The organism is Brevibacterium siliguriense (assembly GCF_900105315.1).
In the GTDB taxonomy this organism is placed as follows: domain Bacteria; phylum Actinomycetota; class Actinomycetes; order Actinomycetales; family Brevibacteriaceae; genus Brevibacterium; species Brevibacterium siliguriense.
The window spans coordinates 1,149,320-1,206,990 of the sequence record NZ_LT629766.1 but is presented as its reverse complement, the minus strand read 5'-3'; the positions used below and the strand labels follow the sequence as shown (position 1 = coordinate 1,206,990).

Annotated in this window: 52 protein-coding genes (2 of these 52 running past the window's edge); 15 read left to right on the top strand and 37 right to left on the bottom strand. The window is 64.9% G+C overall.

What is annotated here, in order from left to right; genetic code table 11:
• Positions 1 to 101 carry the 3' portion of a bile acid:sodium symporter family protein gene (locus BLU88_RS05220; RefSeq protein WP_231939610.1) on the top strand. 943 nt of this gene lie to the left of the window's left edge, so only the last 101 of its 1,044 coding nucleotides appear in the window; its start codon lies beyond the left edge, outside the window; the stop codon is at positions 99 to 101.
• Positions 98 to 748 (top strand): GNAT family N-acetyltransferase, encoded by a 651-nt coding sequence (locus tag BLU88_RS18555; protein WP_231939609.1) that lies wholly within the window; start codon positions 98 to 100, stop codon positions 746 to 748. Before BLU88_RS05220 ends, BLU88_RS18555 begins: the two co-directional genes overlap by 4 nt.
• Positions 749 to 787: 39 nt before the next feature.
• Here the strand turns inward: BLU88_RS18555 and BLU88_RS05210 are convergent, their stop codons facing one another.
• The 6 genes from BLU88_RS05210 to BLU88_RS05185 all read right to left on the bottom strand — a co-directional run bounded on the left by BLU88_RS05210 (position 788) and on the right by BLU88_RS05185 (position 5,502).
• Positions 788 to 1,480, bottom strand: a complete 693-nt coding sequence (locus BLU88_RS05210; protein ID WP_092010793.1) for a YbjN domain-containing protein — start codon at positions 1,478 to 1,480, stop codon at positions 788 to 790.
• A 50-nt stretch (positions 1,481 to 1,530) separates the two neighbouring features.
• A complete protein-coding gene (locus BLU88_RS05205) occupies positions 1,531 to 2,895 on the bottom strand; it encodes a glycosyltransferase (protein WP_231939608.1) in 1,365 nt (454 codons plus the stop codon).
• A gap of 102 nt (positions 2,896 to 2,997) precedes the next feature.
• Positions 2,998 to 3,807, bottom strand: a complete 810-nt coding sequence (locus BLU88_RS05200) for an alpha/beta fold hydrolase (RefSeq protein WP_092010790.1) — start codon at positions 3,805 to 3,807, stop codon at positions 2,998 to 3,000.
• A 30-nt stretch (positions 3,808 to 3,837) separates the two neighbouring features.
• Positions 3,838 to 4,149 (bottom strand): DUF2516 family protein, encoded by a 312-nt coding sequence (locus tag BLU88_RS05195; protein ID WP_092010787.1) that lies wholly within the window; start codon positions 4,147 to 4,149, stop codon positions 3,838 to 3,840.
• Positions 4,150 to 4,259: 110 nt separating this feature from the next.
• Positions 4,260 to 4,676 carry an AzlD domain-containing protein gene (locus BLU88_RS18080; protein ID WP_231939607.1) on the bottom strand — a complete coding sequence of 139 codons (417 nt, stop codon included), beginning with the start codon at positions 4,674 to 4,676 and terminating at the stop codon, positions 4,260 to 4,262.
• Between the two features lie 73 nt (positions 4,677 to 4,749).
• The gene (locus tag BLU88_RS05185) at positions 4,750 to 5,502 is read right to left on the bottom strand and encodes an AzlC family ABC transporter permease (RefSeq protein WP_157688975.1); all 753 of its coding nucleotides are present in this window, start codon (positions 5,500 to 5,502) and stop codon (positions 4,750 to 4,752) included.
• A gap of 141 nt (positions 5,503 to 5,643) precedes the next feature.
• Here BLU88_RS05185 and BLU88_RS05180 point away from each other — a divergent pair, with 141 nt between their 5' ends.
• Entirely contained in the window at positions 5,644 to 6,261 is a 618-nt protein-coding gene (locus tag BLU88_RS05180; protein ID WP_092010781.1) for a helix-turn-helix domain-containing protein, read from the top strand.
• Positions 6,262 to 6,285: 24 nt separating this feature from the next.
• Here BLU88_RS05180 and BLU88_RS05175 read toward each other — a convergent pair whose 3' ends face one another.
• Complete coding sequence (locus tag BLU88_RS05175) at positions 6,286 to 7,434, bottom strand: FUSC family protein (RefSeq protein ID WP_092010778.1); 1,149 nt, start codon at positions 7,432 to 7,434, stop codon at positions 6,286 to 6,288.
• 85 nt (positions 7,435 to 7,519) lie between these two features.
• On the opposite strand from BLU88_RS05175, the gene pepN reads away from it, so the two are divergent.
• Positions 7,520 to 10,555: an aminopeptidase N gene (gene pepN, locus BLU88_RS05170; RefSeq protein ID WP_092010775.1), complete on the top strand. Its 3,036-nt coding sequence runs from the start codon at positions 7,520 to 7,522 to the stop codon at positions 10,553 to 10,555.
• 150 nt (positions 10,556 to 10,705) lie between these two features.
• Here the strand turns inward: pepN and BLU88_RS05165 are convergent, their stop codons facing one another.
• From BLU88_RS05165 to BLU88_RS05150, 4 genes are all read right to left on the bottom strand, one after another.
• Positions 10,706 to 11,794 (bottom strand): C40 family peptidase, encoded by a 1,089-nt coding sequence (locus BLU88_RS05165; RefSeq protein ID WP_092010772.1) that lies wholly within the window; start codon positions 11,792 to 11,794, stop codon positions 10,706 to 10,708.
• A gap of 270 nt (positions 11,795 to 12,064) precedes the next feature.
• Positions 12,065 to 13,150, bottom strand: a complete 1,086-nt coding sequence (locus tag BLU88_RS05160; RefSeq protein ID WP_092010769.1) for an LLM class flavin-dependent oxidoreductase — start codon at positions 13,148 to 13,150, stop codon at positions 12,065 to 12,067.
• A 128-nt stretch (positions 13,151 to 13,278) separates the two neighbouring features.
• Positions 13,279 to 15,549, bottom strand: coding sequence for an HNH endonuclease signature motif containing protein (locus BLU88_RS18550; protein ID WP_231939606.1), 2,271 nt, complete (start codon positions 15,547 to 15,549; stop codon positions 13,279 to 13,281).
• 527 nt (positions 15,550 to 16,076) lie between these two features.
• On the bottom strand, positions 16,077 to 16,685 hold the full coding sequence (locus tag BLU88_RS05150) for a helix-turn-helix domain-containing protein (protein ID WP_092010763.1): 609 nt from the start codon (positions 16,683 to 16,685) through the stop codon (positions 16,077 to 16,079).
• Between the two features lie 369 nt (positions 16,686 to 17,054).
• Between BLU88_RS05150 and BLU88_RS05145 the strand changes: the two genes are divergently transcribed.
• The gene (locus tag BLU88_RS05145; RefSeq protein ID WP_092010760.1) at positions 17,055 to 18,083 is read left to right on the top strand and encodes an NAD(P)/FAD-dependent oxidoreductase; all 1,029 of its coding nucleotides are present in this window, start codon (positions 17,055 to 17,057) and stop codon (positions 18,081 to 18,083) included.
• 205 nt (positions 18,084 to 18,288) lie between these two features.
• Here the strand turns inward: BLU88_RS05145 and BLU88_RS05140 are convergent, their stop codons facing one another.
• The 20 genes from BLU88_RS05140 to BLU88_RS05045 form a co-directional block, all read right to left on the bottom strand.
• Entirely contained in the window at positions 18,289 to 18,684 is a 396-nt protein-coding gene (locus BLU88_RS05140) for a universal stress protein (protein ID WP_092010757.1), read from the bottom strand.
• A 245-nt stretch (positions 18,685 to 18,929) separates the two neighbouring features.
• On the bottom strand, positions 18,930 to 20,363 hold the full coding sequence (locus tag BLU88_RS05135) for an APC family permease (RefSeq protein ID WP_231939605.1): 1,434 nt from the start codon (positions 20,361 to 20,363) through the stop codon (positions 18,930 to 18,932).
• A gap of 105 nt (positions 20,364 to 20,468) precedes the next feature.
• Positions 20,469 to 21,170, bottom strand: a complete 702-nt coding sequence (locus BLU88_RS05130) for a type 1 glutamine amidotransferase (protein ID WP_092010754.1) — start codon at positions 21,168 to 21,170, stop codon at positions 20,469 to 20,471.
• A complete protein-coding gene (locus BLU88_RS05125) occupies positions 21,167 to 22,369 on the bottom strand; it encodes a dipeptidase (protein WP_092010751.1) in 1,203 nt (400 codons plus the stop codon). The genes BLU88_RS05130 and BLU88_RS05125 overlap by 4 nt, the downstream gene beginning before the upstream one ends.
• An 85-nt stretch (positions 22,370 to 22,454) precedes the next feature.
• Complete coding sequence (locus BLU88_RS05120; RefSeq protein WP_092017183.1) at positions 22,455 to 23,612, bottom strand: DUF819 family protein; 1,158 nt, start codon at positions 23,610 to 23,612, stop codon at positions 22,455 to 22,457.
• A 141-nt stretch (positions 23,613 to 23,753) separates the two neighbouring features.
• Positions 23,754 to 24,068: a DUF3870 domain-containing protein gene (locus BLU88_RS05115; RefSeq protein ID WP_092010749.1), complete on the bottom strand. Its 315-nt coding sequence runs from the start codon at positions 24,066 to 24,068 to the stop codon at positions 23,754 to 23,756.
• Positions 24,069 to 24,174: 106 nt separating this feature from the next.
• Entirely contained in the window at positions 24,175 to 24,975 is an 801-nt protein-coding gene (locus tag BLU88_RS05110; RefSeq protein ID WP_231939604.1) for a serine hydrolase, read from the bottom strand.
• Between the two features lie 94 nt (positions 24,976 to 25,069).
• Positions 25,070 to 26,167: a S66 peptidase family protein gene (locus BLU88_RS05105; RefSeq protein ID WP_092010744.1), complete on the bottom strand. Its 1,098-nt coding sequence runs from the start codon at positions 26,165 to 26,167 to the stop codon at positions 25,070 to 25,072.
• Positions 26,160 to 27,815 carry an ATP-binding cassette domain-containing protein gene (locus BLU88_RS05100; protein ID WP_092010741.1) on the bottom strand — a complete coding sequence of 552 codons (1,656 nt, stop codon included), beginning with the start codon at positions 27,813 to 27,815 and terminating at the stop codon, positions 26,160 to 26,162. Before BLU88_RS05100 ends, BLU88_RS05105 begins: the two co-directional genes overlap by 8 nt.
• Complete coding sequence (locus tag BLU88_RS05095) at positions 27,815 to 28,798, bottom strand: ABC transporter permease (protein ID WP_092010738.1); 984 nt, start codon at positions 28,796 to 28,798, stop codon at positions 27,815 to 27,817. The genes BLU88_RS05100 and BLU88_RS05095 overlap by 1 nt, the downstream gene beginning before the upstream one ends.
• Positions 28,798 to 29,856 (bottom strand): ABC transporter permease, encoded by a 1,059-nt coding sequence (locus BLU88_RS05090; RefSeq protein WP_231939603.1) that lies wholly within the window; start codon positions 29,854 to 29,856, stop codon positions 28,798 to 28,800. Before BLU88_RS05090 ends, BLU88_RS05095 begins: the two co-directional genes overlap by 1 nt.
• 99 nt (positions 29,857 to 29,955) lie before the next feature.
• The gene (locus tag BLU88_RS05085) at positions 29,956 to 31,776 is read right to left on the bottom strand and encodes an ABC transporter substrate-binding protein (protein ID WP_092010732.1); all 1,821 of its coding nucleotides are present in this window, start codon (positions 31,774 to 31,776) and stop codon (positions 29,956 to 29,958) included.
• Positions 31,777 to 31,984: 208 nt separating this feature from the next.
• On the bottom strand, positions 31,985 to 33,400 hold the full coding sequence (locus tag BLU88_RS05080; protein WP_092010729.1) for a type III PLP-dependent enzyme domain-containing protein: 1,416 nt from the start codon (positions 33,398 to 33,400) through the stop codon (positions 31,985 to 31,987).
• 98 nt (positions 33,401 to 33,498) lie between these two features.
• On the bottom strand, positions 33,499 to 35,328 hold the full coding sequence (locus tag BLU88_RS05075) for a PucR family transcriptional regulator (RefSeq protein ID WP_092010727.1): 1,830 nt from the start codon (positions 35,326 to 35,328) through the stop codon (positions 33,499 to 33,501).
• Between the two features lie 166 nt (positions 35,329 to 35,494).
• The gene (locus BLU88_RS05070) at positions 35,495 to 36,163 is read right to left on the bottom strand and encodes a response regulator transcription factor (protein ID WP_092010724.1); all 669 of its coding nucleotides are present in this window, start codon (positions 36,161 to 36,163) and stop codon (positions 35,495 to 35,497) included.
• Complete coding sequence (locus tag BLU88_RS05065) at positions 36,163 to 37,587, bottom strand: sensor histidine kinase (RefSeq protein WP_092010721.1); 1,425 nt, start codon at positions 37,585 to 37,587, stop codon at positions 36,163 to 36,165. The genes BLU88_RS05070 and BLU88_RS05065 overlap by 1 nt, the downstream gene beginning before the upstream one ends.
• Positions 37,588 to 37,707: 120 nt before the next feature.
• A complete protein-coding gene (gabT, locus tag BLU88_RS05060; RefSeq protein ID WP_167356867.1) occupies positions 37,708 to 39,072 on the bottom strand; it encodes a 4-aminobutyrate--2-oxoglutarate transaminase in 1,365 nt (454 codons plus the stop codon).
• 175 nt (positions 39,073 to 39,247) lie between these two features.
• Positions 39,248 to 40,459: a CAF17-like 4Fe-4S cluster assembly/insertion protein YgfZ gene (gene ygfZ / locus BLU88_RS05055; protein ID WP_092010715.1), complete on the bottom strand. Its 1,212-nt coding sequence runs from the start codon at positions 40,457 to 40,459 to the stop codon at positions 39,248 to 39,250.
• A gap of 1 nt (position 40,460) precedes the next feature.
• Entirely contained in the window at positions 40,461 to 41,060 is a 600-nt protein-coding gene (locus BLU88_RS05050; protein WP_092017181.1) for an FABP family protein, read from the bottom strand.
• Positions 41,061 to 41,233: 173 nt separating this feature from the next.
• Positions 41,234 to 42,037: an ammonia permease gene (locus BLU88_RS05045; RefSeq protein WP_231939602.1), complete on the bottom strand. Its 804-nt coding sequence runs from the start codon at positions 42,035 to 42,037 to the stop codon at positions 41,234 to 41,236.
• Between the two features lie 151 nt (positions 42,038 to 42,188).
• On the opposite strand from BLU88_RS05045, the gene BLU88_RS18905 reads away from it, so the two are divergent.
• The 4 genes from BLU88_RS18905 to BLU88_RS05025 are packed head-to-tail and all read left to right on the top strand — an operon-like array spanning position 42,189 to position 47,188.
• Entirely contained in the window at positions 42,189 to 43,100 is a 912-nt protein-coding gene (locus BLU88_RS18905) for a winged helix-turn-helix domain-containing protein (RefSeq protein WP_269457669.1), read from the top strand.
• Positions 43,097 to 44,068 carry a mycothiol synthase gene (gene mshD, locus BLU88_RS05035; protein ID WP_092010712.1) on the top strand — a complete coding sequence of 324 codons (972 nt, stop codon included), beginning with the start codon at positions 43,097 to 43,099 and terminating at the stop codon, positions 44,066 to 44,068. The genes BLU88_RS18905 and mshD overlap by 4 nt, the downstream gene beginning before the upstream one ends.
• A gap of 4 nt (positions 44,069 to 44,072) precedes the next feature.
• Positions 44,073 to 46,217, top strand: a complete 2,145-nt coding sequence (locus BLU88_RS05030) for an RNA degradosome polyphosphate kinase (protein WP_231939601.1) — start codon at positions 44,073 to 44,075, stop codon at positions 46,215 to 46,217.
• Positions 46,214 to 47,188 (top strand): NUDIX hydrolase, encoded by a 975-nt coding sequence (locus tag BLU88_RS05025; RefSeq protein ID WP_092010706.1) that lies wholly within the window; start codon positions 46,214 to 46,216, stop codon positions 47,186 to 47,188. Before BLU88_RS05030 ends, BLU88_RS05025 begins: the two co-directional genes overlap by 4 nt.
• Before the next feature lie 76 nt (positions 47,189 to 47,264).
• Here the strand turns inward: BLU88_RS05025 and BLU88_RS05020 are convergent, their stop codons facing one another.
• Positions 47,265 to 48,074 (bottom strand): methyltransferase domain-containing protein, encoded by an 810-nt coding sequence (locus BLU88_RS05020; protein ID WP_157688973.1) that lies wholly within the window; start codon positions 48,072 to 48,074, stop codon positions 47,265 to 47,267.
• A 276-nt stretch (positions 48,075 to 48,350) separates the two neighbouring features.
• On the opposite strand from BLU88_RS05020, the gene pstS reads away from it, so the two are divergent.
• The 4 genes from pstS (at position 48,351) to pstB (ending at position 52,593) form a co-directional block, all read left to right on the top strand.
• Positions 48,351 to 49,466 (top strand): phosphate ABC transporter substrate-binding protein PstS, encoded by a 1,116-nt coding sequence (gene pstS, locus BLU88_RS05015; protein WP_197678228.1) that lies wholly within the window; start codon positions 48,351 to 48,353, stop codon positions 49,464 to 49,466.
• A 247-nt stretch (positions 49,467 to 49,713) separates the two neighbouring features.
• Positions 49,714 to 50,604, top strand: a complete 891-nt coding sequence (gene pstC, locus BLU88_RS05010) for a phosphate ABC transporter permease subunit PstC (RefSeq protein WP_269457685.1) — start codon at positions 49,714 to 49,716, stop codon at positions 50,602 to 50,604.
• A 14-nt stretch (positions 50,605 to 50,618) separates the two neighbouring features.
• On the top strand, positions 50,619 to 51,758 hold the full coding sequence (gene pstA, locus BLU88_RS05005) for a phosphate ABC transporter permease PstA (protein WP_092010699.1): 1,140 nt from the start codon (positions 50,619 to 50,621) through the stop codon (positions 51,756 to 51,758).
• 55 nt (positions 51,759 to 51,813) lie between these two features.
• Positions 51,814 to 52,593 (top strand): phosphate ABC transporter ATP-binding protein PstB, encoded by a 780-nt coding sequence (pstB, locus tag BLU88_RS05000; protein WP_092010698.1) that lies wholly within the window; start codon positions 51,814 to 51,816, stop codon positions 52,591 to 52,593.
• Between the two features lie 150 nt (positions 52,594 to 52,743).
• On the opposite strand, the gene BLU88_RS04995 is transcribed toward pstB, so the two are convergent.
• Positions 52,744 to 53,397 carry a winged helix-turn-helix transcriptional regulator gene (locus BLU88_RS04995; protein WP_092017175.1) on the bottom strand — a complete coding sequence of 218 codons (654 nt, stop codon included), beginning with the start codon at positions 53,395 to 53,397 and terminating at the stop codon, positions 52,744 to 52,746.
• A gap of 123 nt (positions 53,398 to 53,520) precedes the next feature.
• On the opposite strand from BLU88_RS04995, the gene BLU88_RS04990 reads away from it, so the two are divergent.
• Positions 53,521 to 54,081 (top strand): dihydrofolate reductase family protein, encoded by a 561-nt coding sequence (locus tag BLU88_RS04990; protein WP_092010696.1) that lies wholly within the window; start codon positions 53,521 to 53,523, stop codon positions 54,079 to 54,081.
• Positions 54,082 to 54,211: 130 nt separating this feature from the next.
• Here the strand turns inward: BLU88_RS04990 and BLU88_RS04985 are convergent, their stop codons facing one another.
• Positions 54,212 to 54,556 carry a hypothetical protein gene (locus tag BLU88_RS04985; protein ID WP_092010694.1) on the bottom strand — a complete coding sequence of 115 codons (345 nt, stop codon included), beginning with the start codon at positions 54,554 to 54,556 and terminating at the stop codon, positions 54,212 to 54,214.
• 188 nt (positions 54,557 to 54,744) lie between these two features.
• Here BLU88_RS04985 and BLU88_RS04980 point away from each other — a divergent pair, with 188 nt between their 5' ends.
• Entirely contained in the window at positions 54,745 to 55,203 is a 459-nt protein-coding gene (locus BLU88_RS04980; protein ID WP_092010692.1) for a DUF4383 domain-containing protein, read from the top strand.
• 99 nt (positions 55,204 to 55,302) lie between these two features.
• Here the strand turns inward: BLU88_RS04980 and BLU88_RS04975 are convergent, their stop codons facing one another.
• From BLU88_RS04975 to BLU88_RS04965, 3 genes are all read right to left on the bottom strand, one after another.
• Positions 55,303 to 56,316: an inorganic phosphate transporter gene (locus BLU88_RS04975; protein WP_092010689.1), complete on the bottom strand. Its 1,014-nt coding sequence runs from the start codon at positions 56,314 to 56,316 to the stop codon at positions 55,303 to 55,305.
• Between the two features lie 3 nt (positions 56,317 to 56,319).
• Complete coding sequence (locus tag BLU88_RS04970; protein ID WP_092010686.1) at positions 56,320 to 56,940, bottom strand: DUF47 domain-containing protein; 621 nt, start codon at positions 56,938 to 56,940, stop codon at positions 56,320 to 56,322.
• Positions 56,941 to 57,280: 340 nt separating this feature from the next.
• On the bottom strand, positions 57,281 to 57,671 hold the 3' portion of the coding sequence (locus tag BLU88_RS04965; protein ID WP_231939598.1) for a hypothetical protein. It continues 197 nt past the right edge of the window; the window shows 391 of its 588 coding nt (coding positions 198–588); its start codon lies beyond the right edge, outside the window; its stop codon occupies positions 57,281 to 57,283.

Genomic DNA, 57,671 nt, shown 5'->3' with positions numbered 1-57,671 from the left:
CCCTCTTCGCACGCCGCCCCTACGGCAAGCCGCCGATCGAAGACTCCGGTCTTGAATCCGCAGCCGCCGGTGCGGCATCTGCTGTGACCGCGAACCGGTGACCACCGAGGCGGCCCCGGGCGCGGGGCACTCGGGCAGAGGCTTCGACGGCTTCTCACCTGAGTCCCTGGACCTGGCATGTCGGAAGTTCGTCATCCGTCGAGCCACCGAGGCCGATGTGCCGGCCCTCGTTGCGTTGTTGGGCGATGATGTGCTCGGGGCCACTCGTGAGTCCGGCACCGAGGAGGCAGATGTCTATGCGCGTGCCTTCTCACTCATCGACGCCGATCCGAATCAGCTCCTCGTCGCCGTCACCGAAATCGCGGACCAAGCTGAGTTCGCCGAGCGGACCGAACCTATGGGCCAGGCAGAACCTCCGGGCCAGACCGAACCTGCCGTTGAGACCGAGACTGCGGATCAGAACCACGACGGTTCGACCGTCGTCGGGACCCTCCAGCTGAGTCTGCTGCCCAGCTTGTCTCGCCGCGGCGCTCTCCGTCTGCAGATCGAAGCGGTGCGAATCGGTGCTTCGGCTCAGGGCATCGGGCTCGGCACAGCGGTCTTCGAATGGGCGCACGAGTGCGGACGCCGCTTCGGAGCCCGACTCGCGCAGCTCACAACAGATAAGTCGCGCACCGATGCACAGCGCTTCTATGACCGGCTCGGTTATGTCGCCAGCCATGAGGGAATGAAGCTGCCGCTCGATTGAGCCCGTCTCGCGCTCACTTATACCGAGCAGTCGCCGCACTCATAAGCGCAGGCACTGGCCCTGATCGTCCGTGGAGTCCTTCGACGCGCTCTGCCCGGCCGATTCGCCCGTCGGCCCTGGCGCGGCGCCCGTCTCCCCGGCGGGCTCCTCCGCCTGAGCAGCACCTTCGCTCTCCCGATCGGCCGTGACCGCGGGAGATTCGGAATCGGCGTCGCCGAAGGTGCCGAGGTATTCGTTGTCGTCTCCGCTGAGCACCTTCTCGAAGGCGGCGAGATTACGCGTCGACTCACCCCGGCCGACCCTCCATGCCCACTCCTTCTTCATCCCGGTGAGGAATCCGATGAGAAGGAGTTCGTTGAACGAGGAATCCGCCGTGGCGAGCATCGCCCCGAGCAGTCCGTCGAGTTCATCGAGCAGGTGTTCACGGGGCACGCTCGCCCGCAGATACACATCGCCGAGGCTGTCGATCGCAAACGCCACCGGCCCCGGTTTGAGGTTCTTCTGCAGCAGCCACCGATTGAACTCGGCCGAGTTCTCGTCAGGGTGGCGGATGACGAAAGCCTGCAGGTGAGCGGTGCGAGCGAAGACGCTGATCGCCACGTTCGTCTTGAGCTTCTTCTCCCCCGGCAGGGTGACGACGATCTCCTCGTCCTCGATCGAATCCACGGGAACGTCGTTGACTTCGGCCCAGGTGCGCACTCCGGCCAGGATCGCCTCGGTGTCGGTGCTCATGGTCTCACGCCTTTCGCTCGGCTCTCGTGCTCACCGCCGACTCTAGTCGTTCAGCATGCTCCGAGCGGCTCCGTCGGCCGTGACTCAGCGTCGGAGGTCGCGGGCAGAGCGTCGAGGACGGCCGCGACGGTCTTACCCCAGTCGAAGCGCTCGGCACGGTCGACGGCATGGCCGGCGAGTTCAGCCCGCAGCTCCGTGTCGATGAGCAGGGTTTCGATAGCCGTCGCCCAGTGGTGCGGGTTGTGATCGGCGATGAGCAGCCCCGAATGTCCGTGTTCGACGATCTCCGGGAGTCCTCCCACCGCCGAGGCGATCACCGGCAGGCCTGATGCGGCCGCTTCGGCAGCCACGAGCCCGAAGGATTCGCTGCGGGAGGGAACGATGAGCACATCCGCGGCCCGGTAGAAGTCGACGAGGATGTGGGAGGGCACGGGCGGGCGGATCTCCACGCTGGGTTCGTTCACAATCGCCGCGGTCAGCTCCTGCAGGAAGGCCGAGGACGGTCGAACCGCTCCCCCTCCTGGTTCGACGCCTGTCCCCGAGGCGGCGCCGAGGAGGATTCCGCGAGTCCGGGATGCCAGGTGCGGGTTGCGTTCTCGCAGTTCGGCCAGGGCATCGACAGCGACATCCGTTCCTTTGATGAACTGCATGCGCCCGACGTAGAGGACGATCGCCTCGTTCGCGGCGAATCCCAGACGGTCTCGCGCCTCCGACTGTGAGTCCGGTGCGTAGAGCGCATGGTCGACACCCGGCCGGGCGACGACGACCGAGTCGGGATCGGCGTGGAGCTCGGTCACGAGATCGCGGCGTTCGGCAGGGGTGGCGGCGACGAGCAGGTCGGCCTGCGCGGCGATGCGCTCCTCGGCTTCGAGCCGCTGGGGACGTTCGTGGCTGGTGTCCGAATCACGGTTCTTCACGGCCCCGATCGTGTGCATGCTCACCGCGGTCGGCGTCCGCGGTGGTCGGTCTTCGCCGACCGCGGAAGCGGACTCGGTGCAGATGCCGACGGCGATGTCACGAGCACGGAGGGCCACCTCGGCGGATATCCAATAGTGGGTCCAGATGAGATCGGCTGCGCGGAAGTCGGGTTGGGCAGTGAGCAGCTCGGCGAGTTCGTCGATCGCGTCGGCGAGTTCATCCTTCGTCGTGGCACCGACCGGCAGGTGGTGGAGGGTGATGCATTCGGTGATCTCGAGCCTCGAGCCCGAGTCGCCGGTGTCCTCAACTCCGCCTGCACCGTCGAGGCCTCCCGCCCCGTCGAGCCCGCCGGGATCGGCGGTGAACACGTCGACGCGGTGCCCAGCCGCGGCAAGTGCGCGCACGGATTGGTCGACGTAGACGTTCATTCCTCCGGCGTCGCCCTGGCCGGGTTGGGCGACGGGCGAGGTGTGGAGGGAGAGGACAGAGATGCGCACGGAGACAGTCTAGCCAACGACCTCTGCCGGGTGACCAGCCGAAGCCAGGGCCTGATCGAAGCCAGTGCCTGATCGAAGCCGGTGCCCCGCCGAAGCCAGCACCTAATCGAAAAACTCGCCGAGGATGCGCCGCACTTCGTGTCGTCCGCGCCACAGAATCGATCCGGCGGGCAGCACCTCGAGGCGGGAGGTCGGAATCGCTTGGTGGATATCCTCGGCGATGGTGACCGGGTGCGCCGGGTCATCTTCGTGAGTGAGGACGAGAACCTCACCCGCGAAGGAGCGCAGGTTCTCGGCGGCTGCGTCGCTGTCCGCGACGGCGATTTCGAGGGCGAGCCCGAGCCCGTCGGACATGTCCGTGCGGACGAGGTTCTCGGCCTTCGCCTTCGTCCAGGCTCGCGCGGGAAGCATCTGGGCCACCTCCGCCGGTTCGCGCGAGAGCATGAGTTCGACGATGCCGTCGATGTCCTCATCGGCGACGAGGCGGCGCAGTCGCTCCAGGTAGGAGCGGTTGGCGGCGGCCACCTCGGCGGGGAATCCGGTGAAGGAGGCGGGGAGGACGAGGGCGACCTTGTCGAGACCGCGGGTCACGGGGTGGGCGATGCTCAGCAGGTGGAGGAGTCCTCCGGCGGACATCGAGACGCCCAGCGCTCGGCTCGCCGAGGTGGTGCTCACGGCATCGGCGAGCACCTCGGCGATCTGCGGGTAGGTCCATCCAGGGCCTGGTGAGGGTCGACCGCCGTGGCCAGGCAGGTGGAGGAAGTGGCGGGTTCCGGTGATGCCGGTGCCGAAGGGGCGCGTGTCACGGATCGCGCCGGCGAAACCGTGGCCGAAGAGAGTGTGCGGGTCGCCGGTTCCGAACGTGGCGATGAAGCCGGATTCGGGGCCCGGCAGGTTGAGGTCTGTGCTCATTCGGTGAGTGTGATCAGCCTGTGCGCGGCGTCAGCGGTTGCGGTAGCGCGGGTCGACGGCACGGACCTTCGGGCGCACATCGGTGAGGTAGACGATGCCGGCGACGAGGGCGATGATGTTGAGGAAGATCATGCTCATGCCCATAGGCGGCAGCGCGATGAGGGCGAGCGCAAGTCCGACGCCGAGGAGGATGACCCAGAACTTCTTGCTCTGCTTGTCAACGGCGCGGTAGTTCTCGTCCTTGAAGCGGAGGCAGTCGATGAACGCCCAGAGCTGGACGACGAATGCGGCCACCGTCAGAGCAAGAAAGACGAGACGCTGAAAACCCGCGATGTATTCCATGGTTCCAGCCTAGCAATCTCGGGCTTTCGGGGCAGTTCCGGCCCGGAGATCCACGGCAATTGCCCACCCGCATCCCACGGCTTTCACAGTGGGTTCAGGCAGCCGCGAGTTCAGAGGATTCCGGTCGTGCGGATGAGTGCGCACACGGCCATGCCGATGACCACGGCCAGCAGCATCGGCACGCGCAGAATCGCGGCGAGAACTCCGGCGCCGACGCCGATGAGGCGGGCCGGATCGGCGATGTCCTTTCCGTCGAAGACCGCGGTCGTCGCGAAGACTGCACCGATGAGCACGACCGTGGCTCGGTCCATCCACATCGTCACGCGTTCGGTCGAGTCGGCCGATTCGGATGTTTCGACGGATTCGGATGACTTGCTTGGCTCGGAAGAGTCGACGGGCCCGGATGATCCACCGGTTCCGGAGGCGTCCCTGGGCTCGGATGATTCCCCGGCCGCGGAAGGATCGGCCCCCACCGAGGCGGTCGCCGGGGTGCGTCGACGTCCCTTCGTGGCGATGGCCGCCCCCACTTTCACCCCGCGAAGCGCATGAGATAGGTGCCGATACTCAGCCCGGCCAGAGCGATGAGGAAGCTGACGGCGCTCATCGGTGCCCCTCCCCTCGAGTTGTGTAGTGCGAATGATCTGTGGCGACAGAGTTGTCAGTGCGTGGCGGGTCGTCACCGAACTGATCGACACCTCCGCTTCCGGCGCTGCGACGACGAATGAATGAGCGCACTGCCCAACCTGCGGCGACGAAGACGAACACGGACAGCGAGGTCACTGCTCCCAGCCCGAGCGGCAGCAGCGGGGTCAGCCCCACGGCGATGAGGATGCCGATGACGGTCAGCGAGAGTGTGACTCGGTTCTTCAGATCCCCGCGGATGAGGCAGAAGAGGATGATCGGGAAGGCAGCATCGAGCCCGAGAAGGTCCGCGTTGATGACATTGCCCAGCCACTGTCCGACCATTGCACCGCCGGGCCACATGATGGCGATCGCGGCTCCCATGAGCAGGAACGCATGCCACTTCGCGCGGGGGTTGTGCCCGGTGCGCGAGATCGCGGTGGATTCGTCGTTGATCCAGTGGGAGGCGATGAGGGCTCGCCAGTCCTGCGGGAAGAAGGGGCCGACTGCAACGCCGAAGGCGAAGTTGCGGGAGTTCACGAGGAGGCCCGCGAGCACCGCGAGGATCGGGGCTCCGCCGGCGGCGATGACGCCGACGAAGGTGAATTCTGCGGCGCCGCCCAGGGCGAACATCGCCAGCAGCAGAGTCTGCCACCAGGCGAAGCCGGAGACTGCGGAGATCGCCCCGTACGACAGTGCGACGGCGATGATCGTGATGGTGACGATGGCCACCGCGCGATAGGTCGAGCCGGGGAGAACCCGTTCGACTCGAGGCTTTCGCTCAGCCGTGCGAAATAATGAACCCATGTTCCATACAGTGCACTCTCGACGATCGTTCGTCAACCCGAACGGTCTTGTCGCTATAGTGAACTCATGACTTCTCGAAGCAACGATGATTCGCTGAACGACTCGAAAGGCGATTCCGACCCTGCTCCCAGTTCCACACTCTCGCCGAGTCAGCAGATCGCTGCGGCGCTGAAACGCGAACGGCTGCGCGCCGGGCTCTCTTTGTCCGAGGTCGCCAGGCGGGCCGGGATCGGCAAGTCGACGATGTCCGGGCTCGAGACCGGAAGCGGCAATCCGAGCCTCGAGACGATGTGGGCTCTGGCCGCTGCACTCGACATCCCTCTCGCCCGGCTGCTCGACCCGCCCCCGCACGAGGTGGCGCTGCAGCATGTCGGCGATATGCCGAGCCTGCCGTCGACGACGGCGAACTATGTGGCGACTCTGCTCTCACCGTCGCCGACGAACGCCCGACGCGACGTCTACTTCATCCAGGCCGAACCGGGAGAGCCGCGAGAGTCACAGCCGCACCCTCAGGGCACGATCGAACATGTCATCCTCGGCCGCGGTGCCGCACGCATCGAGGTGCTCGGGAAGTCCTACGACCTGGGAGTCGGCGACTACCTCACCCATCCGGGAGATCAGCCCCATCGCTTCACGGCTCTGGCGCCGGGCACAAATGCCGTCTTCGTCGTCGAAAGCAGCTGACTGCCCTCGCTGCCGGTTCTATAGCTATTCGACGACGGGACCGCCGTCGCCATCGGCGTCCTCGGCCAGCGGCGGGAGTCGCGATTGGGCTTCCGCACGCGTCAGACCCGCGGCCTGCAGCAAGTCGACGGCGACTGTCCGCAGGAGCAGAACCATCGACTCGTCGTGGATGTCCCAATCGGGTTTCGCCCGCGGATCCAACGTGCCCGCTGCCTCGGACAGGGCCGCCTCGGCGAGGGACCGATCGGTACCGCGGCGCAGGGCGATCTCGAGCTTCTTCGCACCATCGGCCAAGGATCCGACGTAATCGGCGATGACGGGTTTGCCGACGCCGAGCTCGGTGATGCCCACGACACGGCGGGCGATGACCCGCATGGTCCGCATCGCTCGATCGGAGAAAGTGTGGGCGCGGGACAGTCGGGTGACCTCGGCGGCATGTCGGCGGGCGCGCGCATTGATCTTCGCAGCTTCGCGGGAGATCCGCAGCGATGAGCCCCAGGAGTCGATGATGTCCTGGGTCTCGCGGGCACGTTCGAGAGCTCGGCCGGCCATCGTCTCATCGGCCTCGCGCAGGGCCCGTTTCATCATCCTGAGGACGATGTCGACTTCCTGAAGCATGTCCGCGGCCAGACGCCTCGGAACTTTTCGGGCGTCGCGCGGGATCAGCAGGGCCAGAAGAATCGCGCAGACGGAACCGGTCAGAGCGTCGAGAGTGCGCGGGAACGGCATGGTGGTGGCGCTGGCCGGGACCACGACGACATAGACGGATTGGACGGCGATCTGCGTGATGAAGATGCCGCCGGAATTGAGGATCGTGCCGATGACCAGGCCGATGATCAGGGTCAGGGCGAGCTGCCAGATGCCGGAGCCATAGAGGTTGACGAGTATCTCGCCCACGAGCACCCCGAAAGTCGCGCCGATGCCGATTTCCAGTGCCCGGCGCAGGCGACGGTCCACGACGGGGCCGATGCCGACGGCAGAGGCGACCGCGGCGAGGAACGGATAGGGGTGATCGAGGACGTAGACGCAGAAAGCGTAGGCGGCGGTCGCGGCGATGGGGATCTGGATCAGCTGGCCGGAGTTCACCCACACACGTTTGAGTCCCAAGCGCAGACGGTGGGCGACGACATGGAACCCCCGCCGAGGCAGTTCGCTGATCCGAGTCTCCGCCATCAGTCCCCTCTGCCGTTCGCTGGTGCTGTACTCAGAATACCGGAAATGTGGCATGCTAAAGTCTGTCCGCCGAGGAGGCTATTGAATGACAACGAATCTCACCCGAAGCGAAGCGCAGAGTCGAACACAGCTGCTCGAGGTCGATTCCTATTCAGTCCATATCGACATCAGCAACGCCGAAACCGATGCCGACACCTATCTTTCTCGCACCGTCGTCGACTTCTCCGCCCGCTTCGTCGATTCGACATTCATCGACCTGATCGCCGACTCCGTGTCATCCGTACTGATCAACGGCGAGAGCCTCTCCCCCGCTGAGGTGTTCGACGGAGCCCGCGTCACGTTCCCCGTCCGCGCTGGCCGCAATTCGCTGACGATCGAGGCGCAGGCGCGCTATTCCACCTCGGGTGAGGGGCTGCACCGATTCACGGATCCGGCCGATGGCAAGACCTACCTCTATACGCAGTACGAACCCACCGATGCCAGACGCGTATTCGCCAATTTCGACCAGCCCGACCTCAAAGCTGAGTTCATCTTCACGGTCACCGCGCCCGCGCACTTCCAGGTCCTGTCGAACCGGGCCGAGGCGAGGACGGAGCCGGTGAACGGTTCGGCAGGGGCTGCCTCGGCGATCGGATCCGATGTCGCGACGTCGGCGGAATCCGAATCGGCGGGCGCGGTCACCCACTATTTCGAACCGACGCTCAAGCAGTCGAGCTACATCACCTGCATCACCGCGGGCCCCTATGAGGGGGCGACTGATGAATGGACGGACCCGCGCACCGGGCAGACCGTGCAGCTGGGCGCATGGACGCGAGCGAGCCTCGTCGATCATCTCGATGCGGACGATATCTTCGGCGTGACGAAGTCCGGTCTCGACTTCTTCACCTCCGAGTTCGACTACCCCTACCCGTGGGGCAAGTACGATCAGATCTTCGTTCCCGAGTACAACCTCGGAGCGATGGAGAACCCCGGTCTGGTCACGTTCACGGACAACCTGATCTTCCGCGACAAGGTCACAGACGCGAACTACGAGTCACGCGCCAATGTCATCCTCCACGAGATGGCGCATATGTGGTTCGGCGACCTCGTCACGATGAAGTGGTGGGACGACCTGTGGCTCAAGGAGTCCTTCGCCGATTTCATGGGCGGGCTCGCGCTGGCCGAGGCGACGCGGTTCACCGATGGCTGGGTGACGTTCGCGCTGCGTCGCAAGGCGTGGGCGTACACTCAGGATCTGTATCCGACGACGCACCCGATCGTCGCCGACATCCCCGATGTCGAGGCCGCGAAGCTCAACTTCGACGGCATCACCTATGCCAAGGGCGCGTCCGTGCTCAAGCAGCTCGTCGCGTTCGTCGGTCGGGAGGCGTTCTTCGCCGGTTCGCGGCTGTACTTCAGACGGTTCGAGTATGGGAACACCGAGCTCGCGGACTTCCTCGAATGCCTCGCCGAGGCGGCTCCCGACCGGGACATCGCGAACTGGGCGGCCGCATGGCTGGGCACCTCCGGAGTCTCGGAGCTGTCGCTGCAGTTGACCACCTCGGATGGGTCGTCTGGGGCCGCGGCGGGATCAGCTGGGGCTTCGGAGGGTTCGAGCGTCGCCGCGCAGAGCGGAGGACGCGGGAGACTCGTCACCTCGAGCTCGGGCGCGAGGCTGCGTAGCCCGGATGCTGTCGACGACAGCGCGGACGGTGCGACCGGAGCCGCGCACGAGTCCGGGTCCGGGGTGAGCGACAGTGTTGAGCCGCCTCGGCGACGGTCCGGCTCGGAGAAGATCACGGGTGCCACGATCACTCAGGCCGATTCGGCAGAGGGCACGGCCCTTCTGCGCCCGCATACGATCGAGATCGCCACACTCGGACGGTCGGGACGAGAGATCGTCCCCCTCGATTCCTTCCGGTTCGAGTTCTCGACCGAGTCAACCGATGTCGAGCAGCTCATCGGTCGGAATGCCGGCGTGATCACTCTGCTCAATTTCAACGATCTGGACTATGCGCGGGTGCGCCTCGACCCGGAGTCGATAGAGGCGGCGGTCACCTCGGCGTCCCGAATTGCGGATCCGCTATCGCGAGCTCTGGTGTGGTCGGCGTTGGACAACGCGGTGCGCGATGGGCTCATGCCGGTGCAGAAGTACCTCACCGCTTATGCGCGAAGCTTGGGCAAGGAGAGCCATGCCGGGATCATGGCGGGGCTCAGTCAGACCGCTCTGACCTGCATCGATCAGTGGGTGGCGGACCGGAATTTCGATGCCGCGATCATGGGGCTGTTGGGAGCGGCGTTGGATGCGCTGGCTGCCGCGAAGGCCGGATCGGATGCGCAGCTGCATCTGGCCAATCTGGTGTTGGCACTGACCTCGCGGACGGCGCGGTGCGCGGCCGGCAGTTCCGCGGTGGCTATGGGGCGCGGGTTCGCCAGTCAGATCCTGGCAGTGCCGGTCGGCGAGGAGATCGACCGGATGTATGCCGGCGCTCCTGGTCAATCGAGCAAGGGTGATTCGACACGGCACTCTGGTTCAGCTGGGCACTCGGCAGAGGCTTCCGGTGGTGCCCGTGCGGGTCGAGGTGCCGATCATTCGACTGCGACGCTGCCGTTCCGCGGCCTCATCAACGATCATGCACTGAGGTGGAATGCGCTGACGGCGCTCGTATGCCTCGGGTGGGCGGATCAGACCGATATCGCGCGGGAGAACCATTCGGATCCCAGCTCGTCGGGTCGGCTTCACGCCGAGACGGCCAGTGCCGCACTGCCCCTGCCGATCGTCAAGATCCGTGCGTGGGAGGCGATCCGCGAGGCGGGTGCGCTGAGCAACGATGTGCTGTCGGCGATCATCGCCGGGTTCATCGCGCCGAGTGCGATGCCGCTCATCGAGGAGTATGTCGATGAGTACTTCGATGGTCTGCTCGGGTTCTGGATGGACAATTCGATTGAGATCGCCCGGCGTCTGGTGCTCGGTCTCTATCCCCGGTGGTCCGTCGACGAGGATGCCGTGGTCGAGAAGACCGACGCTTGGTTGGCGGCCAACGTCGAGGCGCCCGCGGCCCTACGTCGGCTGGTCATCGAACGTCGCGATGATCTGGCTCGAGCCATCTTCCTGAAGTCGACTCAGAGTTCGCGGCACTGATCGTCGGTCGCCTCGGTGGAAAGGGCTTCCCGGCGGTCGCCTCGGCGAGCGAGCCTCGGCGATAACCTTCTGAAATCACTGATGGCCGGGCCCTCTTCGGGGCACCGGCCATCAGTGCGTCAGCTGGTCGTCGTTCCGACTTGATCCAGGTCAGAGGATTCGGCGGGCTCCGGAGAATTCGTTTCCGGTATCCCACTTCTTCCAGTCGGTGACGTAGACGTCCTTCGACGCGTTCGGCGAGTGGATCATCTTACCGTCGCCGACGTACATGCCGACGTGGTGGACCGTTCCCGAGCTGGTCGAGAAGAACAACAGGTCACCGGACTTGAGGTTCGACGAGGAAACTGCCTTGCCGACCTTCGCCTGTTCGCCCGAGTCGCGGGGCAGGTCGATGCCGTGTGCCTTGAAGATCGAGTAGGTGAATCCGGAGCAGTCGAACCCGTAGGCGGAGACTCCGGCCCACAGATAACGCAGGCCTTCGAACTGCTTTGCGGTCTTCACGAGGTCTTTGCCGCTGGGCTTCTCGGGTTTGTCGCCGACATCGTAGACATCCACATCGTCAATGTCGATCCAGGCGGCGCCGCCACCGGGGAGTGCCACGCGGACGTCGTCGACGTCCTGTGCGATGAGCGGAAGGTCGACGTTGAAGCTGACGTCAGCACCGGTGTCCTTGGTGAATTCGATGCCTTCGAGTTCACTCTTGGGCTTCGTGACCACTGCGCGGGGCTGGTCCTCGCGGAGCTTTTCGAAGCGATCGTTCTCAACAAGCTGCTTCTTCGGCATCCAGCCCGGGTAGCCCTTCTGGTTCTTCGGGGTCCGCTGGTCGGTCACTGCGACCTTGGCCCAGCTGCCCTTGATGTCGAGGACGGAGACTTCCGAACCGTAGGTCGCCTGAGTCTCGGTCTTGCCAGTCAGTCCGCGGCGCACTTCGGTGGATTCGAGGTTCTTGTTCCACTTCTCGAGGTCGACGGGGTGCTGGAGCCCAGGCTTATCGACCTTGCGCGGTGCCTTCGGGTCGGTCCACAGCGTCGCTACCGTGACATCGACGTAGGCATTCTCGCCCTTTTCGATCTTGCCGTCGGTGATTCGTTCGAGTTCTTGGCCGGGAACGACATCAGCTGAGATGCCGGACGTCTTTGCGGCGTCGGTCGAGGACAGATTGCTCGACAGTGCGGGAGCACCGGCGCCGAAAACCAGTCCGACCCCAAGTGCTGCCGAAACAGCAATTTTGGTACGCATTATTTCTCTTTCGGTCTGCGGGCCGCAGGCCCGCGCGGGGGAAGTCTCCGAAGGTGCGCAAGCGCATTCGGCGTACAGATTTCGATTCCCGCTCGCCAACTCCGAAAGGAGTGACCACGCAAGCAACGAGGTTCTGCACGGTGTCGATTCTACTGGCTGTCACACGACTGTCAGCATTCATGACACTGTGACAGGATAACGCGGACTGGTCGTGGATTGAAGCCCACTTGCTCGAATCGATGCTGAGCTGAGACTTCGAAACAGCTCGAGTCAGCCGTTGGCTCCATCAAGGAACTCGGCGGCAAGCAGCTCGATCGTCTGGATCCGGCCCGGGTCTTCGCGCACGTCCTCGCCTTCCATGGAGCCGGCGATCGGCTGGATCATGATCTCGTCGACGTCGAACCGTTCGGCTAGCCCTTCGAGCTGAGCGGCGGCGGATTTGGGGTCACCGATGATCCAGTTGCCGGAGAGCTCTTCCCCGACCATTCGCTCTTGGTCGGTCATCACCGACCGGACGTCATCACCGGCCAAGTGCAGTTTCTCCATCGGCCCGCCGGTGCGCATTCGGGCCATCTGCAGCATGAAGGGTTCCGAGCGCAGCTGTGCCTGCTCCTCGGTGGGGGCGACGACAACGTTGGCCGTGACGAAGGTCTGCGGTTTGTCTCCGTAGGCGCCCGGCGAGAAGTTGTCACGGTAGATCTTCATTCCGGTGGTGGCACCGGACGCGAAGTGGTTGGCAAAGACATAGGGCATACCGAGTTCAGCCGCCAGCCGCGCCGAGTACCCGGATGATCCGAGCAGCCAAGGCAAGGGCTGCGTTCCCGGTGCCGCGGCGGGAGTCGCTTTGAGCACGTGTTCGCGCCCGCCGTGGAGCGGAACTCGCATCCCTTCAGGCCGCATGAGACTGAGAGTGTCGATCACGTGCTGGGGGAACTGTTCAACGGGATCAATGGCACGTCCTTCGCGGTCGACCATCCGTCCCTCCCCGAGGTGGCCCCGCATCGCTGCCGAGGTGATCGGGTCCGTCCCCGGCGCGCGCCCGATTCCCAGATCGATGCGGTCGCCATAGACCGCCGACAGGAGGGCGAAGAGTTCGGCGACTGCCAGCGGCGCGTGGTTGGGAAGCATGACTCCCCCGGAACCCAGGCGGATCTGCTGCGTTCCCTGGCCGAGGTGCATGAGCTCCGGCCCAGGCATCGTCGAGGCGATCGAGGGCATGTTGTGGTGCTCGGCCACCCAATAGCGGGTGAATCCGAGCTTGTCGGCAGTATCGATGATCTGCTTCGAGGCGGCGAAGGAGTCTGCTGTAGTCTGTCCTGTGCGGACAGGGACGAGGTCGAGGATCGAAAGCTTCATACCGAGGCAACAGCATGTGCAAACGGAACATTCCGTGCTGTTCGTGTGATGCACTTCGTGTGAGGCGCACTGTGTTGCGCAATGAAGTTCAGCTGCGGCTGGGCCGGTGGCCGGCCGCTGGCCGGCGATCAGCCGAAAAGTGTCTCCCCGATCTCGCGTGCGATGAACCGCGCGTGGAGCACCGGTTCCTGCCCTGGGTCGATGGTCGCCGGCGGCACCCACGCGGGGCGGCCGTCGACGAGCATTCTGCAGTCCCAATCAGTGCAATCAAGCAGGTGGTGATGCGCTGAACAGGCCAGGGTGAGATTGTTGACGTCGGTCTTTCCGTTTTCCGCCCAGGGGACGATGTGGTGCGCTTCGCACCATCCAGGAGGAGTATCGCATCCGGGGAATGTACATCCCCGGTCGCGGCCGGCGAGGATCGCCAGCTGCTTCTCAGTAGCCAAGCGTCGTTCAGTCGCCAGCGCCATCGTTTTCGTTTTCTCACTCATGAGATGGAAGAAGAGCGAACCATTGAGTCCTTCCAGAGCAGCGGAATCGATCGGGAACGGCGCTTCTGCTCCGGTAACGGCTTTGCCGGTCTGGTTCGCCAGGTCTTCGGCTTTGGCTGTGACGACCAGCGCGTAGGCTGCTCCGGCCTTGATGCGGTTCATCTCGATGCTGCCGATGACGCTGGAGAAGCGCTCGTAGATGCGGCGGCGGACACTCGGCTGTTCAGAGGCCATGGCCATTAGGGTTCCGTCCTGTTTCACGCCGGCTCCCTGTGGGATCTCCCCATTTGCACCAACTTGGGGCTGAGTGAAGTCGAGCGAGGGGTCGAGACAGTCCGACCGGTCGCCGCGCAGAACTTCCGTATAGGCGGCCACGACTTCCTGGTCGAATTCGTTCTCGTTGTCACTGTCGTTTCCGGAACTTGGACGAGCATCAATTTCTGTGTGAACGCCGTCTGCTGGGGCTGCACCGATGCCGGCTGCGTTCGCACAGCTGTTCTCGTCCGACTGAGAATCGGTTTTGATCCGTGAGGTCAGCAGTCCGTTGAGGATTCCTCCTGTCTCCTCGTCGAGACATCCTTTGAGAGTCCAAGTACCGTCTTTCATTTGGCGCAGATTGACGTTGAAGTCGTCCCGATCAGCTGCTTCCTTCGGCTCCTGGCCGTCGGGATCGATCCACCCCAAGATCTCCTGAAACAGCGTGTGGATATCGCAGACGCGGACGGTCGGAGCTTTCTCGACGAGCAGGCGCTCGGCCTCGATCTTGTCGTATTCCGACACGTTCGGCGGCAGACTGTTCAGACATTTGGAAATGGTCGACGCCTGATTCGACGACAGAGTTCCTTCGCGCAAAGCAGCAGCCAGGATGGGGAATTTCGCTTCGATCGACTCTCCGCTGATGCTGGTCCGCCTCCCCAGGCACTCGGCAAGCTGAGTTCTGCGGCAGGCTTCCTGACCCGACACGTTGAGTCGATGTTGGACGAGCGCCTTCGTCGTCTTCGCACCATAGTCACGGGGCGTACCAACACGGTCGAAAACTGACAGTGTCACGATCGAAAGCGACTCATGCAGACGGTTCAAGGCCTCAAGTCCGTCGAGAAGTGTCACCGCGTCATCGGGCCCCATCGGACGAGCGAAATCGTTGAGCTCATTGAGCAGATGCTTCAGGCTCTCGATGCTGCCTGTGACCTCCGGGGCAATATGCTTGAGATCCGACCAGCGGTACTCGTTGAGCAGTGGGTGGGCATCGGAATCCGAGTCAAAGCTTTCGGCCAGCGCCTTATGTCGCTCAGTGCGTTCTGCCTCGGCGATGCGTTCGGCTTCTTCATTCGCCTTCTTCCTCTCTTCGTACTGCTTTACGCGCGCATTCCACTCTGCTGATTCGCGTTCGAGCTCTTCGGCCTCTTCGCGGGCCTGCGGATTGTTCCGCAGATATTCTTCGCGCTCTGCGGCTCGCTGGGCCTCTCGCTCTTCGCGCTTGGCGTTCATCCACGCGCTTTGGCGTGCTTCGATCTCTTTGATGCATGCCTGAACTTCTTCTTCGGTCTCCGGCATCGTCGTCCTGCTCGTCCAGAGCCCTGCACCTGTGCGGACATCGCCGCCCGCCAGGGGAGAAACTTCTGCGTCGGCCCCAATAGCGTCTGCATCGCCGCGATCTTCGGAGTCTTCGCCGTGTTCGTCGCGGGCTTCGTGCTCAACCGCCTCCTGATCGGCTGCCACCTCCTCATCGGCCAGATTGTCGGCAATCCCGTCGAACCTATCGGCGAGGGGATGGCCGGTGAGGTCAAGCCCCGCCTCGGCGAGCAGCTCCCGATAGGTGGGCTCGGCGGATTTGCCCTTGGCAGATGGGGCCGACAGGGCAGAGGAAGCAGCTGAGGTCGCGCCGGTCGACGGGGAGCCAGACGACAAAGAGCCGGTCGGTGGAGAGCTGACCGGCGGGGAACCTGACGGGGACGGTGGCGGTAGTGCTTGCGAGGTCTTTCCTGCCTCGGAACTGTTGTGTTCGTCGTGCCTTCGGTCGGGGATGAGAGCCATTTTCTCTGTGTCCGTTCATCATCGTTGATGGGTTCGGCTTGGCTCTATTCTAATTCACCATTAGAACAAACACCATAGTTTTGTACTATTTGATTGAGATCTTTTCCAATCTGTACTAGTTGTTTCCATTTATAATGGTCACCGCCTTGCTTCCACGGTTGCCGTGCGGCAGTCCGGTCAAGAAGAACAGCTCACGGCAGGCAATCGACTCAGCCAAGGGAAGACAGCCAACACGGACCGGCGGCTCACCCCCGGGGGAACGGAGCCTCGACCCCGCGCAGGAGCTCGACCGTGGAACGAAACCCCGACTCCGGGAAGACTGCCCGCCCAGCGTCAGGCAGGTCGGTCGATGGAGGCCACACTACGGCCCGCCACTGACGCGAAAGCAGCGGCGATGGCCTTCAGCTCTTCATATGAACGCGCTGGCCCTCGGGACCGAAGAGACTGAGATACTCGACGCCGTCATCGTCGGCTCCACCGAACCAGTGGGGAGTTCGAGTATCGAACTCGGCAGCCTCACCCGCGCTGAGGATCATCGTCCGATCGCCGAGGATGAGAGTGAGTCGACCACGGATCACATATACCCATTCGAATCCCGGATGGGCCTTCAGCGCGCCGAGCTTCGGGGTCTGCCGACCATCGACGATGTGCTTGAACGCCTGCACTCCGATCGCTCCACGGCTGAGAGGCAAGATGGTCTGATCGTGGAACTTCTGCGGCGAGATATGAATGCGCGGGTCCCCGATCGGCGGAGTCCCCACCAGCTCATCGAGTGGAAGTCCATAGACCCCGGCAAGCGGCAGCAGCAGCTCCAGGCTCGGCTTGCGCTTTCCGGACTCCAGGCGCGACAGCGTACTCGTCGACATTCCGGCCAGCTCGGCCACCTCGTCGAGAGTGCGGCTCTGCTCCTGCCGCAGCCCCCGCAGCCGCACGCCGACGCCGGCCAGCGACTGCCGGATGGCTTCCTGCGCCTCGACCGGAGCAGGCCCATCGGCGAGGATTTCCGACATTCGGCCCGCCGCATGAGTTCCCCGCTCGTCCGTCGCGCCGCGAGTCGCCCGCTTACCTGATTTCTTTGGCTCTCCCATGCACTCAGCATGACACAGTTTGCTGTTTCTGCAAATGCGTTTGCACTTTCGCGCGTACAGGAAGCATACTCGAAATGACACCGAATCCCGAGCACGCCGAAACCGGGCTCCGAACTTACGAACACCAGGCTCCGAACTCACGAACACCGAGCTCCGAACTCGACAGAACCGAGATCCGAACTCACCAATACCAGGTTCCAAACCCACCGGCGGGGATCGGTCCAGTCCAGCACCAACCAGCCAGGACAGCATCATCCGCGCTCCAAACACCCGTCCACGCCAAGGAGAATCATGACCACCCCGACCACACCCAACAACTCACAAGCGTCCGCCCCTGCCTCGAACCCTGAATCCGCGCAGAACGCCTTCGATGTCGCCGTCATCGGCGGTGGCACGGGTGGCCTCGCGGCCTCGATCGCCTTAGCGCGGTCGCTGCGTTCCGTCGTCGTCATAGACGCGGGTCAGCTGCGCAATTCCGCGAGCGCGCACGCGCACAACGTTCTCGGCCACGAAGGCATCAGACCCCAGGACCTCATTGCAAAGGGCCGCGCCGAGGCCGAGGAATACGGCGTCACCTTCATCGACGCGACAGTCCAACAAGCGCGCACAATCGAATCGGAACCCAACCGCACCGAGGAGGCCCGGCGGCATCGATTCGAACTGACCACCTCGGCGGGGGTCGAAATCAGCGCCCGCCGCATCATCATCGCCACAGGTCTGAGCGACGAACTTCCGGACATCCCGGGGCTGTCCGAGGGCTGGGGCGACACCGTCCTGCACTGCCCCTACTGCCACGGGTACGAAGTGCGCGGACAGCGCATCGGAGTCATCGGCACGACGGCCATGTCATACCACCAGGCGATGCTGTTCTCCCAGCTCAGCGACCGAATCAGCTTCATCCGCCACAACGCTCCGGCTCCTGATTCCGAGCAGGAGACAATGCTCGAAACGCTCGGTATCGAGTACATCGACTCCACCGTCACCGAGGTGGCCCGCACCCAGTCCGGAACCGTCGTTTCGCTGGCGGCAGGCGAATCCGCGGACGAAGCGAGCACGCTGAGCTTCGATGCGCTCACCGTCGGTGCGTATGGGCGGGCAAACGCTGAACTGTTCTCCCAGCTCGGCGGTGAGGTCGTTGCGCACCCGAGCGGGATGGGCACCTATATTCCCACGCAGATGGCGGGGCAGACCGATGTGCCCGGTGTCTGGGCGGTCGGCAACAGCGCAGACGTATCGGCGATGGTCGTTGCCAGCACCGCCAGCGGCGTGATGGCTGGCGCGCATGTCAACGCCGATCTCGTTATGGAACGACTCCGCTGAGGCAGGCAGAAAGCCGACTCACAATAGCGAAGCGAGCCTATCCGCGAGCGGGTCCTCACGCGCGCCAAGGCGAAAGAAGCACAGGCGTCAGGCGTTCGCGGCGTGACCCGTTTCCAACGGGCCACGTCCACTGCCACCGCGCACTCAGTGCGAGGCCACGGCCGTCGCGCCGACAGCACGCGGCCACGCCACTCATGTCAGACCATCAGTGCGCGGCTTTGACGCACAGCACCGGAGCTTCGGCGTCGAGGATGACTTTCTGGATGGTCGACCCGAGGAGGAACTTGCCGACCGGGGTGCGCTTCCGGGTTCCGAGCACGATCAGCTTGGCTCCCACCTCGGCGGCGGTGTCGAGGATCTGTTCGGCCGGGTCGTATTCGCTGCCCAGAGTCAGCACGCGGAACTCGACGTCCGCCCTGCTCAGATAGTTATTGACCGATTTGAGCTCCCCCTCGCCGAGGCGGTAGGAGTCGCTGCGCTGCGCCGACCGTGATGCGTTGACGACGACGAGTTCCTTGCCGTCCTTCTTCGCCTGCGCGATGCCGGCATCGAGAGCAGCGTGTCCGGCGGGATTGTTGACGTAACCGACGAGTACTGTCATTCTTCACCTTCGTTGGATTGAGCTGTTTTGGATCCGAGTGCGCAGGTCCGGAACCCACCGTCCCAGCATATCGAGTGATACCGACATAGGTCGGCGGGCGGTCCGAAGCGCACCGCTGCGTCGGTGCACGTCCGAGTGGGACCGCCGGGCCGCCTCGGGGTGAGGCCGACCGCACTCGTCGGCGGACCGAATCGGTGAGGAAGCGCCCCCGCGGGACGGCGCCCCGCCTCGGCGAGGGAATGGGCTCACGTCAGCTCTTCGGGATTGCGGAACCGGGTGCTCGTGCCCTTCGTTGAACGATTCCAGAACCAGGTCACGGCCCACAGGACGACGCCGATGCCGACGAGCGCCGCTGCGATCTGGTACTGGATGAGCTCATCGAGACGGGCCCATGGGCCGACGAGGAACACGCAGGTGATGACGCCGATCCACGGCAGGATCGTCGGAGCCTTGAAGTGTTCGGCGTTGCCGGACTTGTCCTTGCGCAGGATGAGCACGGCGACGTTGACGACCGCGAACACGGCCAACAGCAGCAGCGAGGTGGTGCCTCCGAGGGACGCAGTCACCGTCTCGGGCAGGATCGTGGTCACGAAGAAGATGAGCGCGAAGGCGATCAGGGTCGTGAAGATGATCGACACCCACGGCGACCGGCGGCCGGCCATGACCTTCGCGAACACGGGCGGGAGCACGTTCTGCTTGGCCATTCCGTACAGCAGACGGCTGGCCATGAGCATGTTGATCAGCGCCGAGTTCGCGACCGCGAACATCGTCATGAACGGGAAGATCGTATCGATCGGCAGGCCCGGGGCGCCTTCGCGGACGACCTCGAGCAGCGGCGTCTCGCTCTCGGTGAGAACACCGATGGGCACAGCCGCGACGGTGACGAGGGAGACGAGGACGTAGATGATGCCGGTGATCGTCAGGCCCGAGAGCATGATCTTCGGGAACACGCGCGGGTCCTTCGTCTCTTCGACCATGTTGACCGAATCCTCGAACCCGACCATGGAGAAGAAGGCGAGCGCAGTGGCACCGGTGACCGCAAGGAAGACGCTCTTGTCCCCTTCGGTCTCGAAGATCATCACACGGGAGAAGTCGGCATCGCCCGAACCGAGCGCGAAGAATCCGACGACGATGACCAGCAGCAGACCGCTCAGTTCGATGAGGGTGAGGACGACGTTGAACCACACACTCTCGCCGACTCCGCGGAGGTTGATGAGCGCGATGAGGGTGAGGAACGCCAGCGCGATCCACATCACCCCTGTGCCGGATACGTCCCAGCCGAAGCCGGCCACGAGGTTCGCGGCGAAGACGTTCGACGCCGTCGACGCCGAGGTGATTCCGGAGCTGAGCACGGCGAAGGCCACGAGGAACGTCACAAAGTGGACCCCGAACGCCTTGTGCGTGTACAGCGCAGCACCCGCGGCCTGCGGGTACTTCGTCACGAGCTCCATATAGGAGAATGCGGTGATCAGCGCGATGAGGAAGGCGAGGATCACCGGCGCCCAACCGGCACCGCCGACCTGCCCTGCCACTTTGCCGGTCAGTGCATAGACGCCGGTTCCGAGGATGTCACCGACGATGAAGAGAAGCAGCAGCTTCGGACCCATGACCCGCTTGAGGGTCTCCGGCTGGTGTCCGTCACCGGGGTCGATTGTCGTCGTGGGTTCTTTGTCGCTCACGATTCCTCCGTGTCCAATGCGGCTGCTGTGCCGCATACCTGGCAACCCTGACTGTGGTCAGAGCCTCGCCTAGTATGCCTCAGACACGAACCTCACACACAAGCTTCAGTTCCGAACCACAGTGAGAAACGCCGAGAACAGGGCCTTCGAATCACGTTCGCTCTCCGGCCCGAGCTCCATCGCTTCTTCCAACAGGGTATCTTTATCGAACCCCAATGTCTGCAGTTTCGCCGCGTCCCAGCGCTCGATGTTCGCCCGCGTCGACTCCGGATGGAACTGCGTCCCCCAAGCCCGGCCCACTCGGAACGCCTGGAAATCACATGCCTCGCTCGTGGCCAGCAGGGTCGCCTCCTCGGGGAGAGCGACGATGCGGTCCACGTGGCTTTCGACGAACGACGTCCGCGGTCGGATCGTTGAGAACACCGGGTCCGCGGCCGCCTCGGCGGTGGTGTCGATGCGCGTGTATCCCTTCTCCGGCGCACCGGTCTGAGCGCGCACATCACCCCCGACGACCTGGGCGATGAGCTGCCCGCCGAGGCAGATCCCGAACTGCGGAAGGTCCGTGTCCAGGGCATGGCGGACGAGTTCGGCCTCATCGGCCAGCCACGGGGCACGATCAGTCTCATCGGGCATGTACACGCCGCCGAGCATGACGAGTCCGTCATAGGCATCGAGCTCGGCCGGCCCCGGCAGAGTCGAGACCCCGCCGATGCGCAGATCGAATTCGACGTTTTCGCTGATCATCCACCGTGTCAGCAGCCCCGGCTGGGACTCCACGTCGTTGACGATGACGAGCAACCGCGTCATGATTCCACCCCCGCCGAGGCGGCCGGATCGCTGCCCGCGGACGCGGCGCTGCCGGTGACGCCGTGGTTGCCCGCCGAGGCGGCCGGAACGTCGGCCGCAGACGGTGCGTCGTCGGCGGAGCCGAGGAACGCCGTGTACGCATCCTCGTGTGCGTCGAGGACGCGCATTGCATTGTCGAAGCCGAGCTTGCGCAGATCGTCCGGCGACCAGCCGCGCGAAGCGAGCTCGGCGAACAGGTTCGGGTATTGGCCCGCATCTCCGAGTCCGGTCGGCAGCTCATCGACTCCGCAGATGTCGCCCCCGAGGCCGATGTGGTCGATGCCGATCCGTTCGCGTACGTAATCGCAGTGGTCGGCGACCTGGGACACGGTCACCTCGGGGGCGATTCCCTGTTCTCCGGCGTCGACCCATTCGCGGCGGGCGTTCGAGACGAACGAGGGCACGAAGGTCATCATCGCCACTCCCCCGTTGCCGGGCACACGGTCGAGGACCTCGTCGGGGATATTGCGCGGGTGGGGGTTGAGCCCGTACGCGCACGAGTGGGTGAAGAGCACGGGCAGTGTGCTCTGGTCCAGCGACTGGTGCATGACCGACGGCGCGACGTGGGAGAGGTCGAGGATCATGCCGATCCGGTTCATCTCCGCCACGACCTCACGGCCGAAGTCGCTCAAGCCCCCGTGAACCGGTTCGTCGGTGGCCGAGTCGGCCCAGGAATGGGTGGTCGACCAGGTCAGAGTCATGTAGCGCGCACCTGCACGCGCGTATGACCGCAGCACGGCCATGGACTCGTCGATCTGCTGACCTCCCTCGACGCCCATGAGCGAGGCGACCTTGCCGGCATTGCGGGCGGCGCGGACCTCGGCGGCGGTGCGGGCGAAGGCGAGTCGTTCCGGGTAGGCGGTGACGAAGCGCTGGACCGCGTCGATCTGCTCCCACGTGGCCTTGATCGCGTCCGCTCCGGTGATCGAGGAATGGACGTAGACGGACCAGTACTGTGCCGCCACGTGGCCGGCCGCCAGCTGGTCCATCGTGGTGAACGGCGAGATGCTCGGATCGTTGAGCCCCTCCACGCTGTAGTCGCGTTCCTCGCGCAGGTACCAGGCGAGGTCATTGTGTCCGTCGAAGACGTCGACGGCGGGGGCGGATGCAGTGGCCGCGGATTCGGGGGAGGCTGCGGATGCCGTGTCTGGTGTGGTCATGGTCGGTTCCTTCCGGTCGGGCGGGTGCGGTCAGAGGTGGAATGAGGAGGTCGGCCGCCTCGGCAAGGTTGGGATGGTCTGCTCATCATGCCAGCCCGGACAGGATCTGGGCCGACCAGAGGCCGAGGAACGTGCCCAGGAACGTGCCCATCAGCGCGAACAGCACGCCGACGGGGACGAGCTGCCGGTTGAAGGCACCCGCGACGACCGGTGCCGAGGCGATTCCGCCGATGTTCGCGGTGCTGGCCACGGCGATGCTGAAGAGTTCGGTGCGGGTGAGTTTCGCGTAGATGAGCATGATGGCGATGTGGACGATCAGAACGATGATGCCTGCCACCAGGTAGAGCGGCGCTTCGGCCAGGGACGTGAAGTCCGAGCCGGAGGCGATGATGCCGATGATGAGGTAGAGCAGAATCGTCGCCAGCTCATTGGATCCGGCGGTCTTGCCGAATCGAGTCGCTCCGACGGCGAGGCCGAGGATGCTGACGATGAGGATCGTCCACGCTGTGCCGTCGATGACCGCTCCGACCTCGGGCAGCAGTTCGCCGAGGCGGATCGCCAGGGCGGAGGCCAGAAGTGCGAATCCGATGAGGCCGAAGATCGACGACAGCGTCATCGGCTTCTCCTCCTCGGCGGCGACTCGGTCGGTGAAGTCGAGCTTCGACATATCGGCCTTCGTCCACTTGTCGAACTTGTCGGACACGGTGACGGAGGAAAAGACTAGCAGCAGCCAGAAGGAGTAGAGCACCGTGTCGACGATGAGGACGTAGCCGAATACGTTCTTGGGCGCCTGGACAACCTCCTGCACCGCGACCATGTTCGCCGAACCGCCCGTCCAGGAGGCGTTGAGCGCGCCGAGTGCCTTCCATGCTTCGGGGTCGAGACTGGAGTGCAGGATGAGGTAGCTGACGATGAAGCCTGCGATGATGCTCGCCGCGGTCACGGCGAAGGTGAGCAGCAGCTTCGGCCCGAGCTTGATGATCTGCCGGACATCGCACTTGAACAGCATGAGCAGGATCATCGCGGGCAGCAGCACCTCGCGCAGGGTGTCCCCGACGGCGGTGATGTCCCCGCCGTCGTGGTCGAAGACGCCGATGGTGTTGAGCAGCGCGGCCACGATGTAGAGGATGACGAAGCCGGGCACGTACTTGAAGAGTTTGAAACGCCCGCTCCGGTCCGCAACGACGAGCGCTGCGGAGATCGCCAGTAACAGGCTGATGAATAGATAACCGTCCGTAATCACAAACGACACTTCCTCATTGAATTCGTCCATCCCGACAGCGGCAACGCTGGCGGCACCGCCGATGCCGTGCGGGATGGAGCAATGTGCAGTTGTCGATCGGATCCGGTCCGGTGAGGGCCCGGGCAATCGGGATGGGCGGACTTACTGCTGAGCGGCAACCTCGCGGTACTTCTTCGCGGCGTTGTTCACTGCCGTGATCAGCGCCTTCTGCGAGGATCCGTGGTAGCGGCGCTGGATGCGCTCTATCAGTCGACCAGGGTCCGTGATGTCGGCATCGACGAACAGGCTCCGAATGAAGTTTCGGGTCAGAGCCAACGTCGCCGTGCAGTCCACATCGAGGATTCGGTGGGTGTCCGGCGCGATCTCGAACGCCACGTAGAACAGGCCGAACTGGCTGGTGATCGGGTTGTTCGACGGGGCCTTCGCTTCGCCTGTGAGGTAGATCGTATCGGACATCACCCACCAGACTACCCCACGGCTCTCCGCGCCGATTCGCGGTCGGCCGCGGCCAGGTCCATCATGGTTGCATCCATCATGGTTGCGCTCGCCATCGCGATCGGACTCAGAGGAACCGGTAGATCGCGTCGCCGGCTTCGCGCATGACCGGCATGACGTCGACGACGCGGTCGGTGCCCGGCTCCCAGTTCGCGAACACCGCATAGGCGACTCGACGTGTCCGCGTCATCACGATCCCCGCGTCGGCCCTGATCGTCCCGTTCGTGCCGGTCTTGTTCCACACCCACACGTCGCGCTGATAGTTGTAATGCGCGAGCGGATCGAGATCGAACGCCGAGGCGACCATCGAGGTGTCCGCGCCGGCTCCTAACCAGCGCCGGAAGACCTCATTCGTCGACTCGTCCCAGAACTCGTCCTTGGCATGTCGGGCCATGAATCCACTGATCTCCGCGGCCGTTCCCGTCGACAGGGTCCGCGGCGCCTTGGCCGGGCGCGGCCAGCGCAGAAAGTCGTGCAGACCCGAGTTCCGGTATCCGAGCTTCTCCACCTGGTCCGCGACATTCGCCAGACCGACCCTGCGGATGAGCACATTCGTGGCGAAGTTGTCGCTGAACGCGCCGATGAGCAGAGCGACGTCGAAGATGCTCAGATCGTCCTGCTCCATGAGGTACCAGATCCCGGATTCGTCGACTCGCTCCGACGGCCGCCGATGCAGGCGCTCCTCCAGGTCGAGATTGCCGTCCTTATACATCTGCAAAGCTGTGTGGAGCAGGAAGACCTTGCCCATGCTGGCGGTGTCGAGTTCGTCGTTCTCATTGTAGGCGAACACCCGTTCCCCACTGTCGACGTCGAAGGCCAGAGCGCTGAAGCGCACTCCGGGCAATCCATCGAATTTCAATTCGCTCATCATCGTTCCTGTCAGTCTCGTTTCGTTCATGCCTGCTCGCTCCGAAGCGTTCAAGGCCCCGTCGGGTGCGGCCGCCTACACGTCGTCGGTCCCATCATGTCTGCCCGCCCGCGCGATCCACCCACAGCCGCGGCCGCTCCCCCGGCTCCGCGTCGAGGGTGACATCGACGCCGAGCGGAACACTCGGCGCATCGGGGTCGTGGCCGAATCCCATCTCCGACACGATCGGAATTCCCAGTCCGCCGAGGTAGTCGATCATCAGCGCCTCCACCTCGTGGACGGGAGCGCAGTCCTCCCACGACCCGAGCACCACCGCATCCGCCGAGGCGAACCACCCGCCGCGGACCAGCTGCACCATGAGATTGTCGAGCCGATACAGTTCCTCGTCGACGTCCTCGAGCATGAGGATGCTCGGACCGCGCCGCTCACGCCGTTCCCGCACATCGATGAGCTCGGGACTGCCCATCCCAGCGGCGATGAGACTGAGATTTCCCCCTCCGAGGCGACCCTTCGCTCTCCCCGGAACGAGCGTCTGAGCCCGGCTGAGCGGGCGATTCGCAGCGCGCTCCTCCGCGGGCTTCTCTGCGGGGAAGCCGAGCTCGCGGCCGCTCCAGGGCCGGAACAGCCAAGAGGCCACCTCGTCCGGGACGACGGCCGAGTTCTTGAACGGGTCGTTGCCGACCATCGGGCAGAACAGGCTCGCCACGCCGAGGTGGTTCTCCCATGCCTGGTGCAGTGCGGTGATGTCCGAGGACCCGGTGAGCAGCTTGGGGCGGCCGTCCCGGCGCATCATGTGCCGGCGCATGACCTCGAAGTCGATGCCGTCGAGCAGCCGCATGGCCCCATATCCTCCGCGCAGCGCGATGACCGCATCCGTGCCCGGATCGCACCAGGCTTCGACGAGGTCGGAGCGGCGTTCGGCGTCCGTGCCGGCCAGGTACTTCACCCGCGGATGTCGGCTGCGGACGTTGTCGCCTGGCACGACGTCGAGTCCCCAGGATTCGAGCTGAGCGATTGCGCGCTGCAGCGATTCCTCGTCGGTGGGTCCCGACGGCGCGATCAGCCGAACGGTATCGCCGGGCTTCAGGGGTGCCGAATCGAGATACGGGCTCGGAGCGCCCGCTCGTTCGCCCCCGGTGCCTCCCGCCGGTGCGCCCGCTCGTTCGCTCCCGACGCTGTCCGTTCTACTCATTCCTCACCAGACTCTGACTTCCCCACCGCGGAACCGCGGCGAGCAGCTCCTGCGTGTATTCGTGCTGCGGGTCGGACAGCACCCTGTCGACCTCACCGTATTCGACGATCTCGCCTCTTTTCATCACGGCCACCGTATCCGCGATGTTCCACGCCAGCCCGAGGTCGTGGGTGATGATGAGCGCACTCATTCCGAGGTTCTTCTTCAGCGCGAGGAACAGCGACAGGATCTCTCCGCGCACGGACGCATCCAATGACGCGACGGGTTCATCGGCGATGAGCACCTGAGGGTCGAGAGCAAGTGCACCGGCGATGACGACGCGCTGCCGTTGTCCGCCCGAGAGTTCCTGTGGGATCGACTCGAGATAGTCCTCGGCCGGCGTGAGCTCGGCGGCTTCGAGGGCACCGACGACCCGCTCGTACTCGCGGTCTTTGATCCCCTGCACACGCAGGCCTTCGACCACGGCTTCGTACACGCTTCGCTTGGGGTTGAGCGACCCTGCCGGGTCCTGCAGAATCATCTGCACCTGCCGCCGGAACGTCCGCAGCTCCTTCGCCTGCCGCGGCAGCGGCTTGCCGGCAAACGACAGCTGCGAACCCGATTCCACTTCCTGCAGTCCGAGCAGAGAGCGTGCCAGAGTCGTCTTCCCCGAACCGGACTGGCCGACGACGGCGAGGATCTCCGCCTTCCGAAGGCGCAGATCCACCCCGCGCACCGCTCGTTCGCGACCCCGCCGGGTGTCGAAGGAGACGCTGAGATCCTTCGCCGCGAGCACCACCTCATCCGTCATGGTGAACGGTTCGGCCCGGGCCACCTCGGCGGGTTTGGTCGTCCGGGGATTCAGCCGGGATTCGGGGTCCCCGATCTGCGGGAACGCACCGGCGAGCTGCTTCGTGTAGTCCTCCTGGGGAGACAGACACACCGTGTCGCTGGGTCCGTATTCGATGAGGCGGCCGTGGCGCATGATCGCGAGGTCCGCGCAGACGGCCGAGAGCACGGCGAGGTCGTGGCTGATCATCAGCAGCGAGATCCCGCGTTCGGCGACGAGGCGGGCCAGGCCGGTGAGGATCTGCTGCTGCACGATGACGTCGAGAGCGGTGGTCGGCTCATCGGCGATGATGATGTCGGGGTCGCAGGCGAGCGCCATGGCGATCATGATCCGTTGCTTCTGCCCGCCGGAGAGCTCGTGCGGATACGCACTCGACTTCGCGGCTTCGAGATTGACCTCGGAGAGGAGTTCGAACATCCGGTCGCGGCGCTTCTGCGGAGTCGTCCATGTGCCCTTCGAATGGTGTTCGAGGGCTTCGATGATCTGACTCCCGACTTCGCGGACGGGGTTGAGCGAGTGCAGGGCACCTTGGAAGACGATCGAGGCCTGCGCCCAGCGGACGGCACGGATCTGGCCGAAGCTCAGCTCCCGGATGTCCTGCCCGCCGAGGAGGACCCGACCGTCAAGGCGAGCGGACTTCGGCAGCAGACGCAGAGCCGACATGATCAGCGTCGACTTCCCCGATCCGGACTCCCCCGCAATGCCCAGGGTGGCACCGGCGGGCAGGTCGAGGCTGATGTCCTTGACGGCGACGACGTCCCCGCGGTCGGATGAGGATCGGTAGGTGATCGAGACGTTCTCGAACTGAAGGTCGGTCATCAGCGGCTCCTCAGGGCGGGGTTGATGATGGCCTCGAATGCGCGTCCGACCATCGTGAACGCGAGCACGACCAGCAGGATTGCGATACCCGGGGTGAGCACGTACCACCAGTAGCCGGAGGTCGCCGCGGAGACGTCCATCGAGTTCTTCAGGATCGTGCCCCACGATTCCTTCGACGTATCGCCGAGGCCGAGGAACGACAGCGTCGATTCGGCGATGATCGCCCCACCGACGGTCAGGGTCGTGTTCGCAAGCACGAGCGGCATCACCGCCGGCAGCAGGTGACGGAACAGGATATGGGAATGACCGGCACCGAGGATGCGCGCCCGTTCGATGTAGAGCCGGGATTCGACGCTCAAGGTCTGCGATCGCACGATCCGCGCCGTCGACGCCCACGAGGTCAGTCCGATGGCGACGACGATCGTGAAGACTCCGCGCTCCAACACGGAGGACAGCACGATCGCGAGCAGCAGGGAGGGCAGCACGATGAAGAAGTCGACGATGCGCATGATGATCCCGCCGAACAGTCCCGTGAAGTGACCGGCGGCCAGGCCCATGATGGTGCCGATGACCATCGACATGACGGTCGCGGCGACACCGACGAGGATCGAGACGCGGGCTCCCCAGAGGATGCGCACCCACAGCTCTCGTCCCAAGTCGTCGGTGCCCAGGGGGTGGTCGAGGCTCGGCGGGGCGTAGCGGGGAACGTCGAGCTGCTTCGTGACGTCCAGCATCGACACCGGCGCAATGAGCGGGGCTGCGATCGCGATGACGATGAAGAAGAGGAGCACGATTGCGCCGATGAGCGCCGGCACATCGGAGCGGAAGAGCGCCCAGTTCTTCTTCGCATTCCTCAGCCGGCGTTCGCGCACGAGCTTCGCGCCGTCGACGGCGGGGCTTGATGCCCGGGATTCCGACCCATGCGGATCCGGTTCGTTCGCTGAGTGGCCGGGGGCCGCCTCGGCGGGGGTGTCAGCGCTCATCAGGCCCTCCTGACGCGGGGATCGAGGAATCGGTAGACGATATCGGCGGCGAGGTTCATCACGATGATGATCGCCGAGAACACGACGAAGGTGCCTTGCAGCAGCGGCAGGTCGGGTCCGCGGATGGCTTCGAAGGTGAGCTTGCCCAGCCCCGGCCACGAGAACACGGCTTCGACGGTGACCGCACCGGCGATGAGCCCGCCGATATGGAGGAAGACGACCGTGACGGTCGGCAGCAGCGCATTGGGCACGGCGTGACGGCGGCGGACCTCATCCTCGGTGAGCCCCTTGGCGCGGGCCGTGGTGAGGTAGTCCTCATTCATCTCCTCGAGGAGGGAGGCGCGCATGACCATGAGGAACTGTGCGTAGACGACGGCGACGAGCGAGACGACGGGCAGGATGAGGTGTTCGACGACGTCGATCATCCCGGCCGGTGACCACGGGTCGAGGCCGGGGGTGATCATGCCTCCGGTGGGCAGCCACTGCAGGGTGCCGCCGAAGATCATGAGCAGGATGAGACCGAGCCAGAACGTCGGTACCGACCAGAAGATCAGCGAGGTCGAGGAAGCGAGCTTGTCGAACAGGGAATTGCGTCGCCAGGCCGAGATCTGCCCGAGCCACAGGCCCAGGGCGATGGCGATGACCGCCGCGGTGGCAGTGAGCAGCAGGGTCGGGCCGAGGTATTCGCCGATGAGCGCGGACACAGACTTGCGGTAGACGTAGGACTCGCCCAGGTCACCGGTGACGATGCCCACGAGATAGTCCCAGAACTGGACGATGACGGGTTTGTCGAGCCCGTACTGGCTTCGCAGCTCGGCGATCTGCGCCGGACTCATCGGCCGTTCCTTGGCGATCTTGAGCACCGGGTCGCCGGGCAGCATGCGGAAGGCGAAGAAGCCGAGCACGATGACGAGGATCATCGAAGTCGCTGCCCCGCCGAGCTTGCGCAGGAGATAGCGGGTGAATGATCCGCCTGCCGGTGGTTCATCCATATCCGCAGGGGCAGGGTGCGCAGGATTCGCCTCGGCGGAATGGGGATCGTGGGTGGGTGTGCTCACTGTGGTGCTCCAGATGGTGGGGACAGGCCGGTGGGCCCGGGTGCCGCAGGTGTCGCTGGTCGTGCGGGTGATGCGGCACCCGGACTGCGGACGTGGGCGTTATTCGCGGTCGTCGGACTTCTTGCGACGGCTGAGCAGCCATCCGCCTCCGCCGAAGACGACGATGGCTGCGGCCGCGATTCCGATCCACCCGCCGACGCCCATTCCGCTGCCGGCGGCTTCCTCTTCACTGACTGGTTCGACCGAGGAGTATCCCCAGTAGCCGACCTGGTTGGCGATGGCACCGCCGTCGCTGGGCTGTTTGGTGAAGTTGTCGAACCGGTCGGAGCGGTAGGCCTCGAGCTGGTTCGGATACCACAGCGTGACCGAGGGCACTTCCTCGTAGTGGATGGCCAGAGCCTTCTGCACGAGCTCCTGTCGCTTGGCCTGATCGAGCTCGACGTGCTGTGCCTGGTAGAGCTTGTCGAATTCCTTGTTGCACCAGCCGTCCTGGCTGGTTCCGCCGTTGCCTTCGGCATCGGGGCGCTGGCCGCAGGTGTTGATGCTCAGCTGGTAGTCCGGATCAGGGTTGATCGACCAGCCGGAGAAGTACATGTCGTAGTCGCCCTTGGTGGTGCGTTCGGACACCGTGTCGACATCGGAGGACTCGTTCTTCAGGTCGATGCCGATGTCCTTCATCCACGGTTTCAGGAACTTCGCGGTGCTCTGCTCGATCGGCGCATCGGCATCGGTGAGGAAGCGCAGCTGCAGCTTCTCGCCGTCCTTCTCGCGGATGCCGCCGGATCCTTCCTTCCAGCCGGCGTCGTCGAGGAGCTTCTTCGCACGGTCGACGTCGAATCCGCTGATGACGGAGTTGTCGGACTTGAGCGCCCAGTCCGGGTAGACGGCAGGAATGAAGCTCGTGGCCGGCTGCGCGTAGTCCTGCATGACCTGTTTGCGCAGGGTCTCGGTGTCGATGCCGGCCCGGATGGCCTGGCGGACCTTCTTGTCCTTCAATGCCTCGTGGCCGGTGCCGAATTCCTTCCCTTTCGCATCGGCGATGCCCGAATTGATGGAGATACCGTTGAACCGGCGACCATTGCCGTCATTGAGTTCGACGTTGTCCGCGTTCTCCAGCGCCGTGAACTGATCGGGGCTGAGCCCGGTGATGAAGTCGACTTCGCCGGAGCGGATCGCCTGCACCTGGGCGTCGGAGTTCGTGTAGTAGCGGTACTGGATCTCATCGAGCTTCGGCTTGCCGCGCCAGAAGTTCGGGTTCGCCTTGAGCGTGATCGACTTGTTCGCTTCGTAGCTCTCGAGCTGGAAGGGTCCTGAACCGACGGATTTCTTGTCGTTCTTGAACTCGCCGGGTTTGTCGATCTTCGACCACACGTGCTCGGGGACGACGGGGATCTCCTGGCCGGGGTTGTTCGCCTGCGGTTTCTTCAGGGTGATCTTGACGGTGCCGTCGTCGGGGACCTCGACCTTGTCGAAGTTCTCGACGAGGCTGCCGTTGGCCACCGCCATCTCTTCCTTCTTCATCATCTGGTTGTAGGTCCAGGCGACATCTTTCGCGGTCAGCGGTTCACCATCGGACCACTTCATGTCCGGGCGGATCGTGTACGTCCAGACTTTGCCTTCCGAGTCCGTGTTCCATTCGGTGGCGAGTCCCTCGGTGACCGAGCCGTCCTTGGCGTCGTTGGCCACGAGGTTCTCGTACATGTACCGGAAGGTGTTCGTCGGCACGAGGTAGAAGGAGGTGAACGGGTTGAAGGAGTCGATGAACCCGTCGGTGGCGATCCGCAGCACGTTGTCTGAGGACGGAGCCTCCGAGGCGGCGGCCTGTGCCGGAGATGTGGCCATCGATCCGGCAAGGGCGAGTGCTGCGACGCCGGCCAGGCATCGTTGCCAGCCTCTGCGCAGAGAGTGTGAAGTGAACATCTTTGTCTTTCTTCTCTTTCGGTGATTCACTTGTGCCGCTCCGACCCGGGCGAATCGGGGTGTTCCCCCGGGTCAGAGCAGATGTGTTCTTCATCACTCTACGTTCGAAGTGAGTCAAAAACGGCGCAACAACACACAAATCTGCTTGCCGGTCACTGTGCAGATGCCACAGGCGGCTCGGAATCAGCCGCCTTGCGAGTTCTCAACGTCAGCCCACGCGCGCGATCGGTTCGGCAGCGGAGTCACGGTCGTCCGAACTCAGCGGGCGCAGTTCGGGCTCCCCCGCCTCGGCGAGGACTTCAGCGATCGTCTGCACGCGGCGGATGAGGAAGAACTCCGTGCCGCCGTCCGGGGCGGTGCGGTATCCGAAGATGGGCACACGCGGGAGCAGGTTGTAGGAGAACGGGTTCGAGAAGTAGTAGGCACCTGTCTCGGGAACGGCGACGAGGTCGCCGGCCTCGAGACGCGGCAGCATCCGATTCCTGGCCAGGAGATCTCCGGAGAAGCAGGCGGGACCGGCGACGTCGGTCGGGACGATCTCGGTGTCGGCCGCCTCGGCTGTCTTGGGGTTCCCGGCGGGGGTGAACGGCAGGATTCGCAGGGGCCAGTCATTCGGGGCATAGGCGGTGCGGGTGGCGACCTGGACGCCGGCCTGGGTCATCGCGATGCGACGCCCGCCGGTGGTCTTCGCGTATTCGACGCGAGTGAGGATGGTGCCAGCCTTGGCGAGGAGGGCGCGGCCGAATTCGGTGACGATGTCGAAGTCGAACAGGCCCGGCACGTGCTTGTCGAGCACCGCGCGGTAGTCAGCGAAAGTGGGGGTGACGTTCTCGCCGTCGAAGTTCACCGACAGTCCTCCGCCGATGTCGATGCGCGTGATCCGGCGGGTCGAGGCACGGGAGTTGATCTCCTCGGCGAGGTCGACGGCGGCGCGGATTCCGACGGCGGCCTTGTCGAGGCTGATGCCCTGCGATCCCGAGTGGACGTGGATCTGCCCCAGCCAGGGACGAGCAAGGCAGGCCTCGATGACGGCCTCCCGGGCGCCCGGGTCGGCGAGGCCGATACCGAACTTCGAGGTTTCGGTGGCGGTGCTCAGCGCGCCGATCGCGCCCGTGCCCGACTGGGGATTGATGCGGATTCCGATCCTCGCCGAGGCGGCCAGGTCGTTCCGTCCCGACAGGATCGTGTCGAGACGGGTCAGTTCGTCGAAATTGTCGACATTGATCGAAACGCCGAGGTCGACGGCCCTGCGCAGCTCGGCCCAGGTCTTGGCCGGGGAGTCGAAGACGATGCGGTCGGGGGCGAACCCGGCCGAGAGTGCGAGTTCGAGTTCGCCGGGGCTGGCGACCTCGCAGCCGGCTCCCGCCGCGGCGAAGCGGCGTAGCAGCGACGGCAGCGGCACGGCCTTGCACGCCACCGCGTGGAGCACCTCGCGATCCGATGCGAATGCCGAGGTCAGTCGTTCGAAGGCGGTGTCGACACAGTCGAGATCCATGAGGCCGAGCACGGCAGTCTCATCGGTCAGCGCGGGGGCGGCGGGGCGACCACGTGCCCCGCTGTTCTCTGCGATCGCTCGGATGGCTCGGGCGCGACGATTCGGGATCGCATGGTGATGGCTGGGCATAACGTCCTTTGTTCGAGAGCTGTTGTCACTCTAGGACGGCTGACCTCGAAGAACGGCCGATATTTCGCCAATCTTCGCACACGCAGGTTGTAGGTTTCTCACGACCGGTCGTAAACGAGCACCGAGAGTTCGAGCCAGAGGCGCTCGGCCGGTTCCGCCGTCGAGAGGCCGGTGATCTCCTCGATGCGGCCGAGGCGGTGCCGCAGTGAATTCGTGTGCACATGGAGGCGGCGGGAAGCCTCGGCCGAATTGCCGACCGTGGCGAAGTAGACGCGAAGCGTGTCGAGCAGGCTGCCGTTGTGCTTCCCGTCGTGTGCGGCCAGCGCCTGGGCCGGAGCGAGCACTCTGCTGCTCGTCCGCTCATCGGCGGACAGCAGCACATCGGCGACCTGCAGACCGGCAACCCTCGCAGAGACGTCGCGGATGGTCGCGCCGACGATCCGGCCGCGGGCACCCGGGCCGCCCTGGGCGTCCGAGCCCTTGGGTGTCTGCGTGTCCGCGACGCCACCGTCGTCGGAACCGGGGTCGTCCTCGGTGCTGTTTCGCACGGCGTCGACGATATAGGCGGCCTCGGTCCATGACCGGTGTACGACGTCGAGCCTGTCGACCGGGGTGCCCACTCCGAAGCGCAGAGTCTCCGCCGTCGGCAGAGACCTCCGCAGGACAGCGATCACGTGATCGCGCACCCGTTCGGCGTTCATCGGCTCGCTCATCTGCACCAAAGCGGCAAGGTGCCTCCCCTGCCCTGCCTCTGCTCGATCCGCACCGATATGTGCAAGGCCGTTGCCTGCCTGGCCGATATTCGTCTGGCCGGCGTGTGCCGGACTGGTCCGGACGGAACTGCCTCCTGCGGAGCTTAAGTGCGCGAGTACGGCATCGGCGAAGGCGGCCCGCAGATGGAACCGCAGGACCGGTTCTCGCTCGGGGGCCACCTCGGTGAAGGCGAGGACGCAGTAGCTGCCCGAGAACGGCAGCGACAACAGGGTCGCCGACGGCCCGAGGTCGGCCGAACCGGCGAGGATCGCACCGAGCGCCTCCCTGCGGATGCGCTTCTCGAAGGGTGATCTGCGCAGGGTCCGCAGCATCACGGGCAGGGCCGCACGGGCTGCGTCGCGCAGCACCTCGCGCAGCGGTTCCGGGTCGACCTCGGCCGGGTACGCCGCCCAGATCGTGCCGATGAGCTCGCCTTCGCTGCGCAGAGCGATGACCGATCGAGCCGGTGAGGTGCCTTCGGCGGGGCGTTCGACGACGTCGGTCGACCGGCGGACCATGTCGAGAAAACCGGATTCCTCGAGCTCGGCGATCCGCCAGTCGGGGATGGCCCCGGACAGGATCGTCTCGCGTCGGATCTCATCGAGTTCGCCGCCGAGGTTGGCATGTGCGAGCACACGCGAGGCAGGGTCTTCGATCGTGATCGAAGCGTCGGTGGTTTCGGCGATGACGGCGGCCAGGGCGCTCAGGTCGTCGACGTCGGGCCAGGCCAGCGCGCTCGTCGCGCCTTCGGTGAGCTGCCGCAGATGCACGAGGATCTCCGACCACGTCACATGGGGTGAGCGTTCGAGGAGGGCAGGGACCCGGTCCGCACTCCCCTGCCGGTGGACCCTATCGCCGAGGTGGCTGTGCGTTCCCGGCGGAACGACGAGGGCGGCGGCTCCCGCATAATCGGTCAGCACCGCAGCGACCCCGGCAGGGCTGCGCAGCGTTTCGGTGATGAGGACCACGGTTCCGCCCAGCGAGCCGTGGTCTGCCGCCTCGGCGAGCGAGGCAGTGTGCGCGGCGGCAGGCGTACTGATCGGAGCCTGCGGCAGATCGAACCCGAATTCGACTCGAGCGACCACGACATCGTCGGCCATCTCGGTCAGCGGCAGGAGGACCCCCTCCGTGTCCCGGATCAGGCGGGACAGTCTGAGGCTCGCGGTGTCGGTCATCCTCCCACTGTAGTCAACGACCGACCGCGGCCGGGAAGGACCGCTCAGGCAGGACCGGCTGCTTCGGTGGGATGGGCCGCCTCGGTGGGTGCAGGGTCGCGAGGGCTGGGCGGGCCGCCTCGGCGAGGGCGAGGTTGCGAGGGAGGGGCCGCCTCGGCGGCGAGGGTCATTCCGGGGAGAAGAATTTGAACTGAAGCGCACGGACCACGAGCTGGGCGAGGTTGCGCGCTCCCAGTTTGAGGCGCAGGTTGCGTGCGTGCGATTTCACGGTGGACATGGCCACCGATTGGGCCGCGGCGATCTCCTCGTAGCCGTGGCCCTGGCAGAGCAGGGTGAGCAGATCCATCTCGCGGGCGGTCAGCTGCGGCGCCTCTCCGGGGGCGTCGGGTAAGTGATCGCCGCTGATGACGATGTCCTCGGCCAGCCCTCTGAGCAGTTCGGGGCTCTCCCCCGCCGAAGCGGCCCGCACGATCGAGACGAGTTCCCTCTCCCCGGCCGCTTTGTTGAGAACGGCGAGTGCGCCTGCCTCGAGCCCACGGGCGATTCCGGGCCCGGGTGACACGGTCGTCAGCAGCACGACGCGGGCCTCGGGGTCGAGGTCCATGATCGCCGCCGTCGCATCGACGCCGCTCATTCCCGGCGGCATGTTGACGTCCATGAGGACGAGGTCGGGACGTTCGGCGTCGAAGGCCGCGATGGCCTCCTCCCCGGAGTGGACGGGGTCGAGGACGCGGAAGGAACCCTCTTCATCGAGTGTCGCTGTGACTGCACGAGTCGTCCATGAATCGTCGTCGACGACGAGGACGGAGGTGCGATCGGCGGATTCCGAGGCCATCAGGCGTCGACCTTGTCTCGGTCGCCCTTCGTGCGGCGACCATTGCCGCGGCGGTCGGTCTCTCCGCCTGCGACATCTGAACCGGTGGCGTCGGAGCCAACGAAGCCGGTGGGGCCGGTGGAACCGACGATCGGAGCAGAAGTCGGGCTCGCGCCGAGCACCTCGGCGCTGGTGTCGAAGTCCTCATCGACGACGTCGATCATGTCTGCGTTCGAAGAAGCCTGCGCGGAGGGGGAGATGAAGCGGATCGGCAGGGCCACCTCGACGACGGTTCTCTTCCGATCATCTGCGCCCACCTGGCAGACGCCGCCAACGGCCGTGGCTCGGCGGGACAGCGATCGAGGTGCCTGGGTCAGCGCGGTCGGGGATTCGTTCGTGCTGCGGCAGAGCAGCTCGCCGCGGTCCCCGCTGCCGCCTCGCATCTCGACGGCGAGGGTGGAGGGTGTGCCCGGGGCGGAGTGGCGGATGACGTTCGTGGCGAGCTCGAGCATGACGGCTCGGAAATGGTGCGACAGCGTGCCGGTCGCGAATGTCGGCAGCTGGGAGAGCTCGGTGGTCAGCGGAACGGAACCGGCCGCGCACCCGTCTTCGATCGCGGTCGTCAGCTGCTCCGCCTCGGTGCGGAATCGGATCCGGGAGGTCGCGGAGTCCCCGGTGCAGCTCTCGGTCTCCCACTGGCTCAGGCTCGTCACCAGCTGCCGGAGCCGTTTGGTGGCTTCCGCGTTGACCAGCGCCAGCTCGGCGAGGAGGCGGTCCGCGGTCTCCGAATCGCTTTCCTTCGCCAAGGTGCGGATGATCGCGGACTCGGTGGTCAGAGAGTGCGAGATGGTGTCGTGCATGTCGCTGGTGAACCGGGCACGCATGGCGTCGAGCGACTTCTGGTGGTCGACGGCGGCGCGTTCGCGACGCTCGATCTCGCTGCGGATGCGGGCCTCGACGAAGGACGCGCACAGACCGAGGATCGAGTAGGTCAGCCAGCCGTAGCCCAGGTCGGTGAGTCCTTCGAAACCGGCGTCATACGATCCGAGCCGGGTCGATGCACCGAGATAGACCACCAGCCCGATGGTGCCGATCGCGAAGCCGATCCAACGGCGGCGGCTGATCAGGACTGCGGTGGCGAGGATGAGCGCCTCGGGGAACATGTTCTCCAGGTCCGGGTAGAGCGTGGAGAACGCAATGCCCAGACCGGTCGTCGCGATGACGATGCTCAGCGGCAGGAACGCAGCGAGGACGATGAGCGCGTAGGCGAGGATGAGCAGGGCCGAGTAACGGGGCTCCGTGATCTCGAAGGAGCCGGGCACGAGGATCGTCAGGCCCATGATGAGGGCCAGCAGGCGGATCGGCAGATCGATGAAGCGCGGCCCCCGGAGGAAGCGCCATACTCGGGCCGGGGCGCCGGTCCCTCTGTCGAACTCTGAAGTCATGGCCTCCATTGTGCTACATCTGTCAGTTCCGTCGAACAGACCCTCCAGAACTACCTGACGGCGGCCCAGCAACCTCGCGCAAGGTTGCTGGGCCGCCGTCAGGTGGTAATTGGGAGGTTTTTAGCCGAGGAGTTCGGCGAGGCCGGCCTCGATGACGTCGAAGGCGTCGTGGAGGAGCTCGTCGGAGATCGTCAGCGGCGGCAGGAAGCGCAGGATGTTGCTGAAGGTTCCCGTGGTGAGCACGAGGACGCCGTTTTTCGCACAGTAATCCGCGATCTTCTTGACCAGATCCGCGTTCGGCTCGATCGAGTCGTGCTCGACGAACTCGGCGGCGATCATGGCTCCGCGGCCGCGGATGTCGCCGACCTCGGGGTACTTCGACTGCAGCTTCGTCAGGCGGTCGACGATGATCTCACCGATGTGTCCTGCCCGATCAGCCAGTCCGTCTTCTTCGTAGGCGGCGATCGCACCGAGGGCAGCGGCGCAGGCGGTGGGGTTGCCGCCGTAGGTTCCGCCGAGGCGGCCCGGTCCGACCGAGTCCATGATGTCCGCGCGACCGGTCACAGCCGACAGCGGCAGACCGCCGGCGATGCCCTTGGCCGTGGTGATGAGGTCGGGCACGATGCCCTCCCACTCGGAGGCAAACATCTTGCCGGTGCGGGCGAATCCGGCCTGCACTTCGTCGGCGACGAAGACGATGCCCTTTTCGCGGGCGTAGTCGACGAGCGTGGGCAGGAAGCCCTCGGCCGGGACGATGAAGCCGCCCTCACCCTGGATGGGTTCGATGACGATCGCGGCGACGTACTCGGAGCCGATCTGCTTCTCGATCATCGTGATGACGCGCTTGGCCGCATCCTCACCGCTGATCTTCGTTCCGGCTGCATCGTTGTCGCGGAACGGGTAGGACATAGGTGCGCGGTAGACCTCACCGGCGAAGGGACCGAAGCCAGCCTTGTAGGGGGCGGCCTTCGCGGTCATCGCCATGGTCAGGTTGGTGCGCCCGTGGTAGGCGTGGTCGAAGACGACGACGGCGTCGCGGCCGGTGTGGGCGCGAGCGATCTTCACTGCGTTCTCGACGGCCTCGGCACCGGAGTTGAGCAGCACGGTGCGCTTCTCGTGGTCACCGGGGGTCAGCCGGTTGAGAGCTTCTGCTACCTCGACGTAGCTCTCGTACGGGTTGACCATGAAGCAGGTGTGGGTGAAGGCCTCGAGCTGAGCCTTCGCGTTCTCGACCACGCGTGGGTTCGAATTGCCGGCCGTGGTCACGGCGATGCCGGAGCCGAGGTCGATGAGCTGGTTGCCGTCGGCGTCCTTGAGGATGCCGCCGCCGGCCGCCACCACATAGGCGGGCAGGCTCGAACCGACACCGGTCGCCACGGCAGACTTGCGACGTTCCTCGATCTCACGGGACTTCGGTCCCGGAATCTCAGTGACGATCTTACGTTCCTGCGGCAGAGCTTCGCCGCCAATCTCCAAAGCTGTCATAAGGGGAAGAATAGGGGCAATCGACGGTTTTTGTCACTTACCGTCCGAGGGCTGAGCATAACCGCCCTCCGCGCGGAGACGAACCCGACGATTCGGCCCCGATCGGGTACGAAATCCGTTGCCCTGCACCGACCCTCGAATCGCCGATTCGAACCGTGACCGATGCTCGCCCGAGTCAGCGGTTCTGGCTGCGGGCGTCGACGTCCTTATTCCGCTCCGGAAGCACGCGCTCGTGCTCGCGCATCGGCACGACGATCGTCTCCTGAGCGCCGATGACGCGTTCGCTGTCACCGATTTCGAAGCTCAGCTGCGCCTCGGGTGCCAGGTTCCGTTTGACCACGGCCAGGCCGATCGGTCCGAGCTCCCAGTGCACGGTCACCGAGGTCAGAGTGCCCACGGATCGTTCGGACCCGCGGACCTCGGCGAACGCCTCGGTGCCGGGATCCGGAGCGATGTGCCCGGACCCGTCGAGATGAACGAAGGTCAATCGCCTGGGCGGCTGACCCAGATTGTGAACGCGTGCCACCGCTTCCTGTCCCCGGTAGCAGCCCTTGGCCAGATGCACGGCCGTGCGCAGCAGGTCGAGTTCGCCGACGAGGGCCTTATGGTCGATTTCGTTCCGGCCCGGTCGCCACGCGGCGATCCGCAGCGCCTCCCAGGCATCGAAGCCGACCATGTCGAAGTTCTTCGCAGACAGTCCCTGCAGGTCGGAGCGCTTGACGATTCCGATGACGAACGGAGTCTCGAGACCGGGATGGTTCGTGGCGGCGACTTCCTGACCGATGTCGATCTGCGCGTAGGAGGCCGAACCGGCACCGATATGCGGCCACGGATCGGACCAGGTCCGGGTGACGGGCAGGGCTTCGGGCAGAGAGGTGATGGCGCCGAAGCACTGATAGTCGTCGCTGAGATCCTCGATCTCGACGCGCATCATGAAGACCATCTTGCGCAGGAAGTCCAGAGTCTCATCGGTATGGAGATCGCTGATCGCCCACAGCGCTTCACCGTCGTCGACGAGCCTGAGCCAGCCCTCGATGCGGCCGTTCGGGTCGAGCACGAGTGTTTCCGTGGACACGCCGGGCGCCAGGGTGTCGATCTTCTGCGTGGTGATCGAGTTCAGCCAGGTCAGACGGTCGGGTCCGCTCAGACGCAGCACGCGGAGGTGGGCGAGGTCGACGAGACCGTCCTTCTCCTCAAGCACGCGCTGCTCGCGCAGGGAGGCTCCGTAGTGGATGGGAGTCTCGGCGAGGTCGCCGGCCCCGAGCACCGCGGTCGAGCTCAGTCCGCGCGCCAGCGACGAGCGACGAGCCGCCTCGGTGTGGGTGTCGGTGTTCTCCGGCGACGGCGAATCGTGGGAATCAGAATTCGGCGACACGGGATCAGTCATCTTAAGACAGCTTCTTCAATCTGGCAGAGGAGTGGGAGGCGAGTTCGTGGCCCATGGCTGCCATATCCCAGGCCCACATGAGTTCGCCGCCGACAAGCCCGTACATCCGCGTCGAGGCGGTGTACTCCTTCGCGGTCTTGGTCCGGGCCACCACGTCGGTGGCCAGATCGATGCGCGGGCCCTTGACGGTGCCGGCGTAGAGTTCCATGACTCCGTGCGGGTGGACGATCTCGGCTTCGATCTCGAAGGCTTCGTCGTTCGTGCGCAGGGTCTCGACCGCGGCAGCGGTGGTGAAGCTCTGCGGTTCGGTCGGCACCATCATGCCCGGTCCGACGTCACCGGCGTCGTGCTGACGCACGAGCTGCCAGATCCCGGTTTCGAGAGTCAGGGTCGACTCGAGTTCCCCGGATTCGCTGAGCAGCCAGGCATGCGCAGTGTACTGCAGGAAGGGTGTGCCCTCATGCGCGACGAAGTCGATGCGCTGGCCGAACTGCTTCTCAGGAGTGTCCGCATAGCCGACGACGCCGACGCCTTCCCACGACCCGATCAGCCAGGACAGCGGGACGAGCTCGGAATGGACCGAGTCATCGAGTTCGATCACCATAAGGGATCAGCGGTTGTCTTTGAACAGCGATGTGACGACCTTGACTCCGACACCCAGGGCACCGAGAGCGGCGATGCCGACGAGGCTGGAGAAGACGATTTCGAGAGCAACAAGATTTTCCATACTCTCAGTCTACAGTTCCTGACAAAGCGATGTGCATTCAGCCCGGATCAGGAAGCGACGCGTTCGAGTGCGTAGACGACGACTCCGCCGAGTGCGATCGGAGCGGCACCGAGGGCGAGCTGAACGGCGAAGCTGCGGGCCTTCTCGACGTTCTTCTTCACCTCGATGTTCTGCGAGGCCTCCAGGTTGGCGGCCTGGAACTTCGCATAGGCGACGAGCCCGAGCATCCGATCGACCGCCGCGACGAGCAGCCCCATGACGACACCGAGGCTGAGCGAACTGGCCAGGGAGATCGCGGGTGCGAACACGAGCACCGTCAGAATCCCCGCCACGGCCGTGGACATCGCGATGGCCAAGGGCGAGGTGTAGATCGCCGGCCACGGCAGCGCGGTCATGCACTGCGCCACGATGAGCGAGGCGAGGCCGATGACGATGGCCTCCTTGTCACCGGGGACCGTGATCGCTGCGACCCAAGTGCTGGCCGACAGCACGATGACGAGACCGGAGACCTGAGCGGACACGTTCGCCACCGCGTAGGAGGCGCCGATTCCGCGGGTGAGGTTCTGTACGAAGGTCCACAGCAGGCCCAGGCCGGCGAGCACAGGCAGCCAGTCGAGGTAGGGAGCCGTGGAGTCCTGCCAGGCGGCGAAGAGGCCGCCGACTCCGAAGAGAGCGAGCATGATCGAGGTCGCCCGCGGCTGCGGGGAGTCCGTCAGGCGCGGCCAACCGTAGGCGACGCCGAAGACGATGAGCCCGGTCGCCAGCAGGAACAGCGTATAGCCCCAGTACACGGAAGCGCTGAGGGCCAACACCAGCACCAGGGCGACGGCTACTCGAATCCATCTGATCACAGCACTATCGTGCCTTATCCCGAGACACTCGCGGTAACCACCCTTGATTGCGCGTCGGAGCCGTCCACCGTCTCGCAGTCTCGTTCCGCACGAAGGACATCCCGATCGCCTCGCTATAATCTCCCTCAGACGACGGGCGCCGAGGAGGTGGATGCAGCACATGCGGATTCTGCACATCTGCCCCACGGCCAGACTCGACGCTCCTCTGGCTCCCGAATCCCTGCAGTACCTCGGCCACCGGATCGACCGCTGCGGTGCCGAGGACCTGCCCGGCCGGTCGGAATCTGCCGAGGTCGATGTCGTCATCGCCGATGCCTGCCTCGACCTGTCACTCGCCCCGCGCATCTCCGAACTCCTCGCCGAGGCGCGGATCACCGCACCCGTCATCGTCGTCCTCGGCGAGGGCGGACTGGCGACGGCCTCGGCGAAATGGAACGTCTCCGACCTCATCCTCACCACGGCCGGACCTGCCGAGGTGGAAGCACGGCTGCGCGTGGCCCGTGACCGTCACATCGCCACCTCGTCCGCCCATTCCGGCGACGGGTTCCCCGGCGGGACGCATTCCGGATCAGGCCACCTCAAGGCGAAGGGCAGCGCAGGGGGCTGGGGACCGGTTCGCACCGGTCGCGGCCCCGCCGGCACCTCCCGGAGCAGCGGATACGGCACGTCGGGCCGCGCAGGCGTTGCGGGCGAATCGAGTGAAGGCCCGTGGAATGCCGACGGCGAACCGATGGTCGTCGTCACCGGCGACCTGCGCATCGACGAGACCGCATTCACCGCCGAGCTCGGCGGACGCAGCCTCGACCTCACCTACCGAGAATTCGCCCTGCTGAAGTTCTTCGCAATGCATCCCGAACGCGTCTTCACCCGCGACGAGATCCTCCTCGCCGTGTGGGGCGATGACTACTTCGGGGGCACCCGCACCGTTGACGTGCATGTTCGCCGCCTCCGTGCGAAACTCGGCAAAGACCTTGAGAACGCCATCCACACCGTACGCAACGTCGGCTACCGTTTCAGCGCCGACAGCGTCACCGACACAGATTCAGAGGACGTGACGGTATGAGAATCCAGGCCAGCGGAGCTACCGCTTCCACCCCGATCGACACCCTCACCGAGGATGAGCTGAAATTCCTCGACGACGTGGCAGCGACCGACGGCGCCCCCGAGATCTCCGGCGGACTCATGGCCATCGCCACCGGTGAGGACACCGGCCACAAGGCGCAGACCGCCTCGAGCGTGTGGCGCATATTCGACGGTGAGACCCTCATCGGCTTCGGCGTCCGGGCCCTGCAGGGTGATCGCCATGCCGCCGAATTCCTCATCGCCCCCGACCACCGCGGCCAGGGCCTCGGCGAACAGCTGCTGAGAACGATCCTCGACGAGGAACCCGAGGCCTGGTGCTGGTCCCACGGTGACCATCCGGCCGCGGAGCACCTCGCGCAGAAGCACGGACTCGGCCGCGACCGGGTGCTCTATCAGATGCGCACCGACACCGGCCTGAGCCTCGCCGCCCTCCCCGAGACGCAGAGTCCCGAGGGTGTCGAGATCCGCTCCTTCGCTCCCGGCGACGAGGACGGCTGGCTGTCGGTGAACAACTCCGCATTCGACTGGCACCCCGAACAGGGCGGCCAGACCCGTGCCGATATCGACGCCGTCGTCACGGCGTCAGACTTCGACCCCGACACCTTCGTCATCGCCGCCCGCGACGGTGAGGTCATCGGATTCCACCAGACGAAGATCACGGACACGGAAACCGAGGGCCGCCTCGGCGAGGTCTATGTCGTCGGAGTCGACCCGCGCATCCATGCCAAGGGCGTGGGCAAGGCCCTGACGATCGAGGGGATGCGGCGGATGGTGGCCGACGGCGCCGAGACGATCGAACTCTACGTCGAATCGGACAACGCCCCGGCGCTAGGCTTGTACGAGCGACTGGGATTCCATGTCGCGGTCGCGCACGTGGCCTATGCACCGGCCTCTGCAGAGGTCACCGGCACAGATTCTGCGAGCACGACGACGAACGAGAAGGAGTAGAGCGTTGTACGACATCGCAGCGTCGGGCAAGGAACTGGGTCTGCCCGAACCGGCAGATCGCTTCCTCGACCGCGAACTCAGCTGGCTGGCCTTCAATGAACGCGTCCTCGACCTTGCTTCGGATCCGGAGATCCCGCTGCTCGAACGCGTCCGGTTCCTCTCGATCTTCGCGACCAACCTCGACGAGTTCTTCATGGTCCGCGTCGCCGGCCTCAAACGCCGCATCAATACCGGCCTGGCCGTGCCGAGCGTCACCGGCCGCATGCCCGCGCAGGTCATGCACGACATCGGGGTGCGTGCATTCGAGCTGATGAGCCGGCATGCCGCCCTGCTCAAGGACGATATCGGGCCCCGCCTCGACGAGGAATCGATCACGAAGGTCCAGGTCGAAGACCTCACCGAGGATGAGCGGCACCGTGTCGACGAATTCTTCTTCGGTCACGTCTACCCTGTGCTGACCCCGCTGGCCGTCGATCCGGCCCACCCGTTCCCATATATCTCGGGCCTCTCACTCAACCTCGGTGTGCTCCTGCGGGCACCGGAGACGGGCAAGGAGTTCTTCGCCCGCGTCAAGGTTCCCCCGCGTCTGCCCCGGTTCTTCAACGTCGCCGAGGTGACCGACCGACCCGCCGGACGCGACGTCCCAGCCCGCTTCGTCGCCCTCGAGGACATCATCGCCGAACACCTCGGCACCCTGTTCGACGGCATGGAGATCGTCCACCATTCGACCTTCCGCGTCACTCGCAATGAGGACCTCGAGGTCGAGGAGGACGATGCGGAGAACCTGCTCAAGGCTCTGGAGAAGGAGCTCCTGCGCAGGCGTTTCGGTCCGGCCGTGCGGATGGAGATCACAGAGACCATCCACCCCCGCGTCCTCGAGATGCTCAAGGACGAACTGGGCATCCACGACTCGGAGATCTACCACTTGCCCAGCCCGCTGGACCTGTCGGGCATGTCCGATATCGCCGATGTGCCGCGCGATGATCTGCACTATCCGAAGATGGTCCCGCAGATGAACAAGGACCTGTCGCTGCGGGAGTCCAGCGACCAGGTCGACGTCTTCGACGCTGTGGCCAGCCGGGACATCCTGCTGCATCACCCCTACGATTCGTTTTCCACGAGCGTGCAGGCTTTCCTCGAGCAGGCCGCATCGGACAAGAACGTGCTGGCGATCAAGCAGACGCTCTACCGCACCTCCGGAGATTCGCCGATCATCGACGCCCTCGTCGATGCCGCGCAGGCTGGGATCCAGGTGCTCGCCGTCGTCGAGATCAAGGCCCGCTTCGACGAGGAGGCCAACATCACGTGGGCCCGCAAGCTGGAAAGGGCCGGAGTCCACGTCGTCTACGGAATCGTCGGCCTCAAGACACATGCGAAGCTCTCCCTCGTCGTCCGCCAGGAAGCCGACGGGCTGGCCCGGTACTGCCACGTCGGCACCGGCAACTACCACCCGAAGACCGCCCGCGGGTACGAGGATTTCGGGCTGCTGACACGCGATCGGGCGGTCGCCGATGATCTGACGAAGCTGTTCAACCAGCTCTCCGGCTACGCGCCCAAGTCCGAATACTCGCGGTTCCTCGTCGCCCCGAACAATGTGCGCACCGGACTCATCGACCTCATCGAATCCGAGATCGCGATCGCACAGTCCGGCGGACAGGCGCAGGTGCGGATCAAGGTCAACTCGATCGTCGACGAAGCCGTCATCGATGCCCTCTACCGGGCGTCCCAGGCGGGGGTCAGCGTCGAAGTCTTCGTCCGCGGGATCTGCGCCCTGCGCCCAGGCATCGAAGGGCTGAGCGAGAACATCACCGTCCGTTCCGTGCTCGGACGCTTCCTCGAACACTCCCGTGCCTTCGTCTTCGGCAACGGCGGCGATCCGATCGTCTACATCGGTTCGGCCGATATGATGCACCGCAACCTCGACCGCCGGGTCGAAGCGCTCGTGCAGATCGTCGACGACGGGCATCGGGCGGAGATCATCGAACTCTTCGATCTCGCCTTCGCACCGACCACCTCGGCGTTCGATCTGGCCGGCGACGGCAAGTGGACACGTCGGACACACGACGACGAGGGCAACCTGCTCGCCGATTATCAGACGGAGCTCATCCGTCGGCACCGGAACCGTCGGCGAATCGGGGATGAGGCGTGAGCCCGTCCGAAGTCGCATCGGCACAGGCGTCATCGCGCGTCACTGCCGATGTCCTCGCCGCCGGAGCAGTGTGCTGGAGGCGCGGTCCGAAAGGACTCGAGGTGGTGCTCATCCATCGCCCGAAGTACAACGACTGGTCGTGGCCCAAGGGCAAGGTCGACCCAGGAGAGACCTTGCCGGAGGCTGCGATCCGCGAGGTCAAAGAGGAGACGGGGTTCGACATCCACCTCGGCATCCCGCTTCCCTCCGCCGGGTACACGGTCGGCAAGAACACTCTGAAGAAGGTCTTCTACTGGTCGGCCGAAGTCAAGGACGAGTCTGACTTCGCCCCGATGAACGCTCGAGAGGTCGACCGTGCCGAATGGCTCCCGGTCGACAAGGCTCGATCGAAGCTGACGTCGTTCGCGGATCGGGAGCAGCTCGACGCACTGGAGAAGTTCGCTGAGACGGACGCTCTGCGGGCGTGGCCGCTCATCCTCGTCCGCCATGGGAAGGCGTTCCCACGTGCGAAATGGTACGAGACCGAGCACGTGCGGCCGCTGCTCAAACTCGGCACCCGACAGGCCATGGCGCTGACCGGACTGCTGGGAGCATGGGGTGTCCGCAAGCTCGTCTCGAGTCCGTGGAAGCGGTGCATGGCGACGCTGACTCCGCTGTCGGCGGCGACGGGCAAGTCGATCAAGAAGGTGCCGACGCTCAGCGAGAAGGCGACCGCAGCGAACCCGGACAAGACCGCCCGCTATATCGAGAAGCTGCTGGCGAAGGGCAAACCCGTCATCTACTGCACGCACCGTCCGGTGCTGCCGACGATCTTCTCCGTCTACGCTGCTCATTCCCCGAAGCGGGTGGCGGAGAAGCTGCCGAAGGAAGACCCCTACCTCAAGCCCGGCGAGGTCCTCATCGCCTATGTGCGCCCCGGACCGGTGCCGCGCATCGTCGAGATCGAACGCGTCCGCCCCATCGACAGCTGATCTGGTGGTTCCACCCACCTGTCGGGACGAACGGTTTCACCGGTGCGGACGGGCCACCTCGGCGAGGGGACGGTTCTCAGTCGACGGTGCAGTAAGCGCCGTACAACAGCGGTCCGAGGAGGGTGGCGTCCTCGGCATCCAGTTCATCGGTGAGGCGCTGCGTGAGTGAGTCGATTCCGAGCTCATCGGCGGTCACGATCCCCTGCTGTTCGAGGTAGGGAAGCAGAGCGGCCAGGGCGTTGACCCAGCCGAAGCTCGGAGCTTCCGCCCCGCCTCCCGCCGGTGCGCTCAAGGTCAGGTGCGGATCGGGCAGCCCGGCGGAACGGTAAGCCGCGAAGAGGTCTCGTCCCGCCCTGCTGTCGATCCCGAAGATTCCGAAGGCCTGCAGAATCAGTTCTCTCACTCTCTCGAGCAGCGGCGTGTTCACGCTCGCCCACTCCTGTGAGACGTCGAGTTCGTGCATGACCAACAGTCCTCCGGGTCGCAGGTGCCGGCCGAGTCGTCTCAGCACCTCGACCGGGCTGCTCACGTGCATGAGCACGGCCCTGCCGACGACCGCGTCGAACTGCTGGTCGAGGTCGAGGGAGTCGAGGTCCGCCTCGGCGAATTCGATCTCTCTTCGATGCCCCAGGCGGTCTCGGGCCCCGTCGAGAGCCTCGGGATTGCGGTCGACGGCGAGCACGTGTCCGCTGGGACCGACGAGATCGGCGGCGATGGCAGCGACGTGTCCGGCACCGGTGCCGATGTCGAGGACGCTCATGCCCGCAGTGATTCCCGCTTCGGTGTGCAGCTGTCTGGTCAGTGGGTCGAGCACGACCGACTGGTCGCGCAGTCGTAATTGTTCGGTTTCGGATTCTCCGAGGACGTATCGGTTCTGTTCCTTCATGGCGGCGATCGTAGGGACAAGGGTCGTGCGGAGCAAGGGATCGGCGAACCTCAGCGCGCGTGCACGCGTACCGGGCGGGCCGCCTCGGCGAGGGAATGTCGGTCCCGACAATGATCCTTTCATGAAACCGACGAAGCCTGTGATCGAGCACTCACGGCGGTTCCAACCCTTCGCCGCTCATTCACTTTCCATTCATGTTCCAACTCCTTGCGCTTCACGCGTGATCCTTAGCGTGGACCACGAGCAATCGAGAATTCTCGAGCTGTGTCCACAAACATGAAAGGCATCTTCGTGAAGATGAAGCATCTCGCCCCCTCCGCTGCGATCCTCGCGGTCGGCGCCATCACCCTCTCGGCTTGCGGCGGACAGTCCGCTACCGGCGAAGAGGCCTCCGGCGGCAGCAGCGACCTGCAGGGCACCCTGACCGGCATCGGCGCCTCCTCGCAGAAGGCGGCCATGGATGCGTGGACAGCGGACTTCACCTCTGAGAACTCCGGCGTGACCGTCAACTACTCCCCCGACGGATCGGGTGCCGGCCGTGAGCAGTTCCTCGCCGGCAACGCGCAGTTCGCCGGATCCGACGCCCATCTCGACGACGAAGAGGTCAAGGCAGGAAAGGAAGCCTGCGGCGCCGACGGAGCCTACGAGTTCCCCGTCTACATCTCGCCCATCGCCGTGACCTTCAACGTCAAGGGCGTCGACGAGCTCAACCTCTCCCCCGAGACGATCGCGAAGATCTTCAAGGGCGACATCACGAAGTGGAACGACAAGGCGATCAAGGCCGACAACCCGGACGCGAAGCTGCCTGACACCAAGATCACCGCCGTTCACCGCGCCGATGACTCGGGCACCACGGAGAACTTCGCCGAGTACCTCAAAGCCACCGCCGAGAAGGACTGGGACGCCGAGGTCGACGGAAACTTCCCGAAGGAGTACGGCGGCGAGGCTGCGCAGGGCACCGACGGTGTCATCCAGACCGTCTCCGACACCGACGGAGCCATCGGCTACGCGGATGCCTCGGCCGTCGGTGAGCTCTCCACCGCCAAGGTCAAGGTCGGCGACGAATTCGTCGAACTCTCCCCGGAAGCCGCGACCAAGGTCGTCGACGCCTCCGAGAAGGTCAAGGGTCGCAGCGAAGGCGACCTCGCCTTCGATCTGGCCCGCGACACCACCGAATCCGGCGCCTACCCGATCGTGCTCGTCTCCTACCACCTCGTCTGCTCGTCCTACAAGGACCAGGAGACCGTGGACATGGTCAAGGCTTGGGAGAGGTTCGTGGTCTCGGAAGAGGGACAGAAGTCCGCTGCTGATTCCGCCGGGTCCGCACCGCTGTCGGACGACCTGCGCAAGCAGATCGAAGAAGTCATCGACTCGATCAAGGTTGCAGGCTGATCACAGTCTCTGACCTTGAGAAATAGCCAGTCGGGAGCGGCGCAGAAGCCCTGCGCCGCTTTTCCGCGCCTGTAGAACCACACCGGTTTCACCACAAGTCACATGAGGAGTACTTGTGCCGATCAGCACACAGACCACTGAGTCAGGTCCCACAGGGCCCGACTCCCCACCAGAGCCCGGAACTCCGCCGAAGAGCAGCAGTCCCGCACCTCGGCAGCAGAAGGCCGTCGTCCGCCCCGGCGACCGCATCTTCTCCGCTGCCACGCTCATCGCCGGCATCATGATCCTGGTGATCCTCGCCGGAGTCGCCCTGTTCCTTCTCGCACAGTCGAAGGACACCATCGCCGCCCAGATCAGTGATCCTTCTCAGATCACCGGCGGAAAGGGCTTCTTCTCCTACGTCTGGCCGCTGGTCATCGGCACGCTCATCTCCGCAGCCATCGCGCTGATCGTCGCGACCCCCTTCTCGCTGGGAATCGCGCTGTTCACCACGCATATGGCACCGCGCAAACTCGCTCCGATGCTCGGCTACGTCATCGACCTGCTCGCCGCCATCCCCTCGGTCGTCTACGGCCTGTGGGGCATCGCTCTGGCCGGCAACCTCACCGGCTTCTACCTGTGGCTGTCGAAGTGGTTTGGATGGATTCCGATCTTCGCCCCGGGCGCAGACGGCTCCGTGTCGCAGACGGGCCGCACCCTGCTGACGGCCTCTCTCGTCCTGTCGATCATGATCCTGCCGATCATCACCTCCCTGACCCGCGAGATCTTCCTCCAGACCCCGCGCCTGCAGGAAGAGGCGGCGCTGGCCCTCGGCGCCACCCGCTGGGAGATGATCCGCATGGCCGTGCTGCCCTTCGGCAAGTCCGGAATCGTCTCGGCCACGATGCTCGGCCTCGGACGAGCGCTCGGTGAGACCATGGCTGTGGCCATGATCCTCTCGCCCGGCGTCCTCACCGCTTCGCTCCTCGTCAGCGGCAACCAGACCATCGCATCCGAGATCGCGCAGAACTTCCCCGAGGCCGCGGGACTGCGCCTATCCGAGCTCATCACCGTCGGCCTCGTGCTCTTCGTCATCACCCTGCTGGTGAACATGGGAGCCCGCGCCATCGTCGCCCGCACCTCGGTGAAGGGAAGCTGAGAGCAATGACCACCATGAACACCACCACCGAGGCGGCCGTCTCCAAACCGGCGAAGCTGACCTCCAAGCAGCTGCCGAAGGCCACCCCGTGGGTCGTCGCCGTCACTTCGATCATCGTGGCGATCGTCATCAGCTTCGTCGCATTCGGCGGCTTCAACATCCCCGTCGTGGCGATCCTCGCCGGACTCATCAATGCGATCGCCGTCTTCGCGGTCTCCGCATCATATGAAGGCCGCCGCAAGGCCGTCGACCGGATCGCGACCACCGTCGTCACCTCGACGTTCGTCCTCGCATGTGTTCCCCTCATCTCGCTGCTGTGGCTGACCGTGTCGAAGGGCGGGGCCGCCATCAGCGGCGACCTGCTCACCCGCACCATGCTCGGCATGAAGGGCGTCCTCGACCAGCAGTACGTCGCCGGTGAGGCCACCCTGGCCGGCGGCTTCTACCACGCGATCGTCGGCACCGTACTCATCACGCTCGCCGCCTGCATCATCTCGATTCCGATCGGCGTCCTCACCGCCATCTACCTCGTCGAGTACTCGAACAGGAACCGTCTGGGCAAGGCGATCACCTTTCTCGTCGACGTGATGACCGGTATCCCCTCGATCGTCGCCGGTCTCTTCGCCTTCGCCCTGTTCTCCACGATCGCGAACGTGCTCATGCCCGGTTCCGCGGGAATCGCGAAGACCGGCTTCACTGCGGCCGTCGCGCTGTCTGTGCTGATGATCCCGATCGTCGTGCGCAATACGGAGGAGATCCTCCGCCTGGTGCCGATGGACCTGCGCGAGGCTTCCTACGCCCTCGGCGTGCCGAAGTGGAAGACGATCGTGAAGATCGTTCTGCCCACCTCGGTGTCGGGAATCCTCTCCGGTGTCACTATCGCCATCGCCCGCGTCATCGGTGAGACCGCACCCATCATGGTCACCGCCGGGTTCGCTAAGACACTCAACTGGAACCTCTTCTCCGGCTGGATGTCGACGCTGCCGACGTTCATCTACGATTCGCAGCTGCGCCCGGTCTCACCAGGAGCCGCCGCTCTGGCCAGCTCGGAGCGCGCATGGGCCGCGGCCCTTGTGCTCGTCGCCCTCGTCATGATGCTCAACCTGCTCGCCCGCATCATCGCGAAGGTGCTCGCTCCGAAGGCCGGCCGCTGACCGGCGACTTTCCACAGACTTCCAGACTCACCCATTTCCACGGATAGGAAACACAATGTCCAAGCAGATCGACATCAAGGATCTCGACATCTTCTACGGCGACTTCCGCGCCGTCGACGGAGTGGAGATGCAGATCAAGCCGCGCTCCGTCACCGCTTTCATCGGTCCCTCCGGCTGCGGCAAGTCGACGGTGCTGCGCACCCTCAACCGCATGCACGAGGTCATCCCCGGCGCCACGGTCGCCGGTGAGGTCCTCATGGACGGCAACGACATCTACGGTGCCGACGTCGACCCGGTCAACGTCCGCCGCGAGGTGGGCATGGTCTTCCAGCGGGCGAACCCGTTCCCGACGATGAGCATCAAGGAGAACGTGCTCGCCGGTGTGCGTCTGAACAACAAGCGCCTGACGAAGACAGAAGCGGACGATCTCACCGAGCGAGCCCTGCGCGGCGCAAACCTGTGGAACGAAGTCAAGGATCGACTCAACCTGCCCGGTTCGGGTCTCTCCGGTGGTCAGCAGCAGCGTCTGTGCATCGCTCGCGCCATCGCCGTCGAGCCGCAGGTTCTGCTCATGGACGAACCCTGCTCGGCTCTCGACCCGATCTCGACCCTGGCGATCGAGGACCTCATCAACGACCTCAAGGACAAATACACGGTCGTCATCGTCACACACAACATGCAGCAGGCCGCTCGTGTGTCCGACAAGACCGCGTTCTTCAACATCGCCGGCACCGGCAAGCCGGGAAAGCTCATCGAGTTCAACGAGACCTCGGCGATCTTCTCCAACCCGAACAAGGAAGAGACCGAGAACTACATCTCCGGTCGCTTCGGATGATCTGAAGTTCCGTCGCTGCGGCTCAATGCGCGTCGCTCAGTGGTCGTTCTGGTCACGCCCTGCTCAGCAGAACGTGACCAGAACGACCACTCTGCGTTTGAGCGGGGGTGGGTGCTGTCGTGATTCAACCGCAGCTTGAACGGTCGAGGCCTATTTCTCGGGCGCCGCGTTGCCGACACTGTCGTCCAGGGGCGCGTGGAAAGAGCGAATGAACTCGTTCAGCAGGGACTCGTCCCCGTCGACAGTCACCGTTCCGGCCGCCACGGCCGCCTCCGCATTACCGTCGGCGAGGAGTCTCCGCAGACCCGGACCGCTGACGAAGAGCTGTGCGGTCGGATCGGCGCCTTCTTCCACCTGCACCCCCGACTCGCTCACCTCAGCGTGGGCGATCGCAGGACCGGCGGTCACTTCGACGCTGAACGGCTGCACCTTCGACTCGGTTCGAGAGGTGAGCAGCGCGGCCGCCAAGGAACTGTCGGTCGGAATCTCACCCTCACGCGCCTCAATCATGCGACGTGAGCCCCAGCGTCCGAGTTCGATGAGCACGGGGCCGAGGTCCGAACCGTATTCGCTGAGACGGTAGACGACGCTGCGCCCGTCGATGCTGCGCTCGACGATCTCGGCAGCCTCGAGCTCGCGCAATCGTGTGGTCAGGAGGTTCGAGGGAATACCGGGATTTCCCTGCCGAAGCTCATTGAAGCGCTTCGGACCGACGAGGAGGTCTCGAAGGATGATGAATGACCATCGCTCCCCCAGCACCTCGGCGGCCCGAGCCAGACCGCAGAACTGTCCGTACGACTTCATGCTTGACAGCATAGCAAGGCGAGTTCATTATTGAAACCATAGTTTATTTTCTAAACTTAGAAGTTATTGGAACCACTGCACGAAACGCAACGGCTCGAACGAATACTCACTGAGGAGATCACCATGCCCCGCACAGTCATCGCCGCTCTGTTCCAGTCACTCGACGGGATCGCATCCGATCCGTTCAACTTCCAATTCGATTCTTTCGACCAGGAGATGGGCGAGTGGATGACCACGGTCATCGGAGGAGTCGACGACTGCATCCTCGGCCGAGTCACGTATCAGGAATGGGAAGGGCACTGGCCGAATCACACCGAAGGCGAGGACGCACCGTTCGCGGACTTCATCAACTCGACTCCCAAGCACATCGCCTCGACGACGCTGTCACAGCCCGACCTCAAGTGGGAGAACTCGACACTCATCAAGGGCGACCTCGTTGACTTCGTTCGCGAACTCAAAGCGGGCGAAGGAGGCAAGATCGCCGTCGAGGGATCGATGTCGATTGTCCGTCAGCTCGTCGAAGCGAACCTCGTCGACGAACTGACTGTGGCCATCCACCCGGTCGTCGCCGGCAGCGGACGCCCCCTCTTCGAAGGCGGATCGACGACACGGCTGACACTCAAAGACGTACAGCAAACCAGCAAGGGCAACCTGCTGGCCACCTACGGTCCATTCGCCCGCTGATCCTGCAGGTGGATCCTCCTCGATATCAACGCCGCGTTCAAGGCGGTTCCATCCCTGGGACCAGCCTCAGACACCGAGGGGCCGAGCAGGATCTGCGCGCAGTGCGGCAGGAAGTAGCCTTCGGCGATGACTATGGCCACGAGAAGAAGGGGTGCCAAGGGTGCAAGGACCTGGACGAGTCCGGCCGAGAGAACGATGACGGCCTCCGGGTCGGTCGGCGGATCCGCCCGAAGTAGAACCGGGCACCGCGCAGACGATCGGACCAGGTCGGCCGCCTCGGCGGGGTGGGGATGGACAGTTCGAGGAGCTGTTCGGCCAAGGTCCACTCGAGTGCGCGGATCACGGCGAGGAACGTGGGAATGCACAGCAGGATGAAGACGATGATGCTGAAGGCGAGCATGCTCAGTGCCAGAGAGCGATCACTGATCTGGATCCACGCGGTCGCGGCCCAGATGATGACCGCGATGTAGGGCACAGCGACGACCCCTCCAATCAGAAGGACCAGCAGTCTGCGCCACAGCTTCGCCGCCCAAGCTCCCAAAGCCACCAGACTACAGCGGCGGACTGGCATGAGGCCGCTGTCAAAAGACTTCGTCCATGAGCCATCCGAATCGGCATCGGCTCCGAATCATCGGTGTCAGCCACCTTTGGGAAAGGATCGTCATGAATATCTCGAAGTCGTCACATTCACCCGCCGCTGCACGCAGCACCCGTTCGCAGGTGCAGATGGTCTCCGGGCTCTTCGGTGCGGTGTTCCTGCTCGTGGGCATCCTCGGATTCGTCCCGGGCATCACCGCGAACCTCGGTTCGATCAGCTTCGCCGGACATCACACGGACGCCGCGCTGCTCGGACTCTTCCAGGTCACGGTGCTCCACAATATCGTCCATCTGCTCTTCGGCATCGTCGGAATGCTAGGACTGCGTTCACGCCCGCTGGCGAAGAGCTATCTCATCGTCGGCGGCATCATCTACGCGGTGCTGTGGATCTACGGAATGGTGATTCCGATGGAGTCGATGGGCAACTTCGTCGGACTCAACACCGCCGACAACTGGCTGCACTTCGTCCTCGCTGCAGCCATGATCACCACCGGTTTCGTCTTCGGACGGAACTCACGAGGCTGATTCGTCAGTGACGTGGTCAGTGATTTCGTCGGCGCCGGCCCGGCGCGCCCGCGAGCGCGCCAGGCCGGCGCCTATGAGCGTGCCAGAACGGGCCGGACGTCAGAACCCGACGGAGGCTTTGACGATCCACCCGAGAACGACCGCCAGCAGCGCTGCGGCCGGGATCGTCAGGAGCCAGACTCCGAACATCGGCACGAAGTACCGTGCTCTGGCGTGGCCCTTGCGTCCGGCGTATTGGGTGCCGAGGATCGAGGAGCCGAGGACGAAGGTCAGCGACACCGGAACCCGCATGATCAGGGCTGCGGTGTACATGAGGATCGTGGCCGCGCCATCGGCGATGGAGGATTTGAGCGGGTCGAGGCGGACCATGCGCACCGACAGCGTCTGGACCACTCGCCACCCGCTCAGCCCGGTGCCCGCAGCCAGTGCCGCAGCGATGAGGATCCGCACCGGCCAGGAGATCTCGACGATGGACAGACCGTCGTGCGGGGTCGCCTCAACGGCGAGGATTCCGACCATGACCAGGGCCGCGACCTTCTGTGCGTCCTGGACTCCGTGGACGAGCGACAGAGACGCGGTGAGCACGGAATCGACCATGCGTGCGCCGCGGAACAGCGGCTTCGGCGGGGTGGAAGCCAGAGTCTTCGACAGGATGAGCGTGAGCACCCACGCCAGGATGAACCCGAGGATGGGTGAGAGCACCAGCGGCCACACCACGTTGTTCATGGCGTGCTCGACGTTGACGGAGAAGCCGAAGACGATTCCCGCGCCGAGGAGACCGCCGATGAGGCAGTGGGTCGATGACACCGGCAGCGCCAAGTAGTAGGTGAATAGGCTCCACGTCGTCGCTGCCACGAAGGCGATGATGAGGCTGGTGAGGATGAGGTCGGCCGAGCCGGAGAAGAGCACGATCTGGTTGGCCACGACGATGGCGATCCCCTCGCCGAGGAGCGCACCGATGAAGTTGAAGATGACGGCCAGGCTCAGCGCCCACCCGGGTCGCATCGCTCGTCCGACGACCGCGTTGCCGACAGTCAGGGCAGCGTCATGGAATCCGTTCGAGCCGGCGAAGATCACCGCGGCGATGACGACTGCCGCCAAGAGCAGCTCCACGGACTACGACTCCTTGATCGCGATGGCTGCGACGACCTTGCCGAGTTCGGTGAACCCGTGGGCGGCGCGGACGAAGGCCTGCCCGAGTTGGGATACTGCAGCCATATACGTCAGCCCGCGCTTGGAGTTCGGCACCGCGTCCGACATCCGCCACTGCAGGCTCTCCACCTGGTAGGTCAGCCGGTTGATGGAGTCAACGTAGTCCCACTGATCGAGTTTGCCCGGCAGTCGGGTGATCATCCGCGAGGTGTGATCGGTCTGGTTCGACAGCACGGCCAAGGTCTCGGGGACGCCGGACGGCAGCGGGTCGAAGGCTCCGGAAGCGAGAACATAACCGACTCCGTGCAGCCGGTGGCAGATATCGCGCATGTGGTGGCTGAGCAGGTACAGGTCGTTGCGGTCGAACGGGGTGATGTAGTTCTCGCGCAGTGCGCGCAGCATCGCGCCCATGTCCTCATCGGCCCTGTCCCCGATCTCGCGGAGGCGGTCGGCGACATCGCGTCGTTCGCTGATTTCGATTCCGGAGAGTTCGGCGAGCACCAGGTTGCACTGCCGCATCTGAGAGACGAGGTCGGATAATCGCTCGTAGAACACTTTGTCCTGCGGTACCCGCTTGAGCCGCATGCGCTCCTCCTGCCCGGGGCCCGGACGAGCCGGACGAATCTGCATGGTGCCTGGGTGGTATAGGCCGAACGCTGGACCGAGAGCGCCTCTCGGCGGAAGGCCGCTCGAAGCGGCTGAATTTGGAGCCCGGGGCTTCAGCGATCCAGCGTCCGGTGGCCCGAAGGCCATCCCCTACGATACTCGTTCATGCTCATGAATCCACCGCCGAGGCGGCAGATCGGTCGTTGAGAATCTCACAGTCGATATCGTGTTCGGGTGAAAATATCCGGCCCCCGTGGGGACCGCGCTCATACGGTCGGGCGGGACCGCCTCGGCGAGGGTTCTGCCGGTGTGGTCGTGATCAGTCGAGGCCGCCTCGGCGATGGGCGACGGCGGCATCGGACAGGTCTTCGGAGAGCTGGTGCAGGCGTACTGCGGTGTCGTGGTCGTCGGTGCCGGACGCACAGATGCCGACGAAGGCGGCGGCGCGCAGCAGCGCGATGACGACGTCGCCTCGGAAGGCTCCGACGAGGATCTCATCGATGGCGTGGGCCACCTCGTCGGGTCCGGCGGGCAGTTCGACGCCGGCGAGGATCTCGTCGTAGCCGATGCCTTCGGTGACGCGGCGTTGGCCGTCGGAGAACATCTCGGCAAGTTCGCGAGGTGCGGTTCTGATCCATTGGCGCAGGGCGTAGAGGCGCCACAGTGCGCCGGGTGCGGAGACGGCGGGGGCGGCGGACCACATCTCGGCG

Excerpts from the sequence above, each read along its gene's own strand:
- mshD (WP_092010712.1), top strand. The coding sequence starts at position 43,097 with ATGAGAATCCAGGCCAGCGGAGCTACCGCTTCCACCCCGATCGACACC.
- BLU88_RS05145 (WP_092010760.1), top strand. The coding sequence starts at position 17,055 with ATGACCACCCCGACCACACCCAACAACTCACAAGCGTCCGCCCCTGCC.
- ygfZ (WP_092010715.1), bottom strand. The coding sequence starts at position 40,459 with ATGACTGATCCCGTGTCGCCGAATTCTGATTCCCACGATTCGCCGTCG.
- BLU88_RS05080 (WP_092010729.1), bottom strand. The coding sequence starts at position 33,400 with ATGCCCAGCCATCACCATGCGATCCCGAATCGTCGCGCCCGAGCCATC.
- BLU88_RS05100 (WP_092010741.1), bottom strand. The coding sequence starts at position 27,815 with ATGACCGACCTTCAGTTCGAGAACGTCTCGATCACCTACCGATCCTCA.
- pstB (WP_092010698.1), top strand. The coding sequence starts at position 51,814 with ATGTCCAAGCAGATCGACATCAAGGATCTCGACATCTTCTACGGCGAC.
- BLU88_RS05125 (WP_092010751.1), bottom strand. The coding sequence starts at position 22,369 with ATGACCACACCAGACACGGCATCCGCAGCCTCCCCCGAATCCGCGGCC.
- BLU88_RS05140 (WP_092010757.1), bottom strand. The coding sequence starts at position 18,684 with ATGACAGTACTCGTCGGTTACGTCAACAATCCCGCCGGACACGCTGCT.
- BLU88_RS18905 (WP_269457669.1), top strand. The coding sequence starts at position 42,189 with ATGCAGCACATGCGGATTCTGCACATCTGCCCCACGGCCAGACTCGAC.
- BLU88_RS05085 (WP_092010732.1), bottom strand. The coding sequence starts at position 31,776 with ATGTTCACTTCACACTCTCTGCGCAGAGGCTGGCAACGATGCCTGGCC.
- BLU88_RS05105 (WP_092010744.1), bottom strand. The coding sequence starts at position 26,167 with ATGAGTAGAACGGACAGCGTCGGGAGCGAACGAGCGGGCGCACCGGCG.
- gabT (WP_167356867.1), bottom strand. The coding sequence starts at position 39,072 with ATGACAGCTTTGGAGATTGGCGGCGAAGCTCTGCCGCAGGAACGTAAG.
- pstS (WP_197678228.1), top strand. The coding sequence starts at position 48,351 with ATGAAAGGCATCTTCGTGAAGATGAAGCATCTCGCCCCCTCCGCTGCG.
- BLU88_RS05165 (WP_092010772.1), bottom strand. The coding sequence starts at position 11,794 with ATGCGTACCAAAATTGCTGTTTCGGCAGCACTTGGGGTCGGACTGGTT.
- BLU88_RS04995 (WP_092017175.1), bottom strand. The coding sequence starts at position 53,397 with ATGAAGTCGTACGGACAGTTCTGCGGTCTGGCTCGGGCCGCCGAGGTG.
- BLU88_RS05020 (WP_157688973.1), bottom strand. The coding sequence starts at position 48,074 with ATGAAGGAACAGAACCGATACGTCCTCGGAGAATCCGAAACCGAACAA.
- BLU88_RS05065 (WP_092010721.1), bottom strand. The coding sequence starts at position 37,587 with ATGACTTCAGAGTTCGACAGAGGGACCGGCGCCCCGGCCCGAGTATGG.
- BLU88_RS05200 (WP_092010790.1), bottom strand. The coding sequence starts at position 3,807 with ATGAGCACAGACCTCAACCTGCCGGGCCCCGAATCCGGCTTCATCGCC.
- BLU88_RS05180 (WP_092010781.1), top strand. The coding sequence starts at position 5,644 with ATGACTTCTCGAAGCAACGATGATTCGCTGAACGACTCGAAAGGCGAT.
- BLU88_RS04990 (WP_092010696.1), top strand. The coding sequence starts at position 53,521 with ATGCCCCGCACAGTCATCGCCGCTCTGTTCCAGTCACTCGACGGGATC.
- BLU88_RS05195 (WP_092010787.1), bottom strand. The coding sequence starts at position 4,149 with ATGGAATACATCGCGGGTTTTCAGCGTCTCGTCTTTCTTGCTCTGACG.
- pstA (WP_092010699.1), top strand. The coding sequence starts at position 50,619 with ATGAACACCACCACCGAGGCGGCCGTCTCCAAACCGGCGAAGCTGACC.
- BLU88_RS04980 (WP_092010692.1), top strand. The coding sequence starts at position 54,745 with ATGAATATCTCGAAGTCGTCACATTCACCCGCCGCTGCACGCAGCACC.
- BLU88_RS05075 (WP_092010727.1), bottom strand. The coding sequence starts at position 35,328 with ATGACCGACACCGCGAGCCTCAGACTGTCCCGCCTGATCCGGGACACG.
- BLU88_RS05210 (WP_092010793.1), bottom strand. The coding sequence starts at position 1,480 with ATGAGCACCGACACCGAGGCGATCCTGGCCGGAGTGCGCACCTGGGCC.
- BLU88_RS05095 (WP_092010738.1), bottom strand. The coding sequence starts at position 28,798 with ATGAGCGCTGACACCCCCGCCGAGGCGGCCCCCGGCCACTCAGCGAAC.
- BLU88_RS04970 (WP_092010686.1), bottom strand. The coding sequence starts at position 56,940 with ATGCGGCTCAAGCGGGTACCGCAGGACAAAGTGTTCTACGAGCGATTA.
- BLU88_RS05070 (WP_092010724.1), bottom strand. The coding sequence starts at position 36,163 with ATGGCCTCGGAATCCGCCGATCGCACCTCCGTCCTCGTCGTCGACGAC.
- BLU88_RS05115 (WP_092010749.1), bottom strand. The coding sequence starts at position 24,068 with ATGTCCGATACGATCTACCTCACAGGCGAAGCGAAGGCCCCGTCGAAC.
- pepN (WP_092010775.1), top strand. The coding sequence starts at position 7,520 with ATGACAACGAATCTCACCCGAAGCGAAGCGCAGAGTCGAACACAGCTG.
- BLU88_RS05160 (WP_092010769.1), bottom strand. The coding sequence starts at position 13,150 with ATGAAGCTTTCGATCCTCGACCTCGTCCCTGTCCGCACAGGACAGACT.
- BLU88_RS05130 (WP_092010754.1), bottom strand. The coding sequence starts at position 21,170 with ATGACGCGGTTGCTCGTCATCGTCAACGACGTGGAGTCCCAGCCGGGG.
- BLU88_RS05175 (WP_092010778.1), bottom strand. The coding sequence starts at position 7,434 with ATGGCGGAGACTCGGATCAGCGAACTGCCTCGGCGGGGGTTCCATGTC.
- BLU88_RS05150 (WP_092010763.1), bottom strand. The coding sequence starts at position 16,685 with ATGTCGGAAATCCTCGCCGATGGGCCTGCTCCGGTCGAGGCGCAGGAA.
- BLU88_RS05110 (WP_231939604.1), bottom strand. The coding sequence starts at position 24,975 with ATGAGCGAATTGAAATTCGATGGATTGCCCGGAGTGCGCTTCAGCGCT.